The organism is Geomonas anaerohicana (genome assembly GCF_016458305.1).
Lineage (GTDB): Bacteria > Desulfobacterota > Desulfuromonadia > Geobacterales > Geobacteraceae > Geomonas > Geomonas anaerohicana.
The window spans coordinates 115,344-173,014 of the sequence record NZ_JAEMHL010000006.1 but is presented as its reverse complement, the minus strand read 5'-3'; the positions used below and the strand labels follow the sequence as shown (position 1 = coordinate 173,014).

Annotated in this window: 47 protein-coding genes (2 of these 47 cut by a window edge); 16 read left to right on the top strand and 31 right to left on the bottom strand. The window is 63.8% G+C overall.

Annotated features, from left to right (window positions below; translation table 11 throughout):
• The 8 genes from JFN91_RS13040 to amrS all read right to left on the bottom strand — a co-directional run.
• Positions 1-54: the start of a VOC family protein gene (locus JFN91_RS13040; RefSeq protein WP_199389630.1), read on the bottom strand. The gene continues 327 nt to the left of window position 1, outside the view; 54 of the gene's 381 nt are visible here — the first part of the coding sequence; its start codon is at positions 52-54; its stop codon lies beyond the left edge, outside the window.
• Positions 55-113: 59 nt separating this feature from the next.
• Positions 114-566 carry a hypothetical protein gene (locus JFN91_RS13035; protein WP_199389629.1) on the bottom strand — a complete coding sequence of 151 codons (453 nt, stop codon included), beginning with the start codon at positions 564-566 and terminating at the stop codon, positions 114-116.
• 19 nt (positions 567-585) lie between these two features.
• Entirely contained in the window at positions 586-1,206 is a 621-nt protein-coding gene (locus JFN91_RS13030) for an HAD family hydrolase (protein WP_199389628.1), read from the bottom strand.
• Between the two features lie 21 nt (positions 1,207-1,227).
• Positions 1,228-1,542 (bottom strand): HNH endonuclease, encoded by a 315-nt coding sequence (locus JFN91_RS13025; RefSeq protein WP_199389627.1) that lies wholly within the window; start codon positions 1,540-1,542, stop codon positions 1,228-1,230.
• A 32-nt stretch (positions 1,543-1,574) separates the two neighbouring features.
• Positions 1,575-2,021: a ribonuclease HI gene (gene rnhA / locus JFN91_RS13020; RefSeq protein ID WP_199389626.1), complete on the bottom strand. Its 447-nt coding sequence runs from the start codon at positions 2,019-2,021 to the stop codon at positions 1,575-1,577.
• On the bottom strand, positions 2,011-2,658 hold the full coding sequence (locus JFN91_RS13015; RefSeq protein ID WP_199389625.1) for a lysophospholipid acyltransferase family protein: 648 nt from the start codon (positions 2,656-2,658) through the stop codon (positions 2,011-2,013). The genes rnhA and JFN91_RS13015 overlap by 11 nt, the downstream gene beginning before the upstream one ends.
• 86 nt (positions 2,659-2,744) lie before the next feature.
• The gene (locus JFN91_RS13010) at positions 2,745-4,127 is read right to left on the bottom strand and encodes a sensor histidine kinase (protein WP_199389624.1); all 1,383 of its coding nucleotides are present in this window, start codon (positions 4,125-4,127) and stop codon (positions 2,745-2,747) included.
• Positions 4,118-5,131 carry an AmmeMemoRadiSam system radical SAM enzyme gene (gene amrS, locus JFN91_RS13005; RefSeq protein ID WP_199389623.1) on the bottom strand — a complete coding sequence of 338 codons (1,014 nt, stop codon included), beginning with the start codon at positions 5,129-5,131 and terminating at the stop codon, positions 4,118-4,120. The genes JFN91_RS13010 and amrS overlap by 10 nt, the downstream gene beginning before the upstream one ends.
• A gap of 451 nt (positions 5,132-5,582) precedes the next feature.
• Here amrS and JFN91_RS13000 point away from each other — a divergent pair, with 451 nt between their 5' ends.
• Entirely contained in the window at positions 5,583-5,735 is a 153-nt protein-coding gene (locus JFN91_RS13000) for a TFIIB-type zinc ribbon-containing protein (RefSeq protein ID WP_199389622.1), read from the top strand.
• Positions 5,736-5,790: 55 nt separating this feature from the next.
• Here JFN91_RS13000 and JFN91_RS12995 read toward each other — a convergent pair whose 3' ends face one another.
• From JFN91_RS12995 to JFN91_RS12960, 8 genes are all read right to left on the bottom strand, one after another.
• Positions 5,791-6,936 (bottom strand): tRNA-queuosine alpha-mannosyltransferase domain-containing protein, encoded by a 1,146-nt coding sequence (locus JFN91_RS12995; RefSeq protein WP_199389621.1) that lies wholly within the window; start codon positions 6,934-6,936, stop codon positions 5,791-5,793.
• 40 nt (positions 6,937-6,976) lie between these two features.
• On the bottom strand, positions 6,977-8,077 hold the full coding sequence (rodA, locus tag JFN91_RS12990) for a rod shape-determining protein RodA (RefSeq protein ID WP_199389620.1): 1,101 nt from the start codon (positions 8,075-8,077) through the stop codon (positions 6,977-6,979).
• Between the two features lie 212 nt (positions 8,078-8,289).
• Positions 8,290-10,197 carry a penicillin-binding protein 2 gene (gene mrdA / locus JFN91_RS12985; protein WP_199389619.1) on the bottom strand — a complete coding sequence of 636 codons (1,908 nt, stop codon included), beginning with the start codon at positions 10,195-10,197 and terminating at the stop codon, positions 8,290-8,292.
• Positions 10,194-10,676: a rod shape-determining protein MreD gene (gene mreD / locus JFN91_RS12980; protein ID WP_199389618.1), complete on the bottom strand. Its 483-nt coding sequence runs from the start codon at positions 10,674-10,676 to the stop codon at positions 10,194-10,196. The genes mrdA and mreD overlap by 4 nt, the downstream gene beginning before the upstream one ends.
• Positions 10,677-10,700: 24 nt before the next feature.
• The gene (mreC, locus tag JFN91_RS12975; protein ID WP_199389617.1) at positions 10,701-11,525 is read right to left on the bottom strand and encodes a rod shape-determining protein MreC; all 825 of its coding nucleotides are present in this window, start codon (positions 11,523-11,525) and stop codon (positions 10,701-10,703) included.
• A gap of 117 nt (positions 11,526-11,642) precedes the next feature.
• On the bottom strand, positions 11,643-12,131 hold the full coding sequence (locus JFN91_RS12970) for a dTDP-4-dehydrorhamnose 3,5-epimerase family protein (RefSeq protein ID WP_199389616.1): 489 nt from the start codon (positions 12,129-12,131) through the stop codon (positions 11,643-11,645).
• A complete protein-coding gene (gene rfbA / locus JFN91_RS12965; protein WP_199389615.1) occupies positions 12,132-13,034 on the bottom strand; it encodes a glucose-1-phosphate thymidylyltransferase RfbA in 903 nt (300 codons plus the stop codon).
• A gap of 122 nt (positions 13,035-13,156) precedes the next feature.
• A complete protein-coding gene (locus JFN91_RS12960) occupies positions 13,157-13,531 on the bottom strand; it encodes a hypothetical protein (protein ID WP_199389614.1) in 375 nt (124 codons plus the stop codon).
• Between the two features lie 245 nt (positions 13,532-13,776).
• Between JFN91_RS12960 and sfsA the strand changes: the two genes are divergently transcribed.
• The 3 genes from sfsA to JFN91_RS12945 all read left to right on the top strand — a co-directional run bounded on the left by sfsA (position 13,777) and on the right by JFN91_RS12945 (position 15,531).
• Complete coding sequence (gene sfsA / locus JFN91_RS12955) at positions 13,777-14,472, top strand: DNA/RNA nuclease SfsA (RefSeq protein WP_199389613.1); 696 nt, start codon at positions 13,777-13,779, stop codon at positions 14,470-14,472.
• Positions 14,473-14,528: 56 nt separating this feature from the next.
• Positions 14,529-14,984: a hypothetical protein gene (locus JFN91_RS12950; RefSeq protein WP_199389612.1), complete on the top strand. Its 456-nt coding sequence runs from the start codon at positions 14,529-14,531 to the stop codon at positions 14,982-14,984.
• A 103-nt stretch (positions 14,985-15,087) separates the two neighbouring features.
• Complete coding sequence (locus JFN91_RS12945; protein ID WP_199389611.1) at positions 15,088-15,531, top strand: ATP-binding protein; 444 nt, start codon at positions 15,088-15,090, stop codon at positions 15,529-15,531.
• A gap of 74 nt (positions 15,532-15,605) precedes the next feature.
• Here the strand turns inward: JFN91_RS12945 and JFN91_RS12940 are convergent, their stop codons facing one another.
• Positions 15,606-19,067: a DEAD/DEAH box helicase gene (locus JFN91_RS12940; RefSeq protein WP_236015124.1), complete on the bottom strand. Its 3,462-nt coding sequence runs from the start codon at positions 19,065-19,067 to the stop codon at positions 15,606-15,608.
• A 328-nt stretch (positions 19,068-19,395) separates the two neighbouring features.
• On the bottom strand, positions 19,396-20,247 hold the full coding sequence (nudC, locus tag JFN91_RS12935) for an NAD(+) diphosphatase (protein WP_199389610.1): 852 nt from the start codon (positions 20,245-20,247) through the stop codon (positions 19,396-19,398).
• 172 nt (positions 20,248-20,419) lie between these two features.
• On the opposite strand from nudC, the gene JFN91_RS12930 reads away from it, so the two are divergent.
• From JFN91_RS12930 to JFN91_RS12900, 7 genes are all read left to right on the top strand, one after another.
• The gene (locus JFN91_RS12930; RefSeq protein WP_199389609.1) at positions 20,420-21,448 is read left to right on the top strand and encodes an agmatine deiminase family protein; all 1,029 of its coding nucleotides are present in this window, start codon (positions 20,420-20,422) and stop codon (positions 21,446-21,448) included.
• 155 nt (positions 21,449-21,603) lie between these two features.
• Entirely contained in the window at positions 21,604-22,485 is an 882-nt protein-coding gene (locus tag JFN91_RS12925) for a carbon-nitrogen hydrolase (RefSeq protein WP_328746964.1), read from the top strand.
• A gap of 192 nt (positions 22,486-22,677) precedes the next feature.
• The gene (locus tag JFN91_RS12920; protein ID WP_199389608.1) at positions 22,678-26,802 is read left to right on the top strand and encodes an SNF2-related protein; all 4,125 of its coding nucleotides are present in this window, start codon (positions 22,678-22,680) and stop codon (positions 26,800-26,802) included.
• A gap of 118 nt (positions 26,803-26,920) precedes the next feature.
• The gene (locus JFN91_RS12915) at positions 26,921-28,603 is read left to right on the top strand and encodes a diguanylate cyclase (protein WP_199389607.1); all 1,683 of its coding nucleotides are present in this window, start codon (positions 26,921-26,923) and stop codon (positions 28,601-28,603) included.
• 378 nt (positions 28,604-28,981) lie between these two features.
• Positions 28,982-29,365, top strand: a complete 384-nt coding sequence (locus JFN91_RS12910; RefSeq protein ID WP_199389606.1) for a hypothetical protein — start codon at positions 28,982-28,984, stop codon at positions 29,363-29,365.
• Between the two features lie 20 nt (positions 29,366-29,385).
• Positions 29,386-30,633 (top strand): MFS transporter, encoded by a 1,248-nt coding sequence (locus JFN91_RS12905; protein ID WP_199389605.1) that lies wholly within the window; start codon positions 29,386-29,388, stop codon positions 30,631-30,633.
• Positions 30,634-30,665: 32 nt separating this feature from the next.
• The gene (locus tag JFN91_RS12900; RefSeq protein ID WP_199389604.1) at positions 30,666-31,541 is read left to right on the top strand and encodes an EamA family transporter; all 876 of its coding nucleotides are present in this window, start codon (positions 30,666-30,668) and stop codon (positions 31,539-31,541) included.
• On the opposite strand, the gene JFN91_RS12895 is transcribed toward JFN91_RS12900, so the two are convergent.
• From JFN91_RS12895 to JFN91_RS12880, 4 genes are all read right to left on the bottom strand, one after another.
• A complete protein-coding gene (locus tag JFN91_RS12895; RefSeq protein ID WP_199389603.1) occupies positions 31,538-32,476 on the bottom strand; it encodes a carbohydrate kinase family protein in 939 nt (312 codons plus the stop codon). The genes JFN91_RS12900 and JFN91_RS12895 overlap by 4 nt on opposite strands.
• Before the next feature lie 234 nt (positions 32,477-32,710).
• Entirely contained in the window at positions 32,711-33,172 is a 462-nt protein-coding gene (locus JFN91_RS12890; RefSeq protein ID WP_199389602.1) for an RrF2 family transcriptional regulator, read from the bottom strand.
• A 9-nt stretch (positions 33,173-33,181) separates the two neighbouring features.
• Positions 33,182-34,666: an SLC13 family permease gene (locus tag JFN91_RS12885; RefSeq protein WP_236015122.1), complete on the bottom strand. Its 1,485-nt coding sequence runs from the start codon at positions 34,664-34,666 to the stop codon at positions 33,182-33,184.
• Positions 34,667-34,680: 14 nt separating this feature from the next.
• Positions 34,681-35,484, bottom strand: a complete 804-nt coding sequence (locus JFN91_RS12880) for a hypothetical protein (RefSeq protein ID WP_199389601.1) — start codon at positions 35,482-35,484, stop codon at positions 34,681-34,683.
• Between the two features lie 400 nt (positions 35,485-35,884).
• On the opposite strand from JFN91_RS12880, the gene JFN91_RS12875 reads away from it, so the two are divergent.
• The 5 genes from JFN91_RS12875 (at position 35,885) to JFN91_RS12855 (ending at position 43,243) form a co-directional block, all read left to right on the top strand.
• A complete protein-coding gene (locus JFN91_RS12875; RefSeq protein ID WP_199389600.1) occupies positions 35,885-36,322 on the top strand; it encodes a VOC family protein in 438 nt (145 codons plus the stop codon).
• A gap of 29 nt (positions 36,323-36,351) precedes the next feature.
• On the top strand, positions 36,352-37,671 hold the full coding sequence (locus JFN91_RS12870) for a putative sensor domain DACNV-containing protein (RefSeq protein ID WP_199389599.1): 1,320 nt from the start codon (positions 36,352-36,354) through the stop codon (positions 37,669-37,671).
• 155 nt (positions 37,672-37,826) lie between these two features.
• Positions 37,827-39,488, top strand: a complete 1,662-nt coding sequence (locus tag JFN91_RS12865) for a mucoidy inhibitor MuiA family protein (RefSeq protein ID WP_199389598.1) — start codon at positions 37,827-37,829, stop codon at positions 39,486-39,488.
• A 46-nt stretch (positions 39,489-39,534) separates the two neighbouring features.
• Positions 39,535-42,582 (top strand): BamA/TamA family outer membrane protein, encoded by a 3,048-nt coding sequence (locus JFN91_RS12860; RefSeq protein WP_199389597.1) that lies wholly within the window; start codon positions 39,535-39,537, stop codon positions 42,580-42,582.
• 58 nt (positions 42,583-42,640) lie between these two features.
• The gene (locus JFN91_RS12855; RefSeq protein WP_199389596.1) at positions 42,641-43,243 is read left to right on the top strand and encodes a short chain dehydrogenase; all 603 of its coding nucleotides are present in this window, start codon (positions 42,641-42,643) and stop codon (positions 43,241-43,243) included.
• Positions 43,244-43,482: 239 nt separating this feature from the next.
• On the opposite strand, the gene JFN91_RS12850 is transcribed toward JFN91_RS12855, so the two are convergent.
• From JFN91_RS12850 to JFN91_RS12810, 9 genes are all read right to left on the bottom strand, one after another.
• Positions 43,483-44,007 carry a hypothetical protein gene (locus JFN91_RS12850; protein ID WP_199389595.1) on the bottom strand — a complete coding sequence of 175 codons (525 nt, stop codon included), beginning with the start codon at positions 44,005-44,007 and terminating at the stop codon, positions 43,483-43,485.
• Between the two features lie 66 nt (positions 44,008-44,073).
• Positions 44,074-45,894 carry a chitobiase/beta-hexosaminidase C-terminal domain-containing protein gene (locus JFN91_RS12845; protein ID WP_199389594.1) on the bottom strand — a complete coding sequence of 607 codons (1,821 nt, stop codon included), beginning with the start codon at positions 45,892-45,894 and terminating at the stop codon, positions 44,074-44,076.
• A 427-nt stretch (positions 45,895-46,321) separates the two neighbouring features.
• Positions 46,322-48,310, bottom strand: a complete 1,989-nt coding sequence (locus JFN91_RS12840; RefSeq protein ID WP_199389593.1) for a response regulator — start codon at positions 48,308-48,310, stop codon at positions 46,322-46,324.
• Positions 48,311-48,346: 36 nt separating this feature from the next.
• Entirely contained in the window at positions 48,347-52,468 is a 4,122-nt protein-coding gene (locus tag JFN91_RS12835) for a response regulator (protein WP_199389592.1), read from the bottom strand.
• Positions 52,465-53,598 carry an ABC transporter substrate-binding protein gene (locus JFN91_RS12830; RefSeq protein ID WP_199389591.1) on the bottom strand — a complete coding sequence of 378 codons (1,134 nt, stop codon included), beginning with the start codon at positions 53,596-53,598 and terminating at the stop codon, positions 52,465-52,467. Before JFN91_RS12830 ends, JFN91_RS12835 begins: the two co-directional genes overlap by 4 nt.
• Positions 53,598-54,434, bottom strand: coding sequence for a CheR family methyltransferase (locus tag JFN91_RS12825; protein WP_199389590.1), 837 nt, complete (start codon positions 54,432-54,434; stop codon positions 53,598-53,600). Before JFN91_RS12825 ends, JFN91_RS12830 begins: the two co-directional genes overlap by 1 nt.
• 327 nt (positions 54,435-54,761) lie before the next feature.
• Positions 54,762-54,977: a DUF1653 domain-containing protein gene (locus JFN91_RS12820; RefSeq protein WP_199389589.1), complete on the bottom strand. Its 216-nt coding sequence runs from the start codon at positions 54,975-54,977 to the stop codon at positions 54,762-54,764.
• Positions 54,978-54,996: 19 nt separating this feature from the next.
• A complete protein-coding gene (hypD, locus tag JFN91_RS12815; protein WP_199389588.1) occupies positions 54,997-57,357 on the bottom strand; it encodes a trans-4-hydroxy-L-proline dehydratase in 2,361 nt (786 codons plus the stop codon).
• A protein-coding gene (locus tag JFN91_RS12810) for a glycyl-radical enzyme activating protein (RefSeq protein WP_199389587.1) crosses the window boundary here: on the bottom strand, positions 57,358-57,671 show its final stretch. 577 nt of this gene lie beyond the right edge of the window; 314 of the gene's 891 nt are visible here — the last part of the coding sequence; its start codon lies beyond the right edge, outside the window; its stop codon occupies positions 57,358-57,360.

The window sequence follows — 57,671 nt, the reverse complement described above, 5'->3', positions numbered from 1 at the left end:
CGTCGTCAGTTCAAACCAGCTAAAAGCACCCTGTTCCTTGAATCGGTCGGTCATCTGGCACCTCCTCGCGCTCTGGATGGGCAAACGAGGAAAAGTATACTACGGAACCGGGCTCAACGCAGGCCGACGCGGGAAAGAGCGATGCCCAGCCACTTGTTCAGGAAGTGATCCCGGGAAAGGAAACGCAGCGGCGGCGGTTTCCTGGTGCCGAGTGTGGCCAGGAGCGCCTTGATCTCCTCGCTCCCGCCGACCGACATCCCCTTCCTGAGCGCCTCCAGGGCTTGCGGCTTCTCACGGGCCGCCTGGTGCACCCGGGCCAGGTTCAGGTAGTGCACCGGGTTCTCCGGCTCGAGCTCCAGGGAGGCAAGGCAGAGCTCGCGCCCTTTCTTCACCTGGCCCCGCTCCTTGGCGATGCACAGGCCGAGGTAGGAGTGCAGCAACGGGTTGTCCTGGAGCTTCAGCGCCCGCTCGAGTTGGGCAAGGGCCACCTGGTACTCGCCGACGGAAAAGGCGGTGAGGGCGCGACTGAACAGCTTCTCGACATCTTCCTGCGGCACAGGCTCCATAGGTCCAACCCTCCGGTGGCTAAAGCAGTAACAGCAGATCCTGGTGTCTATCTATCCTTGTGGTCCCCCCGAGGTCACCGCGGTAGGCGACGAAGGGGACCCCGGCGCCTTGGGCGGCGCGGCGGTCCACGTCCGAGTCGCCGACGAAGAGTGCCTCGTCCGGCGCGAGTCCGTAGTGCTCCAGCACCTTGAAGAGCGGCTCCGGATGCGGCTTGGGGTTCTTGACTCTCCCTGCCGTCATGACGCAGCTGAAGTAACCGTCCAGCCCGAAGGAGGCGAGCAGGATGTCCATTGAGCTCGCGCGGTTGGTGCAGATCGCCAGCTCCACCCTCCCCTTCAACGCGTCCAAGGTCTCGCGCAGCCCCTGCTCCATGACCATGAGCGGGAAGAGTTTACGGTAGTCGATGCCGGCGGAAAAGGCGCGCACCTCGTCCATGCGGTCGTCGCCGGCAAACAGGTATTCGAGCACGTCCTTGTTGCAGTAGGTGTGCAGGATGCGCATGGTATCGTGGTCGCCGCGGTCGATGGCGGGCTTGCCGAAGCGCTCCAGGATCTGGTGGTAAAAGGCGTAGTTCGCCTCGAAGGAGTCGAACAACACGCCGTCGCAGTCGTAGATGACCGCCTTGATCTTTTGGCTCAAAACTCTATCTCCACGGCAGCCTCACTCCGCGCCGGCGCCGCCGTCCCGCCCCATCCCTGCCAGGTATTCCTGCCACTCGATGGGGAGCATGTGCTTCTTCTTGTTGTTGCATTCCTTGCAGCAGGGGACCACGTTCCCCTTGGCGGACTTGCCGCCCCGGATCACGGGAACGATATGGTCCATGGAGAGCTCAGCCGGGGGGAATTTGCCCCGGCACCAGTGGCAGACCCCCTTGGCCACCCGGTTCTTCCACCACTGGCTGCGCCGCAGTTCGCGCGCCTTTTCACGCTCGCGCCGGACCTCCTCCTCGGAGACCTCGATGATAAAGTAATCCACTGCACCCTCGTTATCGGGAGGCTGACGCCCCCTTACCTGCCTGCGCCGGCCCGGTAGCTGTCGATAGCCGCCCGCGCCAGTTCGTCGCAGCGCTCGTTTTCCACGTGGCCGTTGTGGCCGCGCACCCAGACCCAGGTGATCCGGTGGGTCTTGGCGAGCGCCAGCAGTTTCTCCCAGAGGTCGCGGTTCAGGACCGGTTCCTTCTTGGAGTTCACCCATCCCCTTTTCACCCAACCGGCAAGCCACTCGGTCATTCCCTTGGCGAGGTACTGCGAGTCGGTGGTGACCACCACCTCGCAGGGGCGGGTCAGCGCCTCCAGCGCCTGGATGGCGGCGCTCATCTCCATCCGGTTGTTGGTGGTCTCGCCCTCGGCGCCGGAAAGCTCCTTAACCTTGTCGCCGTAGCGCAGGATGCTCCCCCAGCCGCCGACGCCGGGGTTGCCGCTGCAGGCGCCGTCGCAGAAGATCTCAACCCTCATGCGACTGCCTCCCCTGCTGCAACTGCGCGGCGATGGCGTCCATAACGCGGTCCACGATCAACTGGTGAGTCTCCTTGCAGTCCTCGAGCTGGTACAGGTCGCTGAAATCGAGCGGCGCGCCGAAAACCACGCCCCCTTGCAGCCCCACACCCGGGAACTTCCAGCGGTTGATACCGGTGAGCGCAGTCGGGATCACGTGCGGCCTGGTGTCGTAGATGATCTTGCCCACGCCGCGGTTACCCTTGCCGAGGACGCCGTCCTTGTGCCTGGTCCCCTCGGGGAAGAGCATCACCTTCTGGTCGGCCAAAAGCGCGTTGATCTGCTTGCCGGCACGCACGTCGCGGCCCCGGCGCACCGGGAAGGCGCCCCAGGAGCGGTATACGAGCCCCATGAGCCCGGAGAAAAGCTCTTCCTTGGCCGGGGCCCACAGCATCTGCATCGGGTGGTTACGGATCACGGCCCAAGGGAGAAACACGGTGTCGTAGGCGGAGATGTGGTTGGAGGCGATCAGGACCCCTCCATCGGCGGGGATGTGGTGGGCTCCCTCGACGCGGAACCGGTTCAACAGTGAAGCGTAGCTGCCGATTACCCAGACCGAGAAAGTAACCCAGAAGCGACGTAGCAATGAAACCTTCAAGAAGAAAACCTCTTCATCACGTGGATTTTATTGAAAGAAAGTTGATGTATAGCATGAATGGCGCTGCCGGGGCAACCGTTTCCACGTCACCGCGGCAGCGTGAAGTAGAAGGTGGCCCCGCGGCCGGGCTCCCCTTCCCCCCAGACCCGGCCGTTGTGACGGCGCACGATACGGCGCACCGTGGCAAGCCCCAGGCCGGTGCCGGGGAACTCGCGGTAGGTGTGCAGCCGCTTGAAGGGCTGGAACAGCTGTCCGGCGCGGGTGCTGTCGAAGCCGGCGCCGTTGTCGCGGATGAAGATGGCGGTCTCCCCCTGCTCGGTGGTCTGAGAGCCGAGCTCCACCACCGGGGCTTCCACCTTGGTGCTGTACTTCCAGGCGTTGGAGAGAAGGTTTTCCAAAACCACCCGGAGAAGCTGGGGATCCCCGTGCACCGTGAGATGTTCGGGGGCGCGGAAGGAAACGGGGCGATCGGGGTAATCCTGGCGCAGTTGGGCCGCTATCTCGAGGGCGGCGGGGACCAGGTCGAAGGTCGTGCAGGAAATCTCCACCTCGGTGACGCGGCAGAGCACCATCAGCGAGTCGAGCAGTGCCTCCATCTGGATGCAGCCGTCATGGACGAGATCGACGAAGAAGCGGCCGTTTTCATCGAGCTGTTCGCGGTATCCCCGCAGCTCCTGGGCCGAACTGTACACCCTGGTGAGCGGGGCACGCATGTCGTGGGAGATGGCGTGGCAGAACGCCTCGAGCTCCTGGTTTGCCTGTTGCAGTTCCGCGGCCTGGTGGGTAAGGGCCGCGTTGAGAGCGGCGGTTTCCTGTTCGGCAAGCTTGCGCGCCGTGATGTCGCGGACGATCTCGATGCCGAAAAGGGGCTTGCCGTCACTCCCCTTCAGGGAAGAGCCGATCAGCTCGACGTACCCCCCGGTGGCGGAAGCCTCCGGCCCCAGTTCGGCGCGGTGCACCTTGCCGTCCTCGAAGGAGGCAAGAATGTGGCACCCGGCGCAGGCCTCGCTCTCCTTGCGGTACGCCTCGTAGCAGTAGCGACCGGCATGGGTGCCGGTCATGCGCTGGTGGGCCGGGTTTTGATAGAGCACCTTGAGTTCGGGATCCTGGATGGAGACGGCCTCCCCTAGGGCCTCAAAGATACGCTCCATCTTGGCCCGCTCCTTTTGGGCCTCTTCCAGCGCATCCTGCAGAGCCCGCTCCAAAGCGGCTTCGTTGCGGTGGGCGCGGCGGCTGTAGAGCAGCAGGCCACAGACCAGAAAAAGTACCAGGGCGAAGTCCTCGTGGCTGTCCGAGGCCAACAGATACTCGCTGAGCGGCTTGCCACCGAAGAGCAGGTAATCGAGCAGCCCATCGACGACCCAGAACACGAGGACGATAACCGCGCCAAGTAGTACCTGGAAAAAAAAAGAAACGAACCCTGGTTCGGAGAGCTTCGCCCACCGGGCCATGCGCCGCATTACGTCCATACACCCTCGATGACCGCCCCGCATCCGGGGCAGGTCCCATTGCAGAGAAAATTCTTTTCCACCAGGTAGCCGAGCCTCTTAATTAGCAGGGAGCCACACAAAGAGCAATAACTGTTTTCGCCCCCCTCCCCCGGCACGTTGCCTTCATAGACATAGCGAAGCCCCGCCTCCTGCCCGATGCGCCTCGCGGCCCGCAGGGTTTCCACCGGCGTGCGCGGCTGGTCGGTGAGGCGGTGGGTCGGGTAGAACTGGGTCACGTGCCAGGGTGTCTCCACACCTACCTCCTCGGCGATGAAGCGGGCAAGGTCGCGCAACTCGGCTTCGGAGTCGTTGCGGTTGGGTATCACCAGGGTCGTCACTTCGACCCAGATCCCCTGCCGCTTGTAGTCCCGGATGCAGTCCAGCACCTCCCCGAGCGCAGCTCCCACCACTTCGCGATAGAAGGAGTCGGAAAATCCCTTGAGATCGATGTTGGCGGCATCGAGGTAGGGGGCGATGGCGGCCAGGGCAGCGCTGGAAATGTAGCCGTTGGTGACGAAGATGTTCTTGAGCCCGGCTGCCTTGGCCAGTTTGGCGGTCTCGTAGGCATACTCGAAGAAGATGGTGGGCTCGGTGTAGGTGTAGGCGATGGAGCGGCACCCCGTGGCGAGCGCCCGTTCCACCACGCTTTGAGGCTCGACGAAATTGCCGGAGCGCTCCACGGCCCGTTCATCGGGCTGGGCGATGGTGTAGTTCTGGCAGTGCAGGCACCTGAAATTGCAGCCGACGGTAGCCACGGAGTAGGAGCGGCTCCCGGGCAGGAGATGAAAAAGCGGTTTCTTTTCAATGGGATCGACGTGCTCGGCAACGAGATTGCCATAGACCAAGGTGTACAACACCCCGTCACGGTTCTCCCGGACCCGGCAACGGCCACGCTGCCCCGACGCGATCAGGCAGCCGAAACGGCACAGTTCGCAGCGCACGCGTGCGCCGTCCAGCTTCTGGTAGAACATGGCTTCTTTCATGTCGCACCTCCGATCGGGCCGGCCGGTAAATTAGCGAGCGCAAATATACCATTTACTGCATAAAATTTCCAGCGGAAATTTAAACAGATGCAGTTCTGTGCCCAGATACCGTATACGCTCCATCAAACCATCGTTCCACGATTTCGGGTGCGAATATTTTTTTCGCCACACCGATCATTTTACGCAAAGGTCAACTACAAAGCGCTTCCGAGACATACCCTTGTTTGATTGTGGGAATCAATCTGTGAATACAGGTGTTTACATCAATAAGGGAGGATGAAGTTGACGCAAAAAAATGAAATGTTTTAAAATGAAGGCTCAGGGAACAAGGGAGAGACAAAAGCTAAACTACTGTTTTAGGTGACTTTTTCCAAAAAATAGCACTTGACCAACACGATACGTTCTATATATTGTCAAAATCATAAATTCCGCCCTTGGGGAGAAACGAAAAATGAAATGCCCGCATTGTGACAACAAAGTAGGAATCGAGATCGACATGCATTCCGACGGCTACGCCAAAGACCTGCTGGAATGCACCTCCTGCGGTACGGTCTGGCTCGAGAAAGCGTCCCAGATCATCACCGTGAACAAGCAAGCCGCCTAAACGGGAATGGGGGCGCCCCGAGGCGCCCCCCCTCCGCCGTCCCATCCTCTATTCCTCACCAGCCGAAAGCAATCTCCGGCACCACTCCTCCTGCACCAGCGACCAAGCCAGCAAAGAAGTCATCGTAGACCGCAGCGATCCGCCCCCAGTCGTAGCGCGCGACGTGTCCGCCCAGGTTCGGCCGCGTTGCGCTCGCCCCGGTCAGCAGTTGCCGCAACCGGTCCACCAGCGGCTCATCGTCCCGATACACGACCGCCTCCACGCTGCCGCCCGGCACGTGCTCCGGGTAGGCCAGCCGGTCCGGCAGCAAGGCCTGGCAGCCGCAGTAGAGCGCCTGTACGACGCTGGCGCCGAAGAACTCCTGGCGCGAGGTTACCGGCAGGATGTCAGCTCGCCAGAGCCACTGTGCGTACTCCCCGAAACTTTTCTGGTAGCCCCACTCCGCCACCCGCGCGCCGAGCCTCTCCCGCGCCTCTTTGAAGACCGCCGGCACCCGCCCGAAGGACTCGCCCAAAACCGCCACCCGGAACTCGATGCCCTCGTCGGCCAACTGGTACAGCGCCTCGAAAAATGCCTCCGGCGCCTTGTCGTACTCCCAGCGGTGGTTCCACAGTAACAGCGGCACCTCCGGTTCGGTCGCCCCCTGCGGGCGAAAGCGGTCCAGCTTGACCAGGTCCAGCCCCAGGGGGAGCACGCGGCTTTTTGCCGCAATAGCATCGACGCTGGCAAGGTCGACGGCATCGGGGAAGCGCTTCAGGAAACCCGGGAGATCACCCAAAAAGGAGTCCATGTGGTAGCGCGAATTGAAGAGCACGGCGTCGGCGGCCAGCGCGCTCACGTAGTTGATGAAGGCATAGTGCAGGTCGCGCTGTGCCCCGGGATCAGGGTCGCCGGGAGACCATGGATAGGTGAGTTGGTTCTCGTGGAAGTAGATGGCGCTTGGACAACGGTCGCTAAGCGGCCTGGTCAGCGCCAGGAAGGTAGTCAGGTCGAGCATGTCCGTGGCGAGGATGAGGTCGGGCTTCTTGCCTGCCGCGAGGAAGCGGGAGGCCAGGGTGACCGCCCCGCCGTGCATGCGCCATTTCCAGTTGCGGCCGGCCAGGGTGAAGAGTTCGACGTCATGGGTCGAATGGGCGGCGTACTCGGTGGCCCAGGCGGCGTGGGACCCGGTGCAGTAGGGCTCGACGAGTGCGATGTGCATGACTGGCGCTCCTATCGGGCCGGGGAAGGCCCGGCGGTGTTTAGAACATGAAGCGCCGCATGCTGATGTTGAGCAGGATGCCGACGCCGACCATCGAGGTGACCATCGAGGTCCCGCCGTAGGAGAAGAAGGGAAGCGGCACCCCGACCACCGGCATCAGGCCGATCACCATACCCATGTTGATGGCGATGTGCCAGAACAGCATGGCGGTGACGCCGACGGCGAGCAGGGAGCCGAAGCGGTCGTTGCACTTCTTGGCAATGCCCAGCCCCCACAGGATCAGGAACAGGTACAGGGTGAGTATGAGCAGGCAACCCAAGAAGCCCCATTCCTCTGCGAAGACCGAGAAGGCGAAGTCGGTGTGCTGCTCGGGCAAAAAGCGCAGCTGGGACTGGGTCCCCTGCATGAACCCCTTGCCGAAGGTGGCGCCGGAGCCGACGGCGATCTTACTCTGGATGATGTGGTAGCCGCTCCCGAGCGGGTCGAGGTCCGGGTTCAGGAAGTTGTAGATGCGCTTTTTCTGGTAATCGTGGAGCAGGAACTGCCAGGCGATGACCACGGTAGGGACCGCGGCGGCGAAGATGGTTCCCAGCGCCGACCAGCGCACCCCCACGAAGAGGAGCATGGTGCCGGCTATAAGGGAGACGAGGATGGCGGTGCCCAGGTCGGGCTGCTTCATGATCAGCACGGCCGGGATGCCCAAGAGCAGCAGCGGCTGCACCAGTTCCTTGAGGGTGAGCCCCTTGAAGACAGGGTAGCGGCTGAAGAACCGGGCGAAGGTCATGATGATGACGATCTTCATCGGCTCGGAGGGCTGCATGTTGAAAAAGCCCAGGCTGATCCAGCGGGTGGCGCCCATGGTGGTCTTGCCGGCCACCAGCACCAGGACAAGCAGCACCAGCACGCCGCCGTAGAGCCAGTAGGCAAAGTCCTCCAGCATGTGGTAGTCGAGGCTGCAGACGGTAAGGCACAGCCCAAGACCGGCCACGATCCAGTAGAGCTGCTTCAGGTAATAGGGCGTGCCGATGTCGCGGTACGAGGACGAGGCGCTGTATATGTTGATCACCCCGAAGGCGGTGATGAGCAGCACCACCCCAAGCAGGGTCCAGTCGAAGTTGGTGAATAGCCGTCTGTCGAACATCTCTTCCTCGTTGTGCTATCCGCGGCGTTGTCTTCCGCAGGTGAAAGTCCCACTTTGGTGTAAGTCCACCTTTTGCAAAGGGGGATTCAGGGGGATTTGATTTCGGGTGGGAGAAGCAAATCCCCCCTGTCCCCCTTTTGCAAAGGGGGGAACGTAAGGACACCTGATATCCTCAAAGCTTGGTAGCGGAACGCGTCCGCTACTCGGTCAGGCTATTGCTGCGCCGGTGTCGTGGTGTCGGGCTCGGCAACCCCTTCGCCCCCTTCCTCTTCCTTGGGGACGGCCTTGGGAACGGGTTTCTTGATGACCCCTTTCCCTTCGAAGTAGGAGCGCAGGATCTTGCCGGCCACCGGCGCCGCTGCGGAACCGCCGTGTTCGCCGTGCTCGACGATGACCGCAACCGCGATCTCCGGCTTGTCAAAGGGCGCAAAGGAGACGAACAGCGCATGATCCCGGAAGCGGTACGGCACGCCCCCTTTGCTGTCGCGCAGCTTGACCACCTGGGACGAACCGGTCTTGCCGGCCACCTTGACCTCCCACAGCCGCGCGCTGCCGCCGGTGCCGTGGGCCTCGTTGACGACGGCCAGCAGCCCTTCCTTGACGAAACGGTACGTCGCCGGCTTCAGGCCGGCCTTGCTCAGCACCTGCGGCGCGAAGTCCTGCAGCACCTTGCCGTCGGAATCGACCACGCGCTTGACGAGATGCGGGCGGTAGATGGTCCCTTCGTTGGCTACGGTTGCGATCATGGAAGCAAGCTGTACCGGCGTGGTCAGCACGTACCCCTGGCCGATGCCGACCGGGAGGGTCTCGCCGGAATACCACTTCTTGCCGAAGCGCTTGAGCTTCCACTCCTGGGTCGGGATCACCCCGCCCTTCTCGCTCTCAAGGCCGATGCCGAGCGGCGCGCCGAGGCCAAAGCGCTTGGCGTACTTGGCGATCCGGTCCACGCCCAGGCGTTCGGCGAGCTTGTAGTAGTAGACGTCGCAGGATTCCCGAAGCGACTTCTTCAGGTCGACCGAGCCGTGCCCCTTGTGGTCCCAGCAGCGGAAGGTGGCGTTGCCGAACTTGTAGGAACCGGTGCACTGGATGGTGGTGTGCTCGTCGATGAGCCCTTCCTCCAGGCCGGCTATGGCCGTGATGATCTTGAAGGTGGAGCCGGGAGGGTACATCCCCTTGAGCGCCTTGTTCTCCAGGGGGTGGCGCTCGTCCTCCAGGTACTTCTTCCAGACTTCAGGCGGCATACGGCCGGTGAAATGGGCCGGGTCGAAGTCGGGGCTGGAGACGAAGGCGAGGATTTCGCCGGTGTTGACATCCATGGCCACGGCGGCGCCCGCCTGGTCCCCCAGGGCCTGTTCAGCCGCCTTCTGCATCTCCAGGTCGATGGTCAGCATGACCGTGTTGCCGACGCTGGAGCCGGTCTCGGCCACGGTACGCAGGAAGCGGCCGCGCGCATCGACCTCGATCTGGCGCCCGCCGTCGGTGCCGTGCAGGTAGTTTTCCCAGGACCGCTCGATGCCGCTCTTGCCGACGTAGTCGCCGGCGTTGTAGTCGCGGTAACGCTCGGTGTTCAACTCGTCCTCGGAGACCTCGCCCAGGTATCCCAGGAGGTGCGAGGCGAGCGAACCGTTGCTGTAGGCGCGAATCGGCTTCATCTCGATGTTGACCCCGGAGAGGGCGAGCCGGTTTTCCTCGAGGAATTCCATCTGGTCGCGGGTGATACCGGAGGCAACCACCAGGGGATAGTACTTGGCCCTCCCCTGCCCCTTGTTCCACTTGGTCTCGATCTCGGTCCGGTCCAGGTTGAGGTAATGCGACAGGTTGTCGATCAGCTGTTCCTTGTTTTTCACGTCCTGCGGGATGACCGCCACCGAGAACGAGGGGGTGTTGGAAACCAGCACCTTACCGTTACGGTCCAGGATGGCGCCGCGGGGGGCGGCCACCGGGACGAAGCGGAGCCGGTTGTTCTCGGACTGGTCGATCAGGTCCTCGGCGCTGATCACCTGCAGATACCAGAGCCTGGCCAAAAGCAGGAAGAAGACGGCGCAGGCGCCCAATGAGAGGCCGATGATGCGGCGGCCGCCCCCGTCGTCGTCGGGAAGGATGTTGTTGAGGGCCTTCATCGCGCCTCCTCGACCGGGAGCCTCACCCCCGAAAGCAGCGAGGCGACCAGTGCGTTGATCAGCGCCTGCGGCAAAAGCGCAGGCAAAAGCGAGGCGTACAGGCCGTTACCGACCGAGAAGACCAGGAGCAGCAAAAGGTTCAAGAGTGCACTCATGATAGTGGCGATAAAGACAACCAGCACGAACAGGGCGCGGTTGTCGGTGTAGAGACGGTCGGCGAGTTCCGACAAAAGGGTGTAGATGCAGAGATAGGAGAAGACGTGCAGCCCCAGGTAAATGCCGCTGAAGCTGTCCTGCAAAAGCCCCAGGGCAAAGACCGCCACCCCGGCGAAACGGTGCGGCAGCTTGAGCCCCAGGTACACCACCAGGATGATGATCAGGTTGGGCTGGAAGGGATCCAGCAGATACCTGGGGAGGAGCGTCATCTGCAGCAGCAGGGCGGCTATGACGATGGCGGCTATTTTGAGATAGGCGATCACTGGGCTGACCCGTGTTGAAGAAATCTATTCATCGCGCTGTTTGACCAGTACCAGCGCCTCTTCCAGCTTGCCGATGTTGACCAGCGGGCGGACCTCGATGGTCTGGAACACACCGTACTCGCCCTTTTTCACCATGGTGACCTCCCCGATGGGGAGCCCCTTCGGGAAAACGCCGCCGATGCCGGAGCTGATCACGGTATCGCCGACCTTGACGTCCTCGTCCTTCACGGTGAATTCCAGCGAGCAGCGTCCGCCGCCGGCGCCACGTACCACGCCCCGGGCGCGGGAGCGCTGGACGATGGCGGCGACGGCGCTGGCGTGGTCGGTGAGCAAGAGCACCCGGGACGAGTGCGGCGCTACCTTCACCAGGCGCCCCACCACCCCGCCTATGGCCACCACCGGCATCCCTTCCTGAAGGCCATCGGCGCTGCCGCGATCCACCACCAGGGTCTTGAACCAGGCCGAGCTGTCCTCGCCGATCACGGAAACAGCCAGGGAGGGCAACGCGATGCCCTCCTTCAGGTCGAGGAGCTCTTTGAGTCGCATGTTGGCGGCGACCGCCTCGTTGTCCGCGATGATGCGCGCGTTCAGCCGCTTCACGCTCTTTCTGAGTTCGATGTTCTCACGACGCACATCGATCAGGTCGATGTAGTTGTTCCAGATGTCGCTGAAAAATCCCGTGGCGCTGGCGGCGGAACCTGCCACCGGAGCGGTGATGCCCATCACGGTACGCTCCACGGGATTGGCGTGATCCTTATTCCTCAGGTTCAGGGCGTAGGTCAGGAAGGCCGTCAGCAACAGCAGGGCGGTCATCAGGAAACGCCGGTAGCGGATCAGAAGGTTTTTCATCGGCCTCAAAAATGGTTAGGGGGCACTGTGCCCCCTATCGAAAAAATGACGATGCTAATCACAAAACAATGATGTTGCGGGCAGGGGGACAGGCACCTTACGGAGCCAGCCCCCTTGTCAATCCAGCTGGTAAGGCGAGTCCACCAGCTCCTCGTGGCGTATCTCATCCACCGGTTCTTTCTTGCCCTGCCCCGCAAAGAGGCGGTTGGGGGCGTTGAAGACGATGCCGTTCTCGGTGCCGATGTTGCGGTAGGCATGCACGACGCCCGGGGGAACCACCACGACGGACGGGGCGTCCACCCCGGCGTACAGGACCTGCTTCACGCCGAAGGTCGGGGAGCCGGCCCGGGTGTCCCAGAGGTAGACCTTGAAATTGGAGGGGCCCAGGAAGCAGAAGTAGTCGGTCTGCTCGACATGCTCGTGCGGCCCGCGGGCCACGCCCGGCTGGGTCATCGAGATGTAGGACATGACCGGCATGATCTCGGGCTCAACCTCGTCGGAGCGGAACAGCTCGCTGAGCCATCCCCTCTCGTCCAGGAATTTCTTGAGCGGCTTGCAGGTTACGTCGTGGATGCGCCCCTTGGAGAATTGCTGTACCGCGCTCATTTAATGGCTACCTCCGCCGCAAAGTTCGGTCTCGTTGTAAACCCGCTGCAGGTAGTCGCGGTACGAAGACTTCGGTGTTTCATCTATGACCTTGGCCATCGCCTTGCAATCGAGATAGCCCATGCGCAGCGCGATCTCTTCGAGGCAGGCGATCTTCAGCCCCTGGCGGGCCTCCAGCGTCCCGATGAAGTGGGAGGCCTCGAGCAGGCTTTGGTGCGTGCCGGTGTCGAGCCAGGCGATGCCGCGCCCCAGGCGCTCCACCATCAGTTCGCCGCGCACCAGGTATTCCCTGTTGATGTCGGTGATCTCCAGTTCCCCGCGCGGCGACGGCTTGAGCGCCTTGGCGATTGCGACCACGCGCGAGTCGTACAGGTAGAGACCGGGCACGGCGTAGTTGGACTTGGGCGCCGTCGGTTTCTCCACGATATCGAGCACGCGGCCATCCTTGTCGAACTCGACCACGCCGTAACGCTCGGGGTCCTGCACGTAATAGCCAAAGATCTTGGCGCCGGTACGGAACTCCGCGACCAGCCGGTCCAGTTCCATCTTGCCGTAGAAGATGTTGTCGCCGAGGATGAGGCAGACCGGGTCACCATTGATGAACTCTTCGCCGATGATAAAGGCCTGGGCGATTCCCTTGGGCTCCGGCTGCACCGCGTAGCTCAGGCGGATACCCCAACGCGAGCCGTCGCCCAAAAGGGACTCGAAGCGGGGAGTGTCCTGCGGAGTGGAGATGATCAGGATGTCCGAGATGCCGGCCATCATCAGGGTAGCCAGCGGGTAATAGATCATCGGCTTGTCGTACACCGGCTGCAACTGCTTGCTCGCCACCATGGTCAGTGGGTAGAGCCTGCTCCCGGCTCCGCCGGCCAGCAGAATTCCCTTCTTAATGCCTTGCGTCATGTCGCCCTTTCCACAGCAAAAAATCACATTAACAAAAGGATTTTACTACCACACCGTCGTGCCCTGCGTCAAACACATTATCCCGGCAAGTAGCGCCCCTTCGGGTCAGTCACCTGCAGCGCCTACAGCAGGCGGTCCTTGAGCCCCTGGTCGATGAAGCTCTCTTCGATCGCCTCGCGAACCCAGGGTTCCTTGCAGCGGGCCAGCACGACGGCCGCCCCTTCGGCAATGGCCGGAACCTGGCTCCAAAGCGCGTTCCTGAGGGAGCGCAGGCGCCGGGGGTCCGGATTCTTCACGCCGACCAGTTCGCGGCAGGACTGGCACAGAAGCGCCAGGTTCTCTTCGGTAGGCTCCTGATCCGGCTGGTATTCCCAGAGCCGGAGTTCCTGGTCCCCTTCGCACCATTCGCAGCGAAAGCCCGCCCTCTTGCTGACCGTCTTGCCCAACAGTTGCACGGCCGCAAGATGCTCGCGGTTTTGCTGTGCCCCTTTCGCCATCGGTAGTCCTCCCTGCCGCGGCCTCAGGCCACGGGCGATCCAGCACCTGAGTTTAGCAGAATGGCTAACCAGATCAATAGTTTTCTCAACCTGGCGCCGGTGAGCCGCAACCAATTCTAACTGGACAGCAGCCGCCCCTTGCGGGTAAAGTCTGCCCCCGGGCGACAACGGCCAACTTTAAGGGGACCGGCACCTGGCGGAGCCAACCCCCACGACGCAGCAACACAGACCGGAAAGGATACAGCATGAAACTGCCGCAACCGCTCTACCAGGGGACCCTGATCCGCCGCTATCAACGCTTTCTCGCCGACGTGGAACTCGACGACGGCACCGTGGTCACCGCACACACCCCCAACACCGGGAGCATGATGGGGTGCGCACTCCCCGGCAACCGCGTCCTGCTCTCGGTGAGCGGCAATCCGGGCCGAAAATATCCGCACAGCTGGGAACTGGTGCACGCCGACGGCGTATGGGTCGGCATCAACACCATGCTCCCCAACCTCCTGGCCCGGGAGGCGATCCTCAACGGCACCATCACCGAACTGGCCGGCTACGCCAGCATCAAGCTGGAGGTCCCCTACGGCACCGGGAGCAGGATCGACCTCCTTCTCTCCGGCGAGCGCGGCCTGTGCTACGTGGAGACCAAGAACGTGACCCTGGTGCGGGAGCGCTGCGCCCTCTTTCCCGACGCGGTCAGCACCCGGGGACAGAAGCACCTGCGCGAACTCATGGAGATGGTGCGCCAGGGGCATCGCGCCGTGAACCTGTTCGTGGTGCAGCGCGGCGACGGCGACGCCCTCTCCCCGGCCGACGCCATCGATCCGGCCTACGGTGCCCTGTTGCGGGAGGCGGCCCAGGCGGGAGTGGAGCTGCTCGCCTACCAGGCCAGCGTCACCGAGAGCGAGGTGCGCCTCAGCCATTCGGTGCCGGTACTCCTGTAGGTCATTGACATCCTTGGGAAGGACGCTAAAGTTATAGGCGCTGCCCGGGGGGACCAATGAGAACACCGAAACTCACCATCTTCGCCAAGCAGGCCGGCGTCGAAATAGCTCCCAGCGAGAAGAGGCAAAACGGCAAGCCCGAGGAGGGGCGCGTCGCCTTCCGGTTCTTCCGGCTCGCCACCGGCCAGCCCCACATCCGCTTCGTGGCGGAACCGTGCGAGGCGTTCGAGGTCGCCAGGAAGATCACGGCACTGCAGGCATCGGGAGGCAAGGCGACCTTCACCCATCGCTTCGAGTCGGCGGAAGGGGAGACCGTGACCAAGCTGAACGTGGAGAGCTACCAGCGTAACGGCAAGCAGGGGTACGCCTTTTCCATACAGCGCGGCGACGAAAGCATCAATGTGCCGGCGCCGGAAGGTGAATTCCTCTTCGCCGCAGAATTTCTGAAACAGCTTTCCGTAGCGCAGTCCTGGGTCGCCTGGACCGAACCGGAGGCGCACAAGCAGGAATAGAAGAAAAACCCGACCCGACGGGAGCAAAAAGCGCCGTCTGACCGGGAAAGGATGACATCGAAGCGACCCAAGCCACCGGGGCAACGGCCGAAAGCGGGACAGCGTGATCAATAAACCGAGCAAGACCCTCTATCTCAGCATCGAAAGCAGGCTGTGCGACGTGGCCCTGGTGGGGCACGCGGTGCGCGGCGTCTGCACCTGTTCCCCTCTCAAGGCGGAAGCCTACGGCGAGATGGAAGTATGCGTCGTGGAAGCTCTCAACAACGCCATCACCCATGCCTACAAGCGCCAGGAAGGTTACCGCGTCGACACCGCCATCACCCTGCACCACGACCGCATCTCTTTCGAGGTCACCGACGAAGGGAACGCAATGGAGGAGTTCGCCCCGCGCAGCCTTGAGTTCGATCCGGAGGTCATCGGATCGATCCCGGAGAACGGCATGGGGCTCTTCATCATCGAGACCCTGATGGACGAGGTGAGCTACAGCTCAAAAAACGGCAGGAACACCCTCTACTTCTGCAGGTACTTTACCCAGCCCCAGGCCTAGACTCCCGGCCGCATAGCCGCTCAGTGTAAGGGGGACAGGCACCTGCGGAGCCAGTCCCCTTCAAGCCCCAGCCCCTAGCCCTGCCCCAGCAGGAACTCGAAATCCTCCCGCCCGATAGCCACGGCACCCTCGTTTTCCGCGTCCTCGAGAAGCGCCCGGTACAGCTTGAGCTTGCGCTTCTTCAGCTCCATCATCTTCTCCTCGATCGAGTGCCGCATCAGCAGCCTGGTGATGGTCACCTGGCGCTTCTGACCGATCCGGTGGGCGCGGTCCGACGCCTGGCTCTCCACCGCCGGGTTCCACCAGGGGTCGAGATGGAAGACATAGGAGGCGCGGGTAAGGTTGAGCCCCCTCCCCCCGGCCTTCAGGCTCAGCAGGAACACGCCGGGCTCGCTGGAATCCTGGAAATTCTGCACCAGTTCCTTCCTGCGGGACACCGGGGTGGTGCCGTCCAGCCTCGAAGAGACGATGCCGCGCTGGCTGAGTCCCTGCTGAACGATGTCCAGAAAGGAGGTGAACTGAGAGAACACCAGCACGCTGTGCCCTTCCGCGAAGAGTTCGTGCAACTGCTCGACCAGGAAATCCACCTTCGGCGAACGATCGGCGGCATCGGGGAGGATCAGCCGCGAGCAGAGACAGATCTGGCGCAGCTTGAGGATGGCGGTGAGGGCGATGATGCGGGCCTGGCCGGCGGAGTTGGAGCTGTAGGCGCGCGCCACCGTCTCCCGGACCTCGGTCACGGTGCGGGCGTAGAGGGCTTTCTGGCGCGGGCTCATCTCCAGGTAGATGTCGGTCTCCACCTTGGGCGGGAGCTCGGCCGCGATCATGTCCTTGGAGCGCCTGAGGATGAAGGGGTGAGTGCGCCGGATCAGGGTCTCGAGGAATTCCGTTCCCTCGCGCCCCATCTGCCGGCGGAACTGCTCGTAGGGACCCAGGAGGCCCGGGAGAGCCAGGTCCATCACGGAAAAGTATTCGCCCAGGTGATTCTCCACCGGGGTGCCGGTCAGGGTGACCTTGAACCTCCCCTTCAGTTTGCGCACCGCGCCCGTGGTTTCCGCGTGGATGTTCTTCACCGCCTGTGCCTCGTCGAAGACGATGACGTGGAAGGGGATCTCGCTCAGGATCTCGATGTCGCGCTGGATGACCCCGTAGCTGGTGAGGACCAGGTCGACCCCGGAGAAGTCGGCGCGGCGCCCCTGGCCGCGGTAGACGCCCACCTTGAGGCCGGGATAGAAACGGGCCAGTTCGCTCTCCCAGTTAAAGATCAGCGTCGGGGGGACCACCACCAGGTGCGGCACGTCGGCCGGCAGTTGGGATTCGATGCCCCCCTCTTTCAGCCCGGCCAGGAGCGCGATGGCCTGGATGGTCTTGCCCAGGCCCATGTCGTCGGCGAGGCAGGCGCCGAAGCGGTGCTCGTACAAAAAGGCGAGCCAGCTGTACCCTTCGAGTTGGTAGTTGCGCAGGGTGGCCTTCAGTTCGGCGGGAGGGGAGCGCCGGGGGATGCTCTCGAAGCGGGTCAGGCTTTCAAAGATGCGCTCGTCCTCCGGAGAGAGGAGCACCCGGACCCCGTTTCTGCGCAGCGTGATCCAGTCGAGGATCTGCAGGCGCGGCACCCGCACCACCTCGCGCTTGGCGTGCGGTGCGAACAGGGCCAGGGTACTTGAGGTCATCGGGTCGAGCACGAATATGGAGTCACCCCTGCGGAAGACGCCTCCCCCCTGCAACGCGTCCAGAAGTTCCGCTTCGTCGACCAGTTCGCCGTCGGCGCGAATCTCGGGGCGCAGTTCGAACCAGTCGATGCTGGAGCGGGTGGCATCCAGGGTGAAGGTCCAGGAGGCGGTCTGCAGGTCCTCGCCGGCCAGGGCCAGCGCGAACCCTTCCCCGGCCAGCGCGCTCTTCAGCTCCGAAAGTTGGCGCATCAGTGTTTTGCGCTCCAGGGCGAAACGCCCCACTCCATCGGACTGCCAGAAGATGTCGAAGCCGAAATGCTCGGCCAGTAGCTCGAGAAGCCGCCCCTGGCGCTCGACGGCAACGGTCACGGCGAGCCATGCGCCCTCTTCGGAGAGCTGCAGCAACGTGGTCGGCTGCTGCGCCAGTTGGCAGAACTCGGTGATGACGCCCCTGGCATCGGCTCTGACCCCGCGCTTGTAGAACTCAGCCCCTTCCAGTGCCTGGCGCACCACCCGGTCCCGTTCACCCGGGCTCGCGGCACCCAGCGCTGCGAAGCAGGCCTTGATGATGGCGGCCACGCGTTTCTTGGCCTTGAGCGGCTGGGGGAAGACGGCACGCCCGGCGGCGTTGAAGAAGCGGAAAGCCGGGGGGGAGAGGGAGAAGGTGATGCCATCGGCAACGCCTTCGGCGGCCATGGCCGAGGTTTCCGCCAGCTCGAGGATGTTCAGCCGGTAGCGCGGTTCGAGCGGCAAAGGCGGGACGATCTCGCCGGACCGGGAAAAAACCACCCGGCGGGCCAGTTCATCCTGGCTGCCTCCGAAAATGAAATGAACGGCGTTGAATCGGGCGGCGGGAAAGCGGAGGATGCCGTATTCCGCCGAAGGCGCCAGCTCGGCAGGGGCGGCCTCCGGCGCAGCCTGCTCCGGCCCGGCCGCTTCGGACGGGGCCTCCTCTAACCGGACCAGATCGGCCCGCTCAGCCTGCGCCAGGCGCTGGGCCAGTTCGGCATGGAGGGACGAAGCGGTATCGTCCACCTTCTGGATCAAGCCGCGTCTAAGGTCGAAGTAGTACCCCTGGTGAATGAAGGATTCCTCTCCCTCGACGGCGGCGCCATCCTCCAGAGACAGCCTCGCGGCGACCTCCTCCCGGTGCAGGTCGAGGTGCAGCAAGACCGTGCGCTGCAGCGAGGGGTCGAAATAGAGCTGCTGGGGTCCGCCGGCACCCAGGTAAAGAATGGGGAACCGACCGCGGAAACGGGTCAGGAATTCCTCCACGGCACGTCCGCGCAGCGCCGAGGAATGCAACAGGCGTAGGAACTCGCGGATGGAGGCGGGCAGCGCAGCGTCGTAGAGGGCAACGGGGACCTGGTCCAGCATCAGGCGCATGCGCAAGCCGCCCATGTCCCGGTCCAGCACCAGCGCATAGCCCCCCTCGGTCACCGGCGCGCCTTCATCGCCGGCGGCACCCTGTGCCGGCGCGGCGGAGAGGACGGCGCGGATCCCCTGCAGGTAATCGTTGGGGAGTTGCAGCATGGGAAAAGACGCGGGCGCCAGCGCCTTTTTCACGGTAGCCAGCGCCGCGACCAGGTGGGGGCAGCGACCGTGGGGGCTCCAGGTGCCGCAGTCGCAGGCGCTGGAAAATTCACCCTGCACCAGGGAAAGGGTGACCCGGCAGGACACCTCGGCATCGCGGAGCTCGACCTCGAGGACGCTGCCGTCCTTGTGCCAGCTCAGCCCGCGGACCGGCTTTCTCTTGCACAGCTCGAAGCCGTTGAAGAGGTGCACCTTGTCCGCGAGTGCGTATATGCCCGCGGCAGGCATCTGGAACAGGTGCCGCAGCAGGGGGATGGCCGTGATGTCGATCAATTCGTCTTCTCCCGGAGGGTAAGCCAATAACGGACCGTTCAAGTTAGCAGAAACAGATGCCAAACACAACAGCACCATGCACGGTAACAGATTAAAACCCGGGAGCGAACAGTGGAATGAGGAAGGATAAGCGAAAGCGGGGCGGCCCAAAGGCCTAAGGAGTAAGAAGAAGGAGGTGGAACGGGCGTGAAGGGTGACTTTTCTCGGTAGGGCAATAAAAAATGGGGGACGGTCTCGATCCGCCCCCCTAAAAAGGAGACCCAGGAGTGTGTTCCGGGGTGTTAATTAAGCATATCGGCCAAACATCCCGAGACTTTAGTTATTTTCTTCACCGGGGCGAATTATTTAAAGCGAAGTTGTCGATGATATAGCGTGCGATGCTGCGCTTGGGGGGAAGCGCCGGCGGCATGCGCTCCCTGGTGAACCACTGGGCATCCTCGAGTTCTTCCGCCTCGACCGCGATCTCACCCGACTCGTAGCTCGCCACGAAGCCGGCCATGAGCTGGCTCGGGAAGGGCCAGTTCTGGCTCCCCACGTAACGGATGTCGGTGACCTTCAGCCCCGTCTCCTCGAATACCTCGCGCACGACGCACTCTTCCAGCGATTCCCCGAAGTCCACGAAGCCGGCCACCAGGCTGTAGCGCCCCGCCGCCCACTCCGGCTTGCGGGCCAGCAGGAACTCATCACCGCGCCGGATCAGCACGATGACGCAAGGGTGGATGTGCGGGTAATGCTCGTGACCGCAGCCGCCACAGCGCTTGCCCCAGGTGGGGGCGATGCGGATCATGTCCGAACTGCCACAGCGCGAGCAGTGCCGGCTCAACCTCTCCCAGTGCAGGATCTGCCTGGCAACGCCATACAGGGTCGCCAGCTGGTCCGGAAGCTCGGTCCAGGGGACAGCCTGCAGCCCCTGCGGAATATCGTCCCCCTTGGCCAGGCTGAATAGCCGCACCGGGTCACCGTCCCACTCGCCGAAACGAAGCGCCTGCCCGTTGTCGGCAAGCGGCGCGGGCAACTCGCCGCGGTGCAGGTCCCCCTCCCGCAGCAGGAGCGTGTCCCCCTGCAGTAAGACCCAGTATCCCGGGCCGTCGGTGCTGGAGGCGTCGGGCTTCAACTGGGTGAACCTGGTCCTGATGATCTCACCGTTGAACGGTAGGTTGACGGTCTCGGGGTAGGACATGCTTCTGCTCCTGTGGCGGGGTGGTTGCTGTGCTGGCGTGCATCATACAGGAACCGGCCGAGGAAGCAATCCCCCTTTTCTTTCAAAGCATTTAACTTGATTGGCTGCCCGGCCTATGCTACTTTTTTCGTTCGCCAATACCGGCCGCAGTGCGGCTTGAGCAGGAGATAAAGTGACTCAGAACAGAAGATTACCGGCAGAGTGGGAACTCCAGGACGGCGTGCTCATGGCATGGCCGCACGAAAACAGCGACTGGCTCCCCTACCTGGACCAGGTCCGCCCCGTCTTTGCCGCGATCGCGAGCGCCATCAGCCAGTTTGAACAGGTCGTCGTCGCCGCCGACGATACCGATCGGGTCCGCGAAGAACTCGAAGCGGCCGGAGCCGACCTGGAGCAGGTCCGCCTCCTCCCCGTCGACACCAACGACACCTGGGCCCGGGACTTCGGCCCGATCACCGTGTTGGAGGACGGCGCCCCGAGGCTCTTGAACTTCGGCTTCAACGGCTGGGGCCTCAAGTTCCCGTCCGACCTGGACAACCGCATCAACAAGTGTCTGCAGGGGCTGGGCGTGTGGAATGCTCCGCTGGAAACGGTCGGATTGATCCTCGAAGGCGGCAGCATCGAGAGCGACGGCAAAGGGACCATTCTCACCACCGAAGAATGCCTGATGAACGACAACCGCAACCCGCACCTGACCCGCGAGGAGCTGGAGGAGGAGCTGCACGGCCTGTTCGGCAGCGACCGCTTCCTGTGGTTGTCCAACGGGTATCTGGCCGGCGACGACACCGACTCCCACGTCGACACCCTGGCCCGCATCTGCCCGGACGACACCATAGCCTACGTAGCCTGCGACGATCCGGATGACGAGCACTACCCGGCGCTCAAGGCCATGGAGGACGAGGTTCTCGCCTTCCGCACCCGCAGCGGCCGACCGTACCGCGCCATCCCCCTCCCCTGGCCGAGCGCGGTATTCGACGACGAGGGGCAGAGACTGCCGGCGACCTACGCCAATTTCCTGGTGATCAACGGCGCCGTGCTGGTGCCGACCTACCAGGACAAGAACGACGCCGCCGCACTGGTTGCCGTCGGCGAGGCGTTTCCCGGGTACGAGATCATCGGCATCGATTGCCTCCCGCTCATCCTGCAGCACGGGTCGCTGCATTGCGTGACCATGCAGCTGCCCAAGGGGACGCTGAGGTAACAAGCCCCCTCTCGATGGGGGATACTGAGGCAGAGAACATCCCCTCCCCCGGAGGGGGAGGGCTAGGGAGGGGGCTTATTTCCCCCGACGGCTTCCCCCCCTCCCGGCCTCCCCCCTCCGGGGGGAGGAGCAGATACCAAATGACGGAGAAGACCATGAACAAACTGAAAGTAGCCCTTGTGCAGCAGGCCCTGAAACCGGGGCGTGACGAGATGGTGGCCGCCACCACTGCCAAAATCCGTGAGGCCGCCGCCCAGGGGGCACAACTGGTGCTGCTCCAGGAACTGCATACCGGCAGCTACTTCTGCCAGACCGAGGACACCGCCTGCTTCGACCTCGCCGAGACCATCCCCGGTCCCTCCACCGATCATTTCGGGGCGCTGGCCCGTGAACTGGGCGTCGTCATCGTGACCTCGCTCTTCGAGCGCCGCGCGCCGGGGTTGTACCACAACACGGCGGTGGTGCTGGAGAAGGACGGCTCGATCGCCGGCAAGTACCGCAAGATGCACATCCCCGACGACCCGGCCTTCTACGAGAAGTTCTACTTCACCCCCGGCGACCTCGGCTTCGAACCGATCCAGACCTCGGTCGGCAAGCTGGGCGTGCTGGTCTGCTGGGACCAGTGGTATCCGGAAGCGGCGCGCCTGATGGCGCTTGCCGGCGCCGACCTCCTCATCTACCCCACCGCCATCGGCTGGGACCCGCGCGACGAGGTCGCCGAGCAGCAGCGCCAGCTCGATGCCTGGGTTACCGTGCAGCGCGCCCACGCCGTCGCCAACGGCATCCCGGTGTGCAGCATCAACCGGGTCGGCTTCGAGGCGGACCCGAGCGGCGCCGGTGCCGGCATCAAGTTCTGGGGCTCCAGCTTCGCGGCCGGGCCGCAGGGAGAATTCCTGGTCCGCGCCGGCGAGGAAGAGGAGCTCCTCGTGGTCGATCTCGACATGCGCCGCAGCGAGGACGTGCGCCGCATCTGGCCGTTCTTGCGCGACCGCCGCATCGACGCCTACGGCGAACTGGTCAGGCGCTACCGGGATTAATCAACCACTACGCCCCCCTTACCCCCTTGCTCTCCCCCCTCACCCCCTGGGAGAGGGGCGGGGGTGAGGGCGCTGCAATAGGCGAGATGGTGCCTTGTGGCACCGCCCTCACCCGCCCTTCGGGCACCCTCTTCCACAGGGAGAGGGAATGTTACCAACATCCGTGCCTTTCCAGAGCATCCGAGGTTCCAGGTGACTCAGCCCAAACAACCACAGTCCCAACCGCATGACCTCCTGGCCCGCTGCACGCCGGAGCAGTCGGCGCTCATCCAGCTTCTCTCCGTCATCCACGCACCTCTTTCCAAGCACGTTCTCCTCAACATCGTCAAGAAAACAGGGCTTCCCGCACCTCCGGGACGGAGCTACACCGGCCTGGTCCTCGCCGAAATGCTGGAGGAACTGAAGAACCGGGACCTGGTCCGCCATACCGGCGAAGGGATCTCCTGCTCCCCCGAGGTGGCGCACGCGGCCACGCTGCAGGCGGTCGAGAGCGGCCGTTTCGAAACCATGGTGCGCACCATCCTCGCCGAAATCCCCATGGTCTCCAACTGGGGGAGCAACTTCTACCGGCTGTCGGCCCACGCCCTGCGCGATGTGCGCATCGGCGTCTACCGCAAGGACGTCCGTGCCGCTCTGGAAGCCGCGGAACGCTACCTGCGCCAGTTTCCCTACGAGGCCCAGCGCTGTCATCCCCTGGATGCGGTCTGCTTCCGCCCCTTCGACGAGACGTGGTTCCGCACTCTCCCCGTGATTTTGCAGGGGGCGGCGCTGGCGGCGCATCTCACCTTCGCACGGGAAACACTCACCGCGGCCGATGCACCGTTTCGCGTGCTCGCCGAACTCACCGCCCGTTCCGATTCACCCCCGTTCCTGCTCGACATGTACTGCCTGGAACTGTTATCCCGGGACCGAGCTGACGACGCCGAAGCCGCCGCGGCCGAGCGCTGCAGCTCCAACCAGATATCCGTGCTCGCATGCTGCGCGCTGCAGCGCGGCCAATACGACCGCTGCGTCGAGTTGTTCCGTGCCGCCCTGGTCGCCCTGCGCAAGGAGACCGGCAAGAGAAAGGCCTATTTCGACAACGGCACCGGCCCCTTCTTTATCCTGGCCCTCCTCGCCACGCAGGACCCGAAACAGCTCGACGAAGCTGCAGAACTGTGCAGTTTCATCGTCGCCAAAAGGGAGTGGCCGGACCAGGAGGTATACCACGTCCTCCAGGGGGTGATCGCGGAACGGCAGGGAGGGCGCAGCAGCAAGGAATTCCTGGAGGCGTCCCTGCAGCGCCCCGCCCAAAGTCCGCTGCACGCCCTGTTCCGACTGATGGCGCTGTACTGGTGCGCCAGCGATCAGCGCCCTGCCGAGGCACGTAAGCAGGCAACCCTGGTGCAGCGGCTAAAAGATTCCGGGCACAGCTGGCTTGCCCGCGAGATCGAGGCAACGGCTGCGGCGGATGCTGCGGAACCCGCCCCTGGCAAGGCGCCCATCCCCTTGTGCCGCGTCCTCGCCCCGGTCGAATCCTGGCAAAGCGCCATCTCAGCCCTGTTGCGCCTGAACGGCGACGAGGCGGTCGATGCGGAGGGGCCGCAGTCGCGCCTGATCTGGCACTTCGAGGAGTTGCGCGGCTTCTTCCAGATCACGCCCAGGGAACAGAAGCAGGCACCCACCGGCAAATGGAGCGCCGGGCGCAACGTGTCGTTCAAGCGGCTGGCGGAAGACGCCGAGAGCCTCGATTATCTCAGCGCCCAAGACCGGCTCATCTGCGCCTGTATCAAGAAGGAGCGCGGTTCCGGCTACTACAACCGCGAGAGCTACGTGCTGGACCAGGACCTGGCGGTGCCGCTCATGATCGGCCACCCGCAGGTCTACCTCGACGCCGCCGCTTCTGTTCGGCTTGAGCTGGTGCACGGCGAACCCGAACTGCAGCTGACCACCGAGGGAGAGTTCCTGCAGCTGCAGTTCTTCCCCCCTTTCCAGCAGGATCAGAAGCTCTATCTCCAGAAAGAGACCCCGACCAGGATCAAGGTGTACCAGGCCAAGGCCGAGTACAAGAAGATCGCCGCCATCATCGGCGCCGGCCTCAAGGTCCCTACCCCGGCCAAGAACCAGGTGCTGGCGGCGATCAATTCGCTGGCATCGGTACTAACGGTGCAGTCGGACATCGGCATCGACTCGGCGCAGCAGGTCCCGGGCGATGCCACGCCGCACTTCCACCTGCTCCCCTACCAGGCCGGCCTGCGGCTGCAGGTCCTGGTGCGCCCCTTCTCCGATGCCGGCCCCTACTTCCGACCGGGCACCGGCGGCGAGACCGTTCTGGCCGAGGTCCAGGGGAAACGGGTGCAGTGCAGGCGCGACCTGAAGCTCGAGGAGGAGCAGGCAGCAAGCGGACTGTCCCAGCTCACCGCGCTGGCGGAGAGCGACGAGAACGAGGGGGAGTGGCTGGTTCCCGGAACCGAGAGCGCGCTGGAGCTTTTAATGCAGCTGCAATCGCTGGGAGACACCGTCCGCGTCTCCTGGCCGCAGGGCGCACGTTTCAAGATAAAACAGATTGTTACCCCCGGGCAGTGCAAGCTTTCCGTGAGGCAGGCCAAGGACTATTTCGAGTTGGAAGGAGAGGTAAAGATCAACGAGGGGCTGGCGCTCGATCTGCGGCAACTGGTGGATTTGGCCCGCAGCGCTCACGGCCGTTTCGTGGAACTGGGCGACGGCGAATTCCTTGCCCTCTCCTCGCAGTTGCGGCGCTACCTGGACGACCTGGCTGCCTGTGCCGATCCCAGCGGCGCCGCCTTCCGGTTCCATCCCCTTGCCTCTTCCCTGTTCGAGGATTTCGCCGCCGCGGCCGGAGAATTCCGGGCCGACCGCTATTGGCGGGACCAGGTGCAGAGGCTGCGCGAGGCGGAGTCGTTTCGACCGCAGTTGCCGGCCACGTTGCAGGCGGAACTGCGCGGCTACCAGGTGGAAGGTTTCAACTGGCTGAACCGGCTTGCCTACTGGGGTGTGGGCGCCTGCCTCGCCGACGACATGGGACTCGGCAAAACGGTCCAGGCACTGGCCCAGGTCCTCAGCATGGCGCCGGAAGGTCCATCCCTGGTGGTCGCCCCGACCTCGGTCTGCCTGAATTGGGACAGCGAAGCCGCTCGCTTCGCGCCGACCTTGAATCGCATCGTATATGGCGGACCAAAACGGTCGGAACTGCTGCAGGGTCTCAAGCCGCTCGACCTGGTCATCTGCAGCTATGGGCTGCTGCAGCAGGACGCCGAGCTTTTAGAGGCGGTGCCCTGGCAGGCGATCGTCCTGGACGAGGCGCAGGCCATCAAGAACATGGCGACCAAGAGAAGCCAGGCCGCCATGAAGCTGCAGGGGAAATTCAAGATGGTCGCCACCGGCACCCCCATCGAGAACCACCTGGGCGAGCTCTGGAACGTGTTCCGCTTCATCAACCCGGGGCTGCTCGGCTCGCTGAAACAGTTCAACGTGAGGTACGCGTCCCCCATCGAGAAGAGCGAGGACAAGAAGGCGCGCCAGCGGCTCAAGAGGCTGATCCAGCCCTTCATCCTGCGCCGTACCAAGAACCAGGTGCTCGAGGAACTCCCCCCCCGGACCGAGATCACCATACCGGTAGAAATGGGCATGGAAGAAGCGGCACTCTACGAGGCGATCAGGAAGAGCGCACTGGACAACCTCGCCGGCATCGACAAGGTCGAGGGGAAGGCGGAACTGCACATAAAAATCCTGGCCGAGATCATGAGGCTGCGCCGCGCCTGCTGCAACCCGCGCCTGGTGCTCCCCGACAGCGTCATACCGAGCGCGAAGCTGGCCGCCTTCGCCGAGATCGTCGACGAACTCAGGGAAAACCGCCACAAGGCGCTGGTCTTCAGCCAGTTCGTGGGGCACCTGGAGATCATCCGGAACTACCTCGACCGCGCCGGCATCCCCTACCAGTACCTGGACGGCAGCACTCCTGCCCCGGAGCGCAAGGAGCGGGTCGATGCCTTCCAGTCCGGCTCGGGCGATCTGTTCCTGATCAGCCTCAAGGCAGGCGGCGTGGGGCTCAACCTGACCGCTGCCGACTACGTCATCCACATGGATCCCTGGTGGAACCCCGCGGTCGAGGACCAGGCTTCCGACCGGGCCCACCGCATCGGGCAGCAGCGCCCGGTCACCATCTACCGTCTGGTCGCCAAGGGGACCATCGAAGAGAAGATCGTCGGCTTGCACCAGCAAAAGCGCGGCCTCGCCGACAGTCTGCTCGACGAGAGCGATCTTTCAGGCAAGGTAACGGTCGAGGAACTCCTGGCGCTGTTGCGGATCGGCTCGTAGCTCGGGCGATAACAGCCTCGGCTGGTGCATACATCCATTTCACTTTGACTTCTTCCCATTCTCCCGCCATGGCCTATAATCAACGGGTCACCCTCCTGACTGTTAACAGGTATGCAACGTGAGTTATCTCAACCACTCTCACAAACGCCTTAGAACCATCGACCTCACTTTCTCGGCAGCCTTGCTGCTACTGACTGTGATGCTCGTTCTTTCCTACTTCATCAGGACGGAACTTGTCCAGACCAACGTGCTGACGCAACACACCTATGACGTCATCATGGCGGTCGACAACCTGAACAACTCGATGCTGCAGGCGGAAAGCAGCAGGCGCGGCTACATCCTCACCGGCAACGTACAGCAAAAATCCCGTTGCGAAATTTTTGCCCAGAGTGCACAGGAGAACCTGAACGAAGTAAAGGAACTGACCGGCGACAACCAGAGCCAGCAAAGGCGGCTAGTCAAACTCCAGGAAATGATCCAGCGGAAGATCACCATCTTCAAACTCTCCATTTCCCACTACGACAGGATGGGTTTCCGCGGCCCGGAGCAGGCTCAATTGACTGAAGAGGGTACCTCCCTCATGACCGCCATCCGCGCCGGAATCGACGAAATCAAGAGCCACGAGAAGACACTGCTGAGTGAGCGTCGCGCCCGCGAACGCACCACCCTCCTGATCCTCACCGTCGTAGTTCTGTCGGGTATCGTGATTGCCATCATCCTGCTGAGCCTCAGCTACTACATTGCGCGCCACGAGTCACGCAGTCACATTATCGTTGCCGGAGACCTGCAGGCTGCCAACAGGGACATCTCCGACCTGAGCAGCATGACCCAACTGCTGCAATCCTGCTCCAACTTCGAGGAGGCGCGCGGCATTCTCACCTGTTACGGCGAGAAGTTCTTCCCCAATGCCTCGGGGGGGATCTACCTGCTCAACCCGTCCAGGACGCTGATGACCGACGCCGCTGCCTGGGGGGCGGCCGACCGGAGACCGTTCACTCCCGACCAGTGCTGGGCCATGAGGCTCGGGCAGACGCACCTCAGTGCCGCTGCATCCGACGTCGAATGTCAACATGTCGAGATGGGAGACGCGTGGGCGCACCTGTGCATCCCGCTGGCCGCGCACCACGAAACCCTTGGAACGCTCCACCTTGGCTTCCCCCGCACTGAAGACACCGACCACCTGGAGAGGATCCGGCTGAAGGCGGCGGCTTTCGCAGAACAGGTCGCCCTCGCCGTGCGCAGCCTGCAACTGCGCGAGCAGTTGCGCGAGCTTTCCATCCGCGACCCACTGACCGCCCTGCTGAACCGGCGCCACATGGAAGAGTCGCTGCTGCGGGAGATCAGCCGCGCGACCAGGACCAGCCAGCCGCTCAGCGTGGTCATGCTCGACGTGGACCATTTCAAGAGCTTCAACGATACCTTCGGGCACGAAGCAGGCGACCATGTCCTGAAAGAAGTCGGCCAGCTGCTGCAGAAAAACGTGCGCGACAGTGACATAGCCTGCCGTTTCGGAGGCGAAGAGTTCACCCTGATACTTCCCGAGGCGGACTGTGACACAGCACTGGAGATCTGCGACCGTATCAGGAGCGCCGTAAAAGGGCTGCAACTGGCCATGGGAAGACAGCACCTGGGTCACGTCACCATCTCTGCAGGGATCGCGGTGTTTCCAGCCGACGGCGACACCATCCAGCAGTTGCTCGCCACGGCAGACGAGGCGCTGTACGAAGCAAAAGAACTGGGCCGCGACCGCGTCATAGCGAGTTGCACCGCCCCCGCAAGTCAGACCGAAGACCAGTCATAGCCAGACCGACCGCGCTCCCCGGGGACCGGCTCCGCTAGGTGCCTGTCCCCCTCCGCTCACGCCGAACCCTGGCGCCCCTACAGTGCCAGCGCATCTCCCATCTTTGATCTCGTTCCCAAGGTCCACCTTGGGAACGCAAAGCCTCTCCGAAGCTCCAACTCCCCTCAGATGCAAAGCTGGAGCTTTGCGCCATATGGGGTTCCCAAGCTGGAGCTTGGGAACCAGGAAATCCCCCTAAGTCCCCCTTTCACAAGGGGGACTTTCACTGGCGGAAGATTGTCACTAATCCGCATTGTCATTGACTTTGCAGTAGTCCCCGTTGTATTAAGAGCAAATTCTTAAGGGCATCCCATAGAGGATCTCATGCACATGGATCACATGCACACACATCGGCGCACGGAAGCAGGCCGTGCCGTGGCCCTGCTCCTCGCCTGCACCATGCTCGCGGGCTGCCTGCACCGACTCAACGACCCGCCCGCCTCCGGCAGCAAGTACTACCGCCCGCTCGGCTCGCAGCAATGCACCGGGGGCGGCAAGAGCCTCGCCGAACTTGAGCAGGAGCTCCGCAAGGCGGGGATCACCGTCCGCCGGGCCACCTGCGGCACGGACGGCAGAATGTATGCCACGGTCTGCGGCGCACCCGACGGGCGTATCGCCATTTTCGAGATCCCGCCCGGGCAAGCGGAGTCCGCTGCGGCCCTGGGCCTGCAACCGCTGGCCACCCTCCCCGACGCCGCCGAGGCACCCTGCCGTGAGCCGTAATCACAACACTGGAGACGCGCATGACTGAAACGAGCCAACATTCCGCGACCGCGTGGCGGCAGGTACTGGGCCTCCCGGTGATCGTGGCTGCACTGGGCTATTTTGTCGACATCTACGACCTGGTGCTGTTCAGCATCGTACGGGTGCCGAGTCTCAAGGGGATCGGACTGGCAGGACAGGAACTGATCGACCAGGGGGTGTTCCTGCTCAACATGCAGATGGCGGGCATGCTGCTGGGGGGGATCCTCTGGGGGATTCTCGGGGACCGCAAGGGGCGCCTGAAGATCATGTTCGGGTCCATCTTCATCTATTCGCTGGCCAACCTCGCCAACGCCACGGTGCACTCCATGGAGGCCTACGCCCTGCTCCGCTTCCTGGCCGGGGTCGGTCTGGCCGGCGAGTTGGGCGCAGGGATCACGCTGGTCTCCGAGGTGCTGCACCGCTCCATCAGGGGCTACGGCACCATGATCGTCGCAACGGTCGGCGTCTCAGGCGCCATCCTCGCCAACTTCGTTGCCAAGCAGTTCGACTGGCGCACCGCCTTCGTCATCGGCGGCGTCCTCGGACTGATGCTCCTGGTACTCAGGCTCAGCGTGGCCGAATCCGGAATGTTCAAGGGGATGGAGTCGCGCGAGATGCCCAAAGGGAACTTCCTGGCCCTGTTCACTTCGCGGGACCGTTTCGGGCGCTTCCTGCACTCGATCCTGATCGGTCTCCCGTCCTGGTTCGTGGTCGGAGTGCTGATCACCTTCTCCCCGGAATTCGCCAAGGTGCTCAAGGTGCAGGGGGCGGTGAGTGCGGGCAATGCAGTCATGTACTGCTACCTGGGCCTGGTCGGCGGGGACCTGGCCAGCGGGGTGCTGAGCCAGCTGCTGCAAAGCCGCAAGAAGGTGGTGCTCTTGTTCCTGCTCATCACCGTCGCCGCCGTCGCCGTCTACTTCAGTGCCGCGGGAGTGAGCGCCGGCGCCTTCTACGCCATCTGCTGCCTGCTCGGCTTCGGCATCGGCTACTGGGCCATCTTCGTCACCGTGGCGGCCGAGCAGTTCGGCACCAACCTGCGCGCAACCGTCGCCACCTCGGTGCCCAACTTCGTGCGCGGCATGACCATCCCCATCACCATGCTGTTCCAGGTGGCCCGCAAGAGCTTAGGCATCGAGACCGGCGCCGTCGTCGTCGGCGTGCTCACCCTGGTCATCGCCCTGTTCTCCCTGTCGCGGCTGCAGGAGACCTTCCACAAGGATCTCGACTACTTCGAGGAATTCATCTGAGCCAACCGGCGACAGACCAGGTTAGAAAGATCATGACAACCGACAAGAACCGGCACCTTGTGCGCACCTCCCTCATCACGGCGATCGCCCCCTGCATCTGGGGCAGCACCTACATCGTGACCACGCAGATGCTCCCCCCGAACCACCCGCTCACCGCGGCACTGCTGCGCGTGCTCCCCATCGGCCTGGTCATGATCGCCTTGCAGCGCCGCGCGCCTACTGGGGAGTGGTGGGGCCGGCTGTTGTTCCTGGGGCTTTTGAATATCGGCGTGTTCCAGGCGCTGCTCTTCATTGCCGCCTACCGGCTCCCCGGCGGGGTGGCCGCTACCGTGATAGCGACCCAGCCGCTGGCGGTCATCGTGCTCTCCCGGCCACTCCTGAACAGCACCCCCACGCGCCTTGCCTGGATCGCGGCCGGCACCGGCGTCGTAGGCGTCGCCCTGCTGGTGCTCACCCCGGCCGCCCGGCTGGACGCCATGGGCCTCGCGGCTGCCTTTGCCGGCGCCGGCTGCATGGCCCTCGGCACGGTCCTCACAAAGCGCTGGGCTGCAACACCGCTTCCCATCGCCGCCTTTACCGGGTGGCAGTTGGTTTTCGGGGGACTGTTCCTGCTTCCCTTCGCCCTGTTCTTCGAGGAGCCGCTCGCGGCTCTTAGCGTCAAGAACGTGCTCGGCTACGCCTACCTGGGTGTCTTCGGCACCGGCATCACCTACATGATCTTCTTCTGGGGGATCCGGCGCCTGCAGCCCTCCGCGGTCTCGCTGCTGGGGCTGTTGAGCCCGGTCATGGCCACGGCGCTCGGTTTCCTGGTGCTGGGGCAGAGCCTGACGCCCCTGCAGATTGTGGGTGGGGTGTTGGTGTTGTGGAGTATCTGGGCGGGGCAGCGGCCTGCGCCGGCAAGGCGCTAGCCGCGACGTTCGAGGAACTGCTGAAGTTGGTCCAGGGTGGGTAAAGCGGCGCGGCCGCCCAGGGCTCTCGTGTTCAAGGCGCCCAGCGCCGCGGCGTAGCGGGCAGAGTCTTTCAATGACAGCCCACGCGCGAGGCCGAAGAGGAAGCCGCCGTGGTAGGCGTCGCCTGCGCCGGTGGTGTCGATCACCTGCTCCACGGGGTAAGCCGGCTGGTGCAAAATCTCGCCGTCACGGGTCAGCAGGACACTCCCTCGCGTTCCGCTGGTGACTCCGACCACCCGGGGGCCGTACTGCAGGAGGGCCTGTGCGGCCTGCCCCGGTGAGGAGGCCCCGGTGCAACTCGCGGCGTACTCCTCGGCGACGATGCAGATGTCCACCAGCGGCAACAGTTCCACGTGCTCAGGCCGGAAACGGTGCGAACCGCCGTCAAATGAAACCAGCACCCCGGCATCCCGCGCCATCCGGGCAGCCTTGAGGCAGGCCTGCCAGTGCCGTCCGTTCAGGTGCAGGATCTTTGCGGAGCGAATCATCTCCTCAAAAGGGGACAGGCACCTGCGGAGCCAGTCCCCTGCAGGGGAGAGTTCAGCGGAGGTTCCCGGCGCGAAGGTGATGGCGCGGGCGCCGTCGCGCTTTCTGACCAGGACGGTCGCCTGAGAAGAGGTGCTGCCGGCGTCAATGACCATGCCCGCCGTATCGACACCTTCCGCATCTAGTTCGGCCACGATCATGCGGCCGATCAGGTCGCCGCCAACAAGATCCAGCATCGCGCAGCGCGCCCCCAGGCGCGCCAGGGCTACCAGCGCCGTCGCCACCGGCCCTCCCCCCGCCAGGGCCGAGGCATGCGCCCGCTGCACCAGTTCCCCTCCCGGCAGTTCATCCACCACCATGAGCAGGTCCATAGTGCAGACACCCAACCCGACCACGTCGTATTTCATAGCACCGCCTTTAGCTGTGTAGTCATTGGGCCAACCATTCCTCGAAGGAGGGGACTGGCTCCGCCAGGTGCCTGTCCCCCTTGACCTTGGAGGGGACGGGCTCCGCGAGGTGCCTGTCCCCCTTGGGCTTGTGAAACCTGGTTGAGCAGAAAAGAGCGTTCCTGGTGAGCTGAAAAGAGCGTTCCGCTAGAGGGACAGGCACCAAACGGAGCCTGTCCCTTCTGCAGCTCGCTCTCAGATGCAGAAATCCAGCACGTCCTCTTGGCGCGCCCCCGCCTCGTCCATCTTCTTAATCACGTCCGCCAGCGTGGTCCCGTCCAGGATCCGGGCCATCTCGTCGCGCACGTCCTTCATGACCAGCCGGATGCCGCAGGTCGCCTCGTTGCCGCACTCGGTGCACCTGGCGTAGGCCATCTCGCTGACGCAGGGGACCGGCGCCAGCGGCCCCTCCATGATCCTGATCGCCTGCCCGAAGGTGATCTTCTGGGGCGGCCGTCCCAGGTAGTACCCCCCGCCCCTCCCCTTGCGGCTCTGCAGGATGCCGCTGTTCTTCAGGTTGAGCAGGATGTTCTCCAGGAACTTCTTGGGAATCCTCTCGTCCCGGGCCAGGTCCGCGATGAGGATCGGCCCCTGGTCGTACTTCCGTGCCAGGTATATCAGGGCCTTCAGGCCATACTTCGTCTTCTTGGATATCATGCTTTCCTCTTATATATTCAGCCCGAGCACGGGCCAAATGAACACGACGCTACCCATGAACAGCAGCCACGAGATCGCCATCACCACGGCGCCGGCCACGATGATGTCGCGACTCTTGAGGTATCCCGAGGCGTAGGCGATGGCGGTGGCCGGGGTCCCCATGGGAAGGCAGTAGGCAAGGCCCGCCGGGAGCGCGATGGAGAGCGTCATCACCTTGGGGTCCATCCCCGTAGTCTGGCACAGCCCCATGCCGACCGGCATCAGGATCGCCACCACCGCCGCATGGCTGATGCACTCGGTGACCAGGATCGCCACCAGCGAGATGACCGCGATCACGGCCAGCGGTGCGTGCGCGTGGTCGCCCATCCCTTTTTTCACCACCCACACCGCAGCGCCGGTCTTCTCAAGGGCCGAGGCGAGCGCGATGGTGCCGCCGTACATGAGGATGATGCCCCAGTTGACGTACTCCTCGATCATCTGCCAGGAGATCACCTTGAAGGTGAACAGGGCGGCCGCCCCCAGGATGGCGATGGCGGCCAGGCCGGTCTTCTCACCAAGGAACATCCAGCAGGCGACGGTGACCGCCATGACAAGCGCGGTGAGGATCTCGTCGAAACTGATCTTCCCCATTTCCAGCCGCTTGCCGTTGAGAAATTTAAGTCCCACTTCAACATCGTCCAGGTCCGGCGGGAAGAATTTGAGCAGTATTGCGAACCCCAGCACCAATAGCGGCAGCACGATCATGCAGGCAGCGGTGGACCACTCGATGAAGGTGAAGTGAAGACCGGTGGCCTCCCGCAGCAGCCCGGCAGCAAGCGGTGCCCGGGCACCGCCCAGGAAGGTGGCGATGCCGCCGATGATGCACCCCCAGGCCATGGACATGAACAGCAGACGCCCGAAGTTGCTCCTCCCCTTCTCCAGATGCAAGGCGGTCGCCAGTTCGGTCACCACCGGAAAGAGCATGGCCGCGACGGCATGCTCGCTCATGATGAAGGAGAGAAACGCCGAGAGCAGGAAGACCGTGAGGGCGAGCCGGGTCGGCGTCCTGCCGAAGCGGGCCAGCATGGCGCGGGCGATACGTGCGGAGATGCCGGTGCCGGTAAGGGCGGCGGCGAGGATGAATGCGCCAAGGATGAAAAAGACGGACTCGTTGCCGAACATGGAGTAGGTCTTCTTGGCGTCCATGATACCCAGAAGCGGCAGCATCACCATGGAGAGGAGCGCGGTGACCGCGATGGGGAGAAGCCCGGAGATCCAGAAGAACACGGTGGCGCCGAAGAGCACCAGCGAGCGGTACCCCTCGACGGAAAGCCCCTCGGGCGGGGCCAGGCGGATCAGGAAACCGATCACCAGGGCGACGGCGGCCATCACCTGGTAGCGCGCGGTGCGGTCCAGCACGATGAGCCACAGGGGGCGGTTGTCGATTTTTAGCGGTTTGTCCAGGAAGTGCTTAGATTCCATCTGTTGGCGGGTGCCCTCGTTGCTCGATTTCATGACCGGATCCCTAGTTAGAGCCCGGAGGATTCGTAAGATTCTGCCACTTCTTTCACCCGCAGCAAGCGCCGGAGATCGGAACCGGCCAGGAGCCTGCGGTCTTCGATGCTGTCGATGAAGCCGCGCAGGATCCCTTTGGGGGCAGCGGGCACGAGGGGAGTGAGCAGAAAAATGAGAGGCAACAACGGCTTGATAAGCGCCCTCTTCTGCTGCCAGCCCCGCTGCAGATGCTGGAAAACCCTGGTGAGCTGCTCGGTGGGGAGCGCGGCGGCTGCGCTGGTCACTTGCACCAGCGGCACGATGTCGCGCTCCAGCAGCGCGTCGATGCCGGCCACGGTGGCGCCGGGAGGCTCGCACCCCGCGTCCAGCGACGACACCACGGACCAGCGCGGGAAGACGGCCCGGGCGTAATCGAGCGAGTGCAGGCGCTCCTCGAAATGCCAGCCGGACTCCCTGGACCGGGCATGGTCATAGGCATGCAGCGGGATGTCGAGGATGTCGACCCCGGCGGCGTAGGCGCGCTCCACGGCCTTTTGCGAGGCGCAGAAGTCCACCCTCCCCACCAGGTAGGCGTTGAAGTTTTTCTTGATCAGCCGGGCCAGGTTTTCAGCTTGGGCGAAGCGCTCTTCGTCGCCGAAGGTGAGGTGAAAGAGCGCGGCGTTGCTTTGATAATGGCTGTCATACAGCGTCTCTATGGTCTGCCGTTCCGGGAGATCCCCTCCCACGTAGAAGACGTTGGCTTCCCGCCGCAGTTGGTCGGGGGAGTATGGGGCGGGCCGGCCGACGAGCTCCCGTATTTTTCCCTGGTCAATCTTCATGGGTACTGCTCCCTCTGGCAATCCAAGATACATCACGACGCTGTGCGATTTTAGCCACCATACGCAAACAAACCAAAACAGTCAACAAAAAATACTCCATTACCCACCATCATACTAGACTTTTAAAAAAGAATATAGTTTCGGTTAGTTACGCCAGCAGGGAAGGTAAGGCGCTGCCATTTCACCCTTTCCGTCGACACATTCCGGCCCGGGCTGAAGAACTGAATCCATTCTCATTGACTTGCCGTCACGGACGCGCTATAGAAAGTGAGCGCCACGACAGCCGGCAACGGAGGGTAACCAGTTGGAGATACTACGTTGCGCAACGTTCGAAAGGTTGTTATCCTCATTAACAATTCACCCCCCTGCTGTCGCACCTGCGGCGGCCGACAAGGCTCTCATGATATCTCGCATCGATCATCTCAACATCGTGGTACGCGACCTCGAAGCGGCCACCGCCTTTTTCGCGCTGCTCGGCTTTACCCCCGGCATCAGTTCCGGCCTCGACACCGATTTCCTGGAAAAGTTGACCGGCGTGCGCTGCGCGGGAGGGAGGTTCACCGCCCTGCACCACCCCGGCTCCGACCTTTCCATCGAGCTTTTGCAGTTCGACGCCGGCGGCGAACCCGATGCCGGTGTCGGCATCGCCAACCGTCTCGGCCTGCGTCACCTGGCCTTCGCGGTCACCGACATAGAGGCCGAGGTGGCGCGGCTGCGCGGCAGCGGGGTGCAGTTCATCGGCGAGGTGCAGGTCTGGCAAAAGACGGGGAAAAAGCTCATCTATTTTCACGGGCCGGAAGGGATCCTGCTGGAACTCGCCCAGTACCCGAACCAGTAACAAACCAACCACGAGGGCTGCCGCCGGCCATGCCGATCAAGAACAAGACCCCGCGCCACCTGGCCGAATTCGTCTGCAACGAACTGCGCAAGCGCAAGGCGGTGGTGCCGGACGACCAGGTCATCATCGAGCTCATGGAGACCATGTACTACTCCAGCCTCCGCACCGAGGAGTCGGAGCCGGTACTGTTGCACATGGTCTTTCTCGACCCGAGCCAGCCCGACCCGAAGCCTCCGCGCAACCCCGCCCGGGACCGCTGGAGCTACATCCCCTTCGCCGACCCGATCCCCTTCACCGTCTCCAACGTGGTCAAGATCGCCAAGTCCACCGACCTGCGCACCTCGTCTTTCGTGGTCTGGCCGGACCAGTTGGACCAGCTCTACATCTGGGGGCTGGTCGACCAGCAGAACCGTTTCCACAAGTTCCTGAACCGCTCCGCCGAGGTCGAAGTGGAGCGTCCGGGCGTATTCCAGGCCAGCGTCGAGGGGATCGGCATCATCGCCGTCTACATGCGCTACGAGAAGGTGGCGGAACTGAGGGTCAACGAGGTGATCCGCCACTCGCTGGACCTGTTCCGCGAAGGTCCGGTGCGCGAGCTTTTGGCGTCGGGCATCGAGCGCTTCGTGCAGGGGGTGCGCAGCCACATCCCCGATGACATCTACCAGGCGCCGGGGGTGGGCGACGAACTGCACGCACAGCAGTGGATCTCCGTGCTGTGCAGGATCCTGCTCAGGATCCAGAAGATCAAGAACGGCGGCGCCATCCTGATCACGCCGCAGATCACCCCTGACGACCTCAACGTGAAGTACGGCATCAACTACGACCGACTGCCGACCTCGCTGCAGTCCAACGCCGTCACCAAGATCAAGTCCGACTACCTGGAACGGCACCTGCTCGGGCACGGCGAGGCGAGACCCAGGGAACTTTCCGCGGACCAGTTCCAGCAGTTGCGACGCCTGGAGAAGGAACTGCGGGCCAACAAGAACGAGATCGACGGTGTGATCTGGTTCATCGCCCTGTTGACGCGGGTAGACGGGCTGGTGGTGATGGACCCGAACCTGGTGGTGCGCGGCTACGGCGTCGAGATCAAGAACTGGCAGGAGCCGGACCGGGTCTTCATCGCCACCGACCGCATGGGGAGCGAGGCCAAACTGCGGCCGGTCAGCTACAACCACTTCGGGACCCGCCACAGGTCGATGATGCGCTATTGCTGCCAGAACCCCGGCAGTCTCGGTTTCGTCATCTCCCAGGATGGCGAGGTGCGGGTCATGACCATGCTGGGCGAACGCCTGGTGATGTGGGAGAACATCAAGCTGAAGTACTACAGCTACGCCTCCAAGAAAAAATAAACAATCAGCAATCTTGCCGCTCCTAGCGCTACATGGGCCCAAGCGTCCCCCCCTTTTGCGAAGGGGGGACAGGGGGGATTTTGCTGCTCCACAACCAAGAGCAATCCCCCTAAATCCCCCTTCGCAAAGGGGGACTTCAAACACCCGAGGTTCCTATGAAAATGAGGATGCTGTCCCTCTCCCTGTTGCTGTTCCTTAGCTCGTCGCTCGCCCTCGCGGCGCCGACCACGACGCAGACCGCGCCCTCGCGGATCACCGCGGTGACCGTCTATGCCGACACCGCCCAGGTAACCCGCCAGGCGAGCGTCGCCCTGAAGGCGGGGACCAACCTGGTGACGCTGGAAAACCTGCCCCAGCTCATGGCGGAGGAATCGCTCAGGGCCGAGGGGAAGGGAACCGGACGCGCCCGGATCGCCGGCATCACCGTGAAGAACGTGTTCCTGGACCGCAGCAAGGATCCGCGGGTGCGCGAGCTCGAGGATGAAATTGCCCGGCTGAACCGGAAGGTGGAAGCGATCGAGGCGCGGCGCAAGGCTTTGGGCGCCCAGCGCGCCTTCGTCGATTCCATCCGGGTCGGCTGGGGGGAGCGCATCTCCAAGGAACTGGGCCTTGGCAAGCCTACCGCTGCAGAGCTCTCCGAGGCGGTCCGTTTCGTGGGTGACAACACCGGCAAGATCGAGGAAGAACTCTATGACGCCGAGGCCGCCCAAAAGCCGCTCCAGGAGCAGATCGCGGCACTCAGGAAGGAACTGGCGCAGTACCGGGCGGAGCCCCAGAAAGAAGTACGCTCGGTCCAGGTGGCCATCGAGGCTGAGCGCGACATGAAATTCGATCTCGAGCTCAGCTACCTGGTTGCCCAGGCCAGCTGGCTCCCTGCCTATGACGTGCGCCTGGCACCGGACGGCAAGGAGGCTCTCCTCACCTACCGCGCCCAGGTCTGGCAGAAGAGCGGCGAGAGCTGGCAGCAGGTGAAGCTCACCCTCTCCACCGCGAGCCCGGCGGCCGGCGGCGGCGCACCAGAGTTGACTCCGTGGCACATCTCGTTTTACGAACCTCCGCGCCCCATGCCGTACCTCTCCCGCAAAATGGCAGTCGGCGCGGCCGCACCGGCCCCGGCGCCCGTACAGGAGCCGACCTTTGGAGGCGCCCCCGCCGAGGATCGCATGGAACCGGCCGGCTTTGTGCCGGCGGAGGTCGCCCAGGGACAGACCTCGGTCCAGTTCCAGGTGGCGCTGCCGGTTGACGTAGCCACGGACGGCACCCGCGCCACCAGCGTCATCGCCGCGGAAACGGTTCCCGTCACCCTGGAATACGTGACGGTGCCCAAGCTTTCCCCGCGGGTCTATCTCAAATCCACCGTGATCAACCGCACCCCCTTCCCGCTCCTGGCGGGCGAGGCAAGCATCTTCAACGACGCCACCTTCGTCGGCAAAAGCCATCTGAAGACGGTAGCTTCCGGCGAAGAGTTCGACCTTTACTTCGGCAGCGACGACCAGGTGAAGGTGAAGCGCGAAGTGGCACGGGTCAAGAAGAAAGGCGGCATCATCAGCGGCAGCAGCGTCACCTACCACGTCACCATCGACGTGGAAAACTTCAAACAGCGCCCGGTCACCGTGTTCCTCAAGGACCAGCAGCCGCTGCCGAGTAACGCCGAGATCAAGGTCGCGGTGGAAGACGCCGCTCCGAAACCATCGGAGACGAAGGAAGACGGGACCCTGGTCTGGAAGGTGGAACTCGCTCCGTCCGAGAAGAAGAAGGTCTCCTACGACCTCGTCATCGAATACCCCAAAGGGAGGGAACTGGTCGGGCTCGAATAGCCGACCTCCGCCGCCCGGACACCTCAACCGTTTGGAAGGGAGTTGCATGAAATCGTTATGTCTTGCCGTCGTTGCACTGTTGTGCCTGGTATCCGTCTCTCATGCCGCAAAGTTCGACACCTCGTTCCGGTACTCCACCGTTGAAACGAAGCACTTCGCCATCCACTACCACCAGGGACTGGAAGGGGTGGCCGGCAGGGCCGCCGGGATGGCCGAAGATATCTACGACAAGCTGACTGGGGAGTTCCAGTGGCGACCGGCCGAAAAGACACAGGTGGTGCTGGTCGACGACAGCGACTTCACCAACGGCCTGGCCATCACCATCCCCTACAACACCATCTACCTCCAGGTGGTCCCCCCCGGCGTCTCCTCCACGCTCGGAGAGTACGACGACTGGCTCAGGACGCTGTTCACCCACGAGTTCGCGCACATCGTTTCCGCCGACCCGGCGCGTGGCTACTCCAAAGTGACCCGCACCATCTTCGGCAAGCCCCTCCCCTGGATGGATCCCATCTCGGTCGTGCTCTTCCTGGTGACGGCCCCTCCCAACACCTTCCTGCCGCGCTGGTGGCACGAGGGGATGGCGACCTGGGCCGAGACCAAGTACACCGGCCAGGGACGCGGCAAGAGCAGTTATTACGACATGATCTTCCGCAGCGCCGTCGCCGAGGACAACCTCCCCACGGTGGACCAGATCAACGGCGATGTGCCCGACTGGCCCTCAGGGCATCTGCCGTACATCTACGGCTACCGCCTGCAGCGCTACATCGCCGAGACCTACGGCAACGACCTCGCCGGCAGACTCGCCCTGGGGCACGCGGGACGCTTCCCCTACACCATCAGTGGCCCCGCCAAGGAGAACTTCCAGGGCAAGACCTACCGCGAGGTGTACCGGGACATGATCGCATCGCTCAGGGACGAGCAGTCCGCCCGGATTGCCGTCCTGTCCCGGCAGCCCTTCACCCCGCTCACCACCGTCTATGACCAGGGTGAAAATCTTGCGTCGCCGCGTTTCTCGCCTGACGGCAGCCGCATTGCCTTCACCAGGCGCGACCCGCGCGACCATACCACCGTCGTCGTTACCGATGCCTCCGGCCGCAAGGTCACCGAGTTCAGGCGCCAGTTGTCGGACGGCAGCCTGAGCTGGTCCCCCGACGGCAGGAGCATCTATTTCACCCAGGCCGAGGTAACCCGGGGCTTTGACCTCTACCAGGATCTCTACGTGCACGACCTGGAGCGTGACTGCACCAGGCGGATCACCAAAGGCGAGCGCCTGGGCGAGGTCCAGGTCAGCCCCGACGGCAAGTCCTTCGTGGCCGTTGCCAGCAGTCGCGGCAGTCAGAATCTGGTTTTGCTCACCGCCGACGCACAGGTTAGCAAACCCGTACCCCTTACCGCCTATTCCGAAGAGCGCGTCTCCGGCCCGCGCTTCTCTCCCGACGGTCGCGCCATCTGTTACGTCCTCACCGACAACGCGGGGACCAGCAGCCTCAGGATCTACGACCTGGTGCAGAAAACCGACCGCCCCCTGTTGAGCGCCGGCAACACCCTCGCCTACCCAGCCTGGGCTGCCGACGCATCCGTCATCTACTACGTCTCCGACGAAACCGGCGTATTCAACGTCTTCGCCTATGACCTGCGCGACGGCAAGAGCTACCAGGTGAGCCACCTTTTGACCGGCGCGCTGCAGCCCGAGCCCGCGCCGGACGGGAGCCGTCTGCTGTTGGCCCGGTACACCTCGCGCGGCTTCAAGATCGTCCAGATGCGTCTGGACCGCAGTGAGTGGCGCGTGCAGCGTGGTCCCTCCCTCCCCCTGACCCGCGCCCTCCCCGCCGCCGCGTCGCACCCTGCCGGTGCCCCGGCAGTCGCCGCAGCCTCCGCAGCCTCCGCAGCCTCAGCAACACCGGCAGCATCCCCTGCCGCCGCCGCTGCCTTATCGCCTGTTCAGTCGGTTCAGCTTTCCCATGCTTCCCAGGACTCCCAGGATTCCCAGTCCTCCCAGGCTTTAAGCACTGCCGCCGGCTACACCCCCCTCCCCACCCTACTGCCGCGCTTCTGGCTCCCCCGCCTCTACGTCGACGGCCCCAAGGGCACCGTGGTGGGCGCCTTCACCGCGGGTGCCGACGTTCTGGGCTACCACAGCTACGCCGTCAGCGCCGCCTACAGCAACGAACGCAAGCGGGGCTACTACAGCCTCCTCTACAACAACGACTCCTTCTACCCGACCCTCACCCTGCAGGCGCACGCCGAGCCCTTCCTGTACGCGAACCTGTACCAGAACGGCAACGACTACTGGGAGTTGAACCAGGGCGTATCCGTGCAGGCATCCATCCCGATCAACCGGCTCGAATCCCGCTACCGCCTGCTGGCCGGTTATGAAATCGTCGATCAGAAGGCCCTCAGCGCGCTGAGCCCTGACGGGACCCTCTACGGCGTCCCCGTGTTCCAGGGGCGGCGCGACAACGTCTTCGCCGGGATCGACTTCGACGACGTGCTCAAGTACCCCTACTCGGTCAGCTCCGAGGAGGGCAGGCGCGTTTCGCTCCTCTACCGCTACTACTCGCGCGACCTGGGGAGCGACATAAACCTCTCCGAGTACAGCGCCACCTACGAGGAATACCTGCGCCTCCCCCTGGCCTCGCCCCGGCACCAGGTGCTCTACCTGCGCCTTTCCGGCGCCCTCGCCGACGGCGACCTGCAGTTCGGCCAGGAGGCCTTCCAGATGGGCGGTCCCCCCTCGGACCTGAACAAGTTCCCGCTGCGCGGCTACCCGGTACGCTCCATGGCCGGCAAGTACATCGCCACCGGCACCCTGGAGTACCGGGCTCCCATCATGTACCCGCTGCGCGGCTACGGCACCGTACCCGCCTTCGCGGAGAAACTGCACGGTGCGCTCTTCGTCGACGCCGGCCAGGTCTGGGACGACCGCAGGTCCTTCCACGGCGACGAGACCCGCGTCGGCGCCGGCTTCGAGCTGCGCGCCGACGTCACGCTCGGATACTGGGTCAAGGTGACTCCGGCGCTGGGATACGCCCACGGCTTCAACAAAGGCGGGGAAGATCAGATATACTTCACGCTGTACCTCGGTCTCTAGCCGGGCTTGGCCCGTCGAGCCCGGGGACGCCACAGCGCCAACACGGGAGGACAGGCTTATGAAGATCATAGTGGTAGGAGCGACGGGAACCATCGGCAAGGCAGTGGCCAAGCTTATGGCGACCGAACACGAGGTGGTCATGGTCGCCTTCAGAAGCGGTGATCACCGGGTCGACATGTCCAGCAAGGAGTCCATAGAGAACATGTTCAGGGAGGTCGGGCAGTTCGACGCCCTGGCCTGCGCAGCCGGCGTGGCGCACTTTGGTCCGCTGGCCGAACTCTCCGACGAGGACTTCCAGACCGGGCTGTCGGGAAAACTCATGGGACAGGTAAACCTGGTCCGGGTGGGGATGAACTACATCAACGACAACGGCTCCTTCACCCTCACCAGTGGGGTGTTGAGCCATCAGCCCATGCCCGGGAGCACCTCGATCAGCATGATCAACGCGGGCCTGGAAGGTTTCGTGCGTGCCGCGGCGCTGGAGCTGCCCCGCGGCATCAGGATCAACGTGGTGAGTCCTCCCTGGGTGAAGGAAACCCTGGAAGCGCTCGGAATGGATAGTTCCGGCGGGATGCCCGCCCAGCAGGTGGCCCAGGCATACTGGTCCAGCGTTCACGGGACACGCAGCGGCGTCGTCATCAACGCAAAAGATTTCGCCTAGCAGTAGTTAGCCTATGGAAAACAGGGCGGCCGCTCCCGAAAGGGACGCGGCCGTTTTTATTGCTTCGCCCGGGTCTGGATTCCCCAAGGTTCCCCCTCTCCCTCTGGGAGAGGGGCAGGGGTGAGGGCGCCGCGATCTGCAAGCACACTCCTGATCAGCACCCCTCACCCGCCCTGCGGGCACCCTCTCCGAGAGGGAGAGGGAACACGATCTAAGCCGTGCAGAGCCGCTGCCGCGCATCAGGACGCCGGCTTTTGCTCCGGTTTGGGCTTGTTCTTTTCGTGCAGGTACCGGTGCAGATCCTCAAGCGAGGCGGCCTTGCCCAATTGCGCCAGCATCTCCTGCTGATCGATCATGTTCAGTTTCTTCACCAGGGCAGCCTCGATGTGCCCCCCCACGTGCAGCGTATTGTCCACCACCTGCGGCGGCTTCTCCCCCCGGTCGCCGACGATATAAAAGAACTTGAGATGCGGGTTGAGACGCATCGCCTCCGGAAGCACCGCGCGCAACATCTCCAGCGGGACATTCTTGCCGATCCAGACCGCGCAGTTACTCTGCTGGTCCGTCACCCACATGTTCTTCGCCGGGATGACGCATCGATATACCTTTGTTTCAATCAGAGTGGCCAACTCGCGGCTTTTGCCGGTATCCGCAATCTCGACGATATAGCCCAGGCTCTGTGCGGCCCATGATGGAACGGGGTGGACCAGGACGATGCTGACTAGCAGCGAGCCGAAAACCAAGCGAACGAAGATGGCAAGCATAATTCCCCCAAAGCCGTATGAGATTGGGGCGACCTTGTCGGTCGCCCCGGAAAAAAACAAATCGGATTACATAATGCCTATTTTCAGGTTCCGCTCGGTGGCGCGGGAGAAGTTGTGGCACATGGAGCAGTCGATCATCCTGGAGCCAACGTGACCGCTATGGACGGAGGCCCACCCCTTGTTGGTCCTCTGCGAGTGGCACTGAACGCAGACAACGGACTCGGCAGCCTTGAGAGCGTACCCGAGGGCCGGGAGGTTGACCCGGGTGGTCGTGCCATGGCAATCGGTGCAGGCAAGCACGTTGCCGGTCGCAGGCGGAATCTGGTGGTTCAGCAACTGCAGTTCGTCGGTGGTTACGGTCGTGTAAGGGGTGGTGCTAGGCAGTCCCATATAGACTAAACCGTCCTTGACGGCCTGATCGTAGTTGCCGGTAGCGAAGAAGGTTGCGGTGGAAAGGGTAACCAGCTTGCCGTTAGCAAGCGCCTGGCTGGAAGTCTTGTACTTGAACGGGAACAGTTTGGTGCCGACCGGGTCGTTGATTGCGCCGACTGGACGGGAAATCTTGTAGGCGCCGGTAGCTGCGTCGAGGGCGGCGGCGTCGAAGGCGTTGTTGCCCCAACTGGTGCCGTTCCAGAAGGCATACTTCGGTAGAAGGTCGTTGGCCTTGGTCGGCGTCGGTTCGTAGCGGTTCAAGGTGGCGTTCCACTCGCCGACCTGCCAGTTGCGATGCGTCTCGGTGGCCTCGGTGTTTGCGGTGTCGTTGGCGTTTTTGGCGTATGTCGGGAGGTGGCAGGCCTGGCAGGCTACACGACCCACATGGTGACTGGTGTCGTAGGTGGTGTGGCTGGTGGTGAGGCTGGTTTTGGTCGAGTGGCACAGGCTGGTGGCGCAGGACACTTCAACGGTGCTGTCCTCGGGGCGCAGATCGGTACCGCGACCGGCCACGCGATGGCTGGTGTAGGTATGGCAGCCCTGGCACTGGATGTTGCCGCCGGAGCCCATGGCCATGTGGGTGTCGTAAAGGACGTCAGAGGTGGTGCCGGAAGCGAGGGCGATGTCGCCGCGCTTGACGGCGTCGCCGCCGCCGGCCTTGGCGTGGCAGCCCAGGCAGTTCTTGCGGGTCGGCTTCTGGCCGGCCTTTTGTACCACGAGGTTCATGTCGAGGCCGGCAGCCGGCTCGAACAGCCCGGTGGTGGCGTTACGCACGCGGCTGTAGGGAGCGTTGGTGGCATCGGCGTGGCACATGAGGCAGTCGATGGAGGCGAGCTGGGCAGCGGACGGGTTGCCGGTGGCGACCGGCTTGGCGCCGGTACCGGCATGGCAGGCGCCACAGGGGCCCCAGTTACCCTGGATGTTGATGCAATACGCGTTCAACGCGGAAGAACCGTCGGTGGCGTCGATCTTGCCCTGGGTCGCCGGACCGGTGGTCATCTCGGCTGCGGATCCTTTCCACTGGTAGTGTACGCTCTGGTACATGGCTTGAGCCTGACTGGTGTGGCAGGAAGAGCACATGGCGTAGCCGGTCCAGGTCAGGGTGGCGTGGGTAGAGGTGGGGGTGCCGATGGTGTAGGTCTGGGACTTGACGGTCTCCAGATTGCCGGCGGTGTCCTTGGAGAAGTACTTAAGCGTCTTGGTGCTGCTGATGGTCAGGGGAGCAGTGTAGACGGGCGAACCGGTGGTCGGGGTGGTGCCGTCGGTCGTGTAGTAGGTGGTGGCCGGCTCGTTGACCGTCAGGGTCACGGTGACGGCGCTGGCGAAGGTGCCCCCCAAGGGCGAAGCGGTGGTGACCGGTGCGGTCTTGTCGGTGGATTTGCCCGCCATCGCTACCGGCACGGCAAGTGCCAGGAGCATGGCGAGGCAGGTGAGTACAGCTAACAGTTTTTTCATCTTTGCTACCTCCTTTTGAGTGATGCTGAGGGAAATATCCCACCCATTGGGGTAAACCACTCAGCTTGACAACGGTGTACTGCTGCGGATTTCCATGCACCACCAGGATCAGGTCTAAAATCTGGCAGTGATATCGAGCCATTAACCACCTCACCGCCAAGCCTATCTATGGTAGTTTCACCCAGGCGATGGGCAGTTAACCCCAATATCAGCATCAACCGTTCCACTCAAAAATCGGATTATCAGAATATAAAACGAAAAATCCACCCCCGGTCCTGAGGGTGGATTCAGTAAAAACTTCTTAGAGTCACGAGGTTAGCTGAACGAGTCTGTCCAGCCGAAGTCGCATATTCCCGCATAAATTATGCGAAAATAAAATAAGAATAAATTATTTTAATGCAAAAACCCCTTATCACGGGTGGGGCATTTAACGCTCCAGCACCTCGCGCACCTTGCGCAGCAGTTCCATCGGCTGCACCGGTTTCATGATCAGTTCGACCCCTTCCTTCATGCCACGGCTCTGAATGAAATCGGCAGTATAGCCGGAAGTGAACAGGACCTTGGCCCCGGGCTGGATCTTCTTGATCTCGGCGTAGGCCTCGATGCCGTTCTTTCTGGGCATGATGATGTCCATCAGCACCAGTTCTATCCCGTGCTGTTCCGCCTGGAAGCGATGGACCACCTCTTCGCCGTCTTCGGCCAGGATCACCTGGTAGCCGTGCCTGCTCAGCACCATGTCCACCAGGCTGCGCACGTTGGGATCATCCTCGGCGACCAGTATGGTCTCGGAGCCCGTCTGGGGCACGCTCTGCTGGCCGAGCACCGGTTGCAGCGCCGCCCCACCCTCGACCAGGGGAAGTTCGATGGTGAACACAGTCCCCTGCCCGGGGGTACTGCTCACCGAGATGCTCCCCTTGTGCTGCTGCACGATGCCGTACACGATGGCCATGCCCAGGCCGGTCCCCTTCCCCACCTCCTTGGTGGTGAAGAACGGTTCGAAGATCCTGCGGCTGGTTGCCTCGTCCATCCCCTCCCCGCTGTCGGCGACGATGATGACGGCATGCTTGCCGGCGGCTGCTCCGTGGGCGTAGCTGCTCCCCTCGCGCAGTCCGGTGGCTATGGTGAAGACACCGCCCCCGGGCATGGCGTCGCGGGCATTAGCCGCCAAGTTGACCAGCACCTGCTCGATCTGGGCCAGATCGACCTGCACCGGCAGCGGCTCGGGCAGTATCTCGGTCTTGACCTGGATATCCTCCCCGATGATGCGCCCCAGGAACTGCTCGACGTGGCGCACGATCTCGCCCAGGTCGCAGCGCTGCGGGCTTATGGCCTGCTTGCGGCTGAAGGCAAGCAGCCCACGGGTCAACTGCGCGGCGCGCTCGGCGGCGGCCGAGATCTGCTCCGCCAGTCCGTAGTGCACGCTCTCCGGGGTGAGATCCATCTTCAGGATGTTGGCGTAGCCGGCGATGACGGTGAGGACGTTGTTGAAATCGTGCGCGACCCCGCCAGCAAGCTGTCCCACCGCCTCCATCTTCTGGGCCTGGCGCAGCTGCTCCTCCATCAACTGCCGCTCGGTCATGTCGGTGATCGCTCCCGACATGCGCACCGGCTCCCCCGCCTCGTCCCATTCCGCCTGCCCCCGGCAGCGAACGGTCAGATATTCCTCTTCCCTGGTCCTCAGCCTCAGCTCCAGGTCGAAGGGCGTCTGGCCCAGGAAGTGAGCGCACAGGGCGTCCTGGACCTCGGGCTGATCGTTGGGGTGCAGCCGTGAAAAGAAGGTCTCCGGGCGGTTCACCAGCTCGTCGTCGGCGAAGCCCAGGAGCTCCTTCCAGCGGGGCGAGTAGTAATAGTCGTTACTGACCAGGTCCCAGTCCCACAGGCCGTCACTGGTGCCGCGCACCGCGCGCGAATAGCGCGCCTCGTTTTCCACCAGCCGTTCCAGGTGCTCCTGCAGTTCCCGGTTCGCCTCGGACAGCTGTGCGGTGCGCCGCTGCACCAGCGCATCCAGGGAATCACGCTCCTGGCGCAGCGCGTCCTCGGAGCGCTTGATCCTCACCATCGCCTTGATCTGCGCCACCAGTTCCGCCTCGTCGAAGGGCTTGGAGAGGAAGGCGTCGGCACCGCACTCGAGCCCCATGACGCGGCAGGCAGAGTCGCTTCTGTGGGCGGTGACCAGAATGACCGGGATGTGCTGGGTCGCCGGGGAGGCCTTCAGGCGCCGGGTAGCCTCGAAGCCGTCCATGCCCGGCATCTGGATGTCGAGCAGGATGGTGTCCGGCGCCTCCATCCCGGCGCGGCGGATGCCGTCCTGCGCCGACTGCGAGGTGATCAGCTGCGCCTCGGGGAGAAAGGCCTTCAAAAGCGCGCTCAGGGTGAGCAGGTTGTCCTGGTTGTCATCGATGGCAAGAAGCTTCATGCTCAATGGTTCCTTTCGGGATGGCCGCTGCGCGTTCTAAAGCGGGGTGTCCCCCGCAGGGGCGACGAAACTCGCCACCAGCTCCTGCAACTCCTCGGGCTGATAGGGCTTGGAAAGGTAGGCGGCGCATCCGGCCGCCAGCACCTTCTCCCGGTCACCGGCCATGGCGCTCGCCGTGAGCGCCACCACCGGAATGGCAGCGGTAGCCGGGTCTTCCTTGAGATGTTTCAGCACGGCGAAACCGTCCAGCACCGGCAGGTGCAGGTCCAGCAGGATCAGCGAAGGCGACCCGCGGCGCGCGGCGTCGAGACCCGCGGCCCCGTCGCACGCCTCGACGACGCGGTACTTCCCTGCCAGCGTCGCCTTCAGCGTGACCAGGTTGTCCGGGTTGTCCTCCACCACCAGCAGCGAACCGTCCCCTTGCCACGCGGGGGCATCATTTACCTGCGCGGCCGGGGCGCAGGCAGCGGCGCTCCCGGGGCGGAACACGCTCACGCTCCCCAGCATCTCGTAGACCCGTTGTAAAAGCTCCTGGAGCTCGACGTCTCCCTTTTGTACCAGCTGGTGCACCTTCAGCTCCCTGAGCCGGTCGTACTCGCCGGGAGAGAGCGTCTTGGCGGTCATCACCATCACCGGCACCCCGGCGGTGAGACTACTGGAGCGTACCGCCTCCAGCACCTGGAAGCCGTCCACCTCGGGCATCATCAGGTCGAGAACGATGCCGTCGGGGACGTGGGACTTCAGGTAGGAGAGCGCGTACCTGCCGCCGGAAACCGCGTCGACCCGGTAGCCCGCCGACTCCAGGGCGAAGCGCAGCTGCACCGTCGCGGCCTCGCTGTCCTCCACGATCAGGATCCTGGCCCCCCCGCTGTCGTCGCGCTGGGGCATGCGCATTCCCAGGCGCTCCAGGCTGCGCACCAGGTCGTCCAGGACCGCCTGGCGCTCCAGGCCGTTCTTGGAGATGATCGCGTTCACCCCGCTTGACAGGCGCTGCAACTCGGCCCGGGAGAGTTCCTTGGAGGTGATCACCACCACCGGGATGTCGGCGGTGCACGCGTTGGACCTGAGCCGGTCCAGCACCTCGGCGCCGTCCATGCCCGGCATGAGGAGGTCAAGGGTGATCAGGTCGGGATGGTCTGCCACGGCAAGGTCCAGCGCCTGCGGCCCGCTTTCCGCGAGGAGCACGTCGAGCCCCTTCTCCTTGAACAGCGAAGCCAGGAAGCAGCGGTCGTACTCGTTGTCGTCGACCACCATCACCAGGCGGCACCCCGCCCCCGTCAACCGGGCAAAGGCCTCCATGAGTTCTTCCTTGCCCACCGGCTTGCTGATCACCCCCACCGCACCCAGGGCGATGCCGGTGGCGCGGTCCTCGGAGAGGGAGATGATCATGACCGGTATATCGGCGGTTTCAGGATGTTCCTTGAGCTCCCGCATCACCTCCCACCCGTCCATCTCGGGCATCATGATGTCGAGGGTGATGGCGAAGGGGCGGTTGGCACGGGCCAGGCGCAGGGCGTCGCGGCCGTTCAGGGCGCTCAGGGTGCCGAACCCGGCCTGGCCGAGGTGGGTCGTGATCAGCGAGACCGCTTCGGGGTCGTCGTCCACGACCAGCACCGAGCGTCCCGGTACCTGAGCCGGGCGCCACTCCGGCTCCAGGGGCGCCGGCATGCCGGTGATCCCGGCTGGCGCGCCGGATCGCCTCTCCGCAGCGGCGGCAGCGCACTGCACCGGGAGGCGCAGGGTGAACACGGAGCCGCGCCCCAGTTCGCTGGCGACCTCGACGTCCCCACCGAGAAGCAGGGCACTCTTCTTGACGATGGCGAGACCGAGGCCGGTCCCCTCGTAGGAGCGCGAGGTGGAGCCGTCGGCCTGGCGGAACTCCAGGAAAATGCTCTCCAGGTACTGCGGCGCGATGCCGATGCCGGTGTCCTTCACCTCGAAGATGATTTCCGTCCCGCGCGCCTCCAGGCGTAGCGTGACCGACCCCTGCGCGGTGAATTTCACGGCGTTACCGACCAGGTTCTGCAGCATCTGGCGCAGCTTCTTCACATCGATGTGCATCTCGGGCAGTGTATCGGGCGCGACCAACGACAGGGCAATCCCCTTCTCCCGGGCCAGCACCGCGAGGCTGTCCACCACCTCGCCCGCTACCTTGGCCGGGTCCACCGTCTCCATGAACAGATCCTGGCGCCCGGACTCGATCTTGGCCAGGTCCAGGATGTCGTTGATCAGGGAGAGCAGGTGCTTGCCGTTTCTCTCGATGATGCCCAAGTAGCCGCGCTCCTCCTCGGAGAGGCGCTGGGCCGCCTGCACCGCCAGCACCCGGGACAGCGCCAGCACCGAGTTGAGCGGGGTACGCAGCTCGTGGCTCATGTTGGAGAGGAACTCGCTCTTCAGACGGGTCGCCTCCTCCAGAAGCTGCTTTTGTTGGTCCAGGACCTGGTTGCGGCGGGCCAGTTCGTCGGACTGCTGGGCGAGTTCCGTTGACTGCTGCACCAGTTCCTCGGACTGCTGCACCAGTTCGGCATTCTTCACCGCCAGCTCCGATGCGAGCCGGCGCACATCCTCGCCCGCCACCACCCTGGAGAAGGCGGAGCCCAGCGGCACCCGGACCATCTCCAGCGTGTCGTGCACCCAAAGCGGGAACGGGTGCTCGCAGCCAAGCGACACGAAGGCGCGCAGCTCGCCGTCGGCCTCCACCGGGACGGTGATCAGTTCGGCCGGCGCGATCTCGCCGAAGGGGGTGACGAAGCGCAGCCCCTCGCCGGTTGGGGCGGGCGCGAAGCGCGAGATCCTGCGCGAGGTGAGCAGTATGCCCAGTTCACCCTCGAGCTGCGTGCTGCTGTAACGGCGCATGCGGGCCGAGTCAGCCCCGATGGCGTGCATGGGCGTGAAGTGGTCCCCGTCGCCGTCCTGGACGAAAGCGGCCGCCATCCGGGCTCCGGTGACCTCCACAAAGACCGGCAGCAGTTTCCGGAAAAAATCATCCAGGCTCACCACGTCCACCAGGTGCTCGGAAAGCCGCGCCAGCCCCTTTTGCGCTGCCATCTTGAGTTGCAGCGTGTCGGCCATGGCATTGAAGGAGCCAGCCAGCGATACCTGCTCCAGGGTCCCTTCCGGTTCGATGCGGGCGTCGTAGTGACCGGCACCGAGCTCGGTGGCGGCTTCGGAGAGCTTGACCAGCGGCGCGCTGAGGCCACGGGCGAGCCTCAGGGCGAAAGCCCACACCAGAAGGGCAATGAGCCCAGCTATGCCGTAGGTCACGTAGAGCGTGCGCCGGATGGGCGCGAAGACCTCGGCGGAATCCTGCTTGCACACCAACCCCCACCCGGTGCGCGGGATGTGGGCATAGGCGGAAAGGACGTTGACGCCGCGGTAGTCGGTGGTCTGGGCGATGCCGCTTTGCCCCCCTGCCGCCATCATCGCGGGCTTGCCGGTCAGCTTCACCTTGAGCACCGCGTTGGGTATGCCGTGCAGTTCCACCAGCGGCCTCACGTTGCGGTCGACAAGCACCACCTCGCCGGTCCGCCCCATGCCGGTGTTGTTCTCCAGCGTGGTTGCGAGGAGCTTGCGCAGGTTGTAGCGCACCACGACGACGGCCCGGGCGCCCAGCGTTCCCGCACTTTTCACCGGTGCGGCGATGTCCAGGCTCGCGTTCAGTTCCCCCGCAAAAAGGTAGGGCTCGCCGATCACCGGCGCCGAGTCGTTGAGGGCGGTCGCGACCATCTCAGGGCGGGCGACGCGCCCCCCTACCCTCCCCTGGTCGGTGCTGAGCAGGACCCGACCATCTTCCGCCACGATGGAAACGTCGCCTACCGGATCGAACTCCTCCCGGTAGCCGCGCAGAAGCCCGAGGCTGTCGCTTGCGGCGCCGCCGGAGGTGGCCGCCGGCTGCGCCGCCAGGGCCTGCGCCGCGACCAGAACAGACCTTCCGGTACCGAGCGTGGCTACATCGCTGATCAGGTTGTCCAGCACCGAGTTGATCTGGTCCTGGCGCAGCGCCGTGACCGCGGAGAGCTTGTCCAGCATCAGCGCGCTGGCCAGTTGGACCCGCTGGGTGTAGATCGCCGTGGTAACCAGCGCCAGGGGGACCAGGCAGATGGTTGTGAACCAGAAAGCCAGACGCCCCTTCAGCGTCTGGAAGATACTCTTTTTCATTTAGCACCGTCCGATGGGTCAGAGTTGCGGTAGTCGAATCGTTGCAGGGCGAGCTTGTCCCCCTCGGCCATGACCTGCCGCATCATTTCAATGTCAAAAGAGTCCCGCACCTTGGCCCAAGGGGTGGACTCAGGGATCTTGCCGATCCGCTTCAGGAAAGTGAACTTCTTGTAGAGCAACCCCTCCTCGCTCATGAGCGCCGCCGGGATGCGCGGCGCGCCGGGAACGTTGAGCAGGTCGTTGCGGATTATGTTGGTCATGGCCCGTCGGTTGAGCTGGTAGGGCGCCCCCTGCAGCCTTGCCGCCGAGGCGGCGGTCCATCCGGCGGCCTGCTCCAGGTCCTTGGGGATGCGCATCCAGGCGCAGGCACGTCCTACGGCGGCGGCCAGTTCCCGCGCCTCTGCCGGCCGGGCGCGTACGAAGTCACGGCGCAGGCAGAGAAAGCCGTAACTCAGCCCCTTGTGCACCAGGTGGAACTCGGGGTGGGCCGCGAAGGCCAGGGTCGGCGTCGGTTCCCAGGCGCTGAAGGCGTCGATCTTCCCCTTTGCCAGCGCCTGGGGCATCTCGCTCACCTCCATCGGCACCAGGGTGATGTCCTTCTCGGTCAGCCCCTCGTTTTGCAGCGCGCTCAACAGGGTGAAATGTGCCGCCGAACCCACCCCGGTCGCGACGCGCTTCCCCTTCAGGTCACGCATCAGCATCGCCTTGCGGGAGATGATACTGGCAAAGCCCTCCTTCATGAGCGCCACGCAGACGAAGTCCCCCGTGGCGGCGGCGGTAAGCGCCGGCATGTCCGCGAATATCCCCCCTTGGAGTTTTCCGGAGGCGAGGAACTCGGCGATGTCCTTCCCCTTGAAGAACGGGTGCACGCGCAGGGAGCTGCCGGAGGCCGCCAGCCGCGAGGCAAGCGCGGCATCGCGGGAGATCAGCTCGGCGACAGCCCCTTCCGGCAGGGTCAGCGGTTGCGAACCCAGGTCGATCACCTCGTCGCCGCCGAAGTTGTAGCCCGCGTATCTGTCGGCGGCCGGTTTCACCTTGGCGCGGGCGCCTCCGCTCTCGTCGCGTGAACAGGCGCACAGGCAGAAAGAGATCAGTAAAACGGGCGCCAGAGATTTGATCAGGATACGCATCAGCACCTCCCTGCCTGCTGTTTGCGGTACAGGTTGCCGAATTCGTAGAGCCGCACCAGGTGCTGGTGATAGCGCTCGGGCACCGTTTCCGCTTTGCCCAGGAGCAGCACCCCACCGGGGTTCAGCGCGCGGAACAGGTTGTCGAACACCCTCAGGTACGCCTGCGGGTCCAGGTACATGAGAAAATTGCGGCAGCAGATGAGATCGAAACCGCCAAAGAGGGATTCCGGCGGCGCAAAGGTATGGGGATCGAGGAGGTCGTGGCGGCAGTAGCTGATCATGGACAACAGCTTGGGATCGATGCGGTAACCGTTGCCGTCGGCCTTGAAGTAGGTGTCCAGCTGCTTCAGGGTGACGCCGGCAAGGCTCCCCCGGCCATAGTAACCCGCCCGCCCTTCCTCGAGGGCATCCTCGGCCACGTCGGTGGCGAAGATCTGCACCGTGGGGCGCACATCCAGCAGCTGCACCGTCTCGTCGATGATGATCGCCAGCGAGCATGCTTCCTCGCCGGCGGCGCAGGCGGCGGACCAGGCGCGCAGGAATCCCCCCTGCGACGAGGCCGGGAGCAGGCTGGACATGATCTGCGTCCTGAGCAGTTCGAACTGGAGCGGATCCCTGAAGAAGCTGGAGAACCTGATGCGCAGCATGCGGGAAAGGTGGGCTGGCTCGCCCGGGTCGGTCTGCAGGAGGCGGTAGTACTGCTCGAGGCCGGGAAGACGGAGTTGCTTGATCCGTTCCGCGACCCGCTTTTCCGCAAGGGACTGGGAATACGATTGGAAATCTTCGCCGAAATAATCGGTCAGAACCCCCAGTATCTCGGCTACCGTCTCACCCAAGCAGGCCCCTCCGCAAGCGAATCAAAACTCAAACCCCTTATTGGACAAGTCGGCATTGTCTCAGAGAACTTGAGGCTCATAATAGGCAAACTCCAATTACACCTTTTCACTATGAAAAGTCAATTAGAATCAACTCTATAAAACGAAACTAAACCATGATTATTCGTAAACATTTATCTGCAGGACGGGCTATGTCAGTTGGGAAAGGCGCGTGGCGGGTCTGTGACTGTCGAGGAGAAGCAAAATCGAAATTGAAGGGGAAAGGAAACAAAGGTGAAAGGGGAACTAAAAGGGGACAGGCACCTGGCGGAGCCAGTCCCCTCCCGTTCAGTCGGCGGGACAAGGGGTGAACCGCAGTACCGGTTCCCCCTCCACCAGGACCGTCTCCAGGAACATCCCCTCGGGACGCACCCAGAGCCCCCCTTCCCCGTAGAGGGGACGGTACACCACCATGGCCTCGTCGGTCTCACTGTGCCTGGCCGTGCCGATGACCTCGTAGTAATTCCCTTTGTAGTGACGGTAACGTCCCGGTGCTACAGGCATGATGCCCTCCATTTGGTGCCTAGAACGAGGTGTGCTCGGTCCTGGTGATGATCTCGTCCTGCAACTCGGGCGAGAGGTCGCAGAAATAGTCGCTGTACCCGGCCACGCGCACGATGAGGTCGCGGTGCTCGGAGGGATTGGCCTGCGCCCGCTTCAGGGTCTCCACGTTGACCACGTTGAACTGAACGTGGTGCCCGTCCATCTTGAAGTAGCTCCGCACCAGGCTCGCCACGCCGTCCAGGCCGCCGGCGTCGGAGAGGAGGGTCGGGGAGAACTTCATGTTCAAGAGCGTGCCGCCGCTTCTGATGTGGTCCATCTTCCCTGCCGAGCGGATCACGGCGGTCGGGCCGCCGCGGTCCGCCCCCTGCACCGGGGAGATTCCCTCGGAGAGCGGCGTGCCGCGCCTGCGCCCGTCGGGGGTGGCGCCGGTGACGGAACCGAAGTAGACGTGGCAGGTGGTGGGAAGCATCTCGATGCGGTACACGCCGTCCTTGGTGTTGGGCCTGCCGTCCACCTCGTTGAAGAAGGCGTCGAAGACCATGCGCATCAGGTCATCGGCGTAGTCGTCGTCGTTGCCGTACTTGCGGGTCTTGTTCCACAGCCGCTGCCTGAGCGGCTCGTCGCCGGCGAAGTCGGCGTCCAGTTTGGCCACCAGTTCCGGCAGGGACAGGGTCTTGCGCTCGAAGACGTGGTCCTTGATGGCCGACAGCGCGTCGGTGATGCTTCCGATCCCTACCCCCTGGATGAAGCTGTTGTTGTAGCGGGCGCCACCGTCGTTGTAATCGACACCCCGGCTGATGCAGTCGTCGGTCAAGACGGACAGGAAGGGAGCCGGCATCTGCGCGGCGTAGATCATCTCGATCAGGCGGTTGCCGCGGATCTTGATGTCCAGGAAGTGGGCCAGCTGGGCGCGGAATGCCTCGAAGAGTTCCTCGAAGCTTTTGAAGCCGGCCGCGCTGCCGGTCTTCGGCCCCAGTTGCACCCCGGTCAGCGGGTCGACGCCGTCGTGCAGGGCGAGTTCCAGCATCTTCACCAGGTTGAAGTAGCCGGTCAGGATGTAGGCCTCCTTGCCGAAGGCACCCACCTCGACGCAGCCACTGCAGCCGCCGGCGCGGGCATCGACCAGGCTCTTCCCCTGGCGCAGCTGTTCCTCGACCACCGCGTCGGCGTTGAAGATGGAGGGGAAACCGTAGCCGCTGCGCACCACCTGCAGGGTGTGTTTTAAAAAGGCGTCCGGGGACTTGCGCGAGAGCTGCACGTTGCTGGAAGGCTGCAAGAGATGCATCTCGTCGATCACGTCCAGGAGCAGGTGCGAGACCTCGTTGGAGCCGTCTGAGCCGTCTGGCAGAAGCCCGCCCAGGTTGATGTTGGCGAAGTCGGTGTAGGTGCCGCTTTCCGCGGCGGTCACCCCGACCTTCGGCGGAGAGGGGTGGTTGTTGAACTTGACGAAGAAGCACTCCAAAAGTTCGCGCGCCTCCTCGCGGGTCAGGGTCCCCTTGCCAAGTTCCGCCTGGTAGAAGGGGAACAGGTGCTGGTCCAGGTGCCCCGGGCTGAAGGCGTCCCAGCCGTTCAGCTCTGTGATCACGGCCAGGTGGCAGAACCAGTACGACTGCAGCGCCTCCCAGAAATCGGAAGGGGCATGCGCCGGCACCCAGCGGCAGTTGGCGGCGATCTTCAGCAGTTCCTGCTTGCGCGCCGGATCGGCGCAGGCCGCGGCCATGCTCTCCGCGAGCTTGGCGTGGCGCTCGGCGAAGAGGATGACGGCGTCGCAGGAGATGTCCATGGCCACCAGCTGTTCCCGGCGGGCCCAGGCGTCGGCGTCGCTGGCGAAGTCGAGTGCATCGATGGCCTGGGCGATCTCCTTCTTGAAGTCGAGCAGCCCCTTGCGGTAGATCTTGTCGTCCAGCACCGTGTGTCCCGGGGCACGCTGCTCCATGAACTCGGTGAAGATGCCGTAGCGGTAGGCCTGGTGCCACTCATCGGGGAGCGCGGCGAAGATCTTGTCGCGCAGGCTGCGGCTTTCCCAGTACGGGATCACCGTCTCCCGGTACGCCTTGAGGCAGGCGTCGTCGACGCGGTAGGCGGTCAGCTCGCGTGAGTTGAGGATGCGCAGGTCTTCGACCGAGTGGCAGGTCAGCTCCGGGTAGGTCGACACCAGCTTCGGCGCCGGTCCCCTCTCACCGACCACCAGCTCGCCGTCGCCGATGTAGATAGTCTTTTTCTCGCAGAGGTAGAGGAAGGACTTGGCGCGCAGCACCGGGACCGACCAGCGTCCCTCGTTGTCGCGGTAGAACTCGGTGAGCAGCAGCGCCCGCTCGGCGGAAATGGCGGGCTCGGCGGCAAGGCTTTCCTGGCGCAGTCGTGTCGTTCTGGCGTTCATCTAGGCTCCCCCTCCTATCTGCGTATCCAATCCCCGGGCGGTAAAGAGCCGGGCGAAATCTTCCATGGTCTGCGGTGACGGCGTCCGTGCGGCCAGGGCCTCTGCCGGCGGCTCGGCGCCCAGGCGGGCCGGCTTGGCGGCCCAGCTGCCGTGGTAGGGGAGCAGCCAGACCTGGCGCACCCCGGCGGCTTGTGCCGCGTGGTCGGCCAGCGCCGCCATCTCCTCTTCCGTATCGTTGAAGCCCGGGACGACCGGGATCCTGATCCAGATGTTGCGGTGCACCCGTCCCAGTTGAGCCAGGTTGTCGAGGACGC

What these genes read in the sequence shown, in the direction of transcription:
- JFN91_RS13035 (WP_199389629.1), bottom strand. Translation starts at nt 566, where the DNA reads ATGGAGCCTGTGCCGCAGGAAGATGTCGAGAAGCTGTTCAGTCGCGCC.
- rnhA (WP_199389626.1), bottom strand. Translation starts at nt 2,021, where the DNA reads ATGAGGGTTGAGATCTTCTGCGACGGCGCCTGCAGCGGCAACCCCGGC.
- JFN91_RS13010 (WP_199389624.1), bottom strand. Translation starts at nt 4,127, where the DNA reads ATGGACGTAATGCGGCGCATGGCCCGGTGGGCGAAGCTCTCCGAACCA.
- amrS (WP_199389623.1), bottom strand. Translation starts at nt 5,131, where the DNA reads ATGAAAGAAGCCATGTTCTACCAGAAGCTGGACGGCGCACGCGTGCGC.
- JFN91_RS13000 (WP_199389622.1), top strand. Translation starts at nt 5,583, where the DNA reads ATGAAATGCCCGCATTGTGACAACAAAGTAGGAATCGAGATCGACATG.
- JFN91_RS12995 (WP_199389621.1), bottom strand. Translation starts at nt 6,936, where the DNA reads ATGCACATCGCACTCGTCGAGCCCTACTGCACCGGGTCCCACGCCGCC.
- rodA (WP_199389620.1), bottom strand. Translation starts at nt 8,077, where the DNA reads ATGTTCGACAGACGGCTATTCACCAACTTCGACTGGACCCTGCTTGGG.
- mrdA (WP_199389619.1), bottom strand. Translation starts at nt 10,197, where the DNA reads ATGAAGGCCCTCAACAACATCCTTCCCGACGACGACGGGGGCGGCCGC.
- mreC (WP_199389617.1), bottom strand. Translation starts at nt 11,525, where the DNA reads ATGAAAAACCTTCTGATCCGCTACCGGCGTTTCCTGATGACCGCCCTG.
- JFN91_RS12970 (WP_199389616.1), bottom strand. Translation starts at nt 12,131, where the DNA reads ATGAGCGCGGTACAGCAATTCTCCAAGGGGCGCATCCACGACGTAACC.
- rfbA (WP_199389615.1), bottom strand. Translation starts at nt 13,034, where the DNA reads ATGACGCAAGGCATTAAGAAGGGAATTCTGCTGGCCGGCGGAGCCGGG.
- JFN91_RS12960 (WP_199389614.1), bottom strand. Translation starts at nt 13,531, where the DNA reads ATGGCGAAAGGGGCACAGCAAAACCGCGAGCATCTTGCGGCCGTGCAA.
- sfsA (WP_199389613.1), top strand. Translation starts at nt 13,777, where the DNA reads ATGAAACTGCCGCAACCGCTCTACCAGGGGACCCTGATCCGCCGCTAT.
- JFN91_RS12950 (WP_199389612.1), top strand. Translation starts at nt 14,529, where the DNA reads ATGAGAACACCGAAACTCACCATCTTCGCCAAGCAGGCCGGCGTCGAA.
- nudC (WP_199389610.1), bottom strand. Translation starts at nt 20,247, where the DNA reads ATGTCCTACCCCGAGACCGTCAACCTACCGTTCAACGGTGAGATCATC.
- JFN91_RS12925 (WP_328746964.1), top strand. Translation starts at nt 21,604, where the DNA reads ATGAACAAACTGAAAGTAGCCCTTGTGCAGCAGGCCCTGAAACCGGGG.
- JFN91_RS12910 (WP_199389606.1), top strand. Translation starts at nt 28,982, where the DNA reads ATGCACACACATCGGCGCACGGAAGCAGGCCGTGCCGTGGCCCTGCTC.
- JFN91_RS12905 (WP_199389605.1), top strand. Translation starts at nt 29,386, where the DNA reads ATGACTGAAACGAGCCAACATTCCGCGACCGCGTGGCGGCAGGTACTG.
- JFN91_RS12900 (WP_199389604.1), top strand. Translation starts at nt 30,666, where the DNA reads ATGACAACCGACAAGAACCGGCACCTTGTGCGCACCTCCCTCATCACG.
- JFN91_RS12895 (WP_199389603.1), bottom strand. Translation starts at nt 32,476, where the DNA reads ATGAAATACGACGTGGTCGGGTTGGGTGTCTGCACTATGGACCTGCTC.
- JFN91_RS12890 (WP_199389602.1), bottom strand. Translation starts at nt 33,172, where the DNA reads ATGATATCCAAGAAGACGAAGTATGGCCTGAAGGCCCTGATATACCTG.
- JFN91_RS12885 (WP_236015122.1), bottom strand. Translation starts at nt 34,666, where the DNA reads ATGAAATCGAGCAACGAGGGCACCCGCCAACAGATGGAATCTAAGCAC.
- JFN91_RS12880 (WP_199389601.1), bottom strand. Translation starts at nt 35,484, where the DNA reads ATGAAGATTGACCAGGGAAAAATACGGGAGCTCGTCGGCCGGCCCGCC.
- JFN91_RS12875 (WP_199389600.1), top strand. Translation starts at nt 35,885, where the DNA reads ATGATATCTCGCATCGATCATCTCAACATCGTGGTACGCGACCTCGAA.
- JFN91_RS12870 (WP_199389599.1), top strand. Translation starts at nt 36,352, where the DNA reads ATGCCGATCAAGAACAAGACCCCGCGCCACCTGGCCGAATTCGTCTGC.
- JFN91_RS12865 (WP_199389598.1), top strand. Translation starts at nt 37,827, where the DNA reads ATGAAAATGAGGATGCTGTCCCTCTCCCTGTTGCTGTTCCTTAGCTCG.
- JFN91_RS12860 (WP_199389597.1), top strand. Translation starts at nt 39,535, where the DNA reads ATGAAATCGTTATGTCTTGCCGTCGTTGCACTGTTGTGCCTGGTATCC.
- JFN91_RS12855 (WP_199389596.1), top strand. Translation starts at nt 42,641, where the DNA reads ATGAAGATCATAGTGGTAGGAGCGACGGGAACCATCGGCAAGGCAGTG.
- JFN91_RS12850 (WP_199389595.1), bottom strand. Translation starts at nt 44,007, where the DNA reads ATGCTTGCCATCTTCGTTCGCTTGGTTTTCGGCTCGCTGCTAGTCAGC.
- JFN91_RS12845 (WP_199389594.1), bottom strand. Translation starts at nt 45,894, where the DNA reads ATGAAAAAACTGTTAGCTGTACTCACCTGCCTCGCCATGCTCCTGGCA.
- JFN91_RS12840 (WP_199389593.1), bottom strand. Translation starts at nt 48,310, where the DNA reads ATGAAGCTTCTTGCCATCGATGACAACCAGGACAACCTGCTCACCCTG.
- JFN91_RS12835 (WP_199389592.1), bottom strand. Translation starts at nt 52,468, where the DNA reads ATGAAAAAGAGTATCTTCCAGACGCTGAAGGGGCGTCTGGCTTTCTGG.
- JFN91_RS12830 (WP_199389591.1), bottom strand. Translation starts at nt 53,598, where the DNA reads ATGCGTATCCTGATCAAATCTCTGGCGCCCGTTTTACTGATCTCTTTC.
- JFN91_RS12820 (WP_199389589.1), bottom strand. Translation starts at nt 54,977, where the DNA reads ATGCCTGTAGCACCGGGACGTTACCGTCACTACAAAGGGAATTACTAC.
- hypD (WP_199389588.1), bottom strand. Translation starts at nt 57,357, where the DNA reads ATGAACGCCAGAACGACACGACTGCGCCAGGAAAGCCTTGCCGCCGAG.